Below are 57,671 nucleotides of genomic sequence, written 5' to 3'. Positions count from 1 at the left end.
GCCACTCATGTCGGCGATGGAACGACGGCCGGGCTATTGCACGGTAAAGGCAACATCCTGACCAAAGTGGGGAATGGCACCACAGTTGGATTGCTGGTATCCCAAATCGGCAATGTCATGACCCACATCGGCAATGGCAATATGGCGGGATTTGCCAAAGGAAAAGCCAACATCATGACCAAAATGGGTGATGGATTGGCAACTCATGCGGCATGGGGTGATGCAAACGTAATGACCCATCTGGGTAAAGGGGAGCATTATAGTTTTGCCCGAGGGACAGCGAATATTGTCACGAAAGTTGGGGATGGACAAACAGCCACGGTCGCCAATGGACAAGCTAACGTTGTGACTCATGTGGGCAAGGGGAATGATTATACCGGCGCATGGGGCAACGCTAACGTTATTACCAAGGTGGGTGATGGCCGTAATGTGACGCTGGCTAAGGGCAATGCCAATATAGTGACTCAAATTGGGGAAGGGGACAGTTTCAATGCCCTGTGGAGTCAGGGCAATATCGTGACTAAAGTCGGCCACGGTACTCAGGTTACTGTAGGCAAAGGCAAGAGCAATATCACGACAACTGTCGGTGATGGTTTGAGTGTGACCGCCGCGCACGGTGATTTGAACGTGAACACCAAATGGGGTGATGGCATTTCTGTCAATGCCGCTTGGGGTAAATTCAATATCAACACCAAAGTAGGGAATGGATTGAATGTCTCGGTCATGAAAGGCTCGGGGAATGCCAATATTCATGTTGGTGACGGAACTAACATTCATGCTTCCTATGCGCGTCATAATCTGGCTGTTCAGGTGGGGAACGGCGATTTTTACAGCGTTGCGGTTGCGTCAAGCAACAGCCAGAGCAATAAACTGGAAGCCTTGTTCAGTAATATAAAACAAACTGTGTTGGGTGTTGCGGGCAGTCAGGGAATCAACTATTTGATTCAGGGGGATGAAGCCAGTACATCGGGAAGCTATCGGGGGCGGGGGGCGATTAATCTGCCGGACGTCACCCATCTGGACGGTTTCAAGATGACAGAAATTGATGAGGTTACGTCAGATTTGAAATCGGATTTAAAGGGAGCGGTAACACAAATCAGCAGCCCGGATACCCATAAAATCCAGCAAATCATGGATGATGACGCTATCCCTCAAAAACGACAGCCTAACAAACAGCAACCTAACTTAATCCTCAATGGTGATTTTGAACAGGGAAGTCTTGGCTGGCAAGCGACCCAAGGTACAGAAACACAACATCCGGCAGCGTCCTATGGTCTTGACAATGATGATCATGGTGCTCATGTCAGTGAACTTGATGCTAATGCCAATACAACGATCTCTCAGGATATTCATGATCTTACCGAAGGTGAGCTGATCATCCTTGACTTTGATTTTGCAAGACGTGCTGGAAGTAATGATGATAACGGCATGGAAGTGTTCTGGAACGGAGAGCGGGTTTTTGCCACTTCTGCGGATAAAATTCAGTGGCAGCATAAACAATTGGAATTGTTTGCCCAGACAGGTCGTAACCGCTTGGAATTCAAAGGAACCGGCATCAGTGATGGTAAAGGTTATCTGCTGGATAATGTTATGGCTTATTCAGAGCGTACCGATCCGGCCCGGGCAAAATATACGGTGAAAGATCCTATTTCTGCCGACGTCTTGAATGACAAGGCGGGTGCAGAAGCTGATCAGCAACGCTTGATGCAGGAGAGAGAAAAACAACTGGCGGCCATTGCCAAGACACAGCTTCAACTGGAATCGACAGATATTAATGCGCTGAATAGTAACGGATTATCTCAACGGGATGCCATTAAGGATGAAGAATACACTGTTACTGCAGATTTGGTTGCGAGAGCAGATTTGCTGGCAGGGTTGAATAATGAGGCCAATGCAAATTATCAGGGGAAATCGGGTGAACAATGGCGCAATGCGTTTGCCGGCGATTTGTTGGATGAGCTTCAGAGCCAATTAGAACAAACCAAAGTGACGGCAGGGCAACAATTGGAGAATGCGGTATCCGATTTGCGTCAACAACAGAAAAAGATTGCCATAGCCGTTGCGCAATCAGAATCCGGAGCGGCAAAGGGAGAACAAAATCGCCTGAATGCACAGCAGGATGTTGATGATGCCCGATCAAAAGCAGAATTCCGTGAACAAGAAGCGCGGGCGCAACAGAAACGGGCGCAGCAAGCGGAGCGTGACGGATATAACACCCTTAACCAAGCAGAAGTGGAAGCCTCTCAGGTTGCCAGAGAGAGCCATCATACATCACATCAAAATGAAAATTCAGGTAGCGGATTATCTGGCAAAGCGTATGAGTCTTCCGGGGCAGGCGACATTGGCAGCCACATCGATACGGCGTATTCCGGGCAAAGTGATGGCCGTTTTAGTCAGGAACACCCTGAATTGAATGAAGATTTTTCTGAACTTGTTGATGCGAAACAGGCAATTCAGCGTTTGCAAATTAATGCCGGCGTGCGTGGCAAGAATATAACTTCGTTATTGACGAAGAATCCGCCGCTTTCTGAAATTCAATTACCTGAAACTCATCGACCAGAAACACACGTTGTCGCGCCGCAATGGAGCGCATCTTCTGCTATTTCTGGTTTGGATTTTTCTGGTCTGGATCTTTTGCGTGCAGATTTGAGTGGATTGGAAGCGCTGGGCAATGCTGATGCGCCAAAAAACCGGGCATCACAGCGGAGTACCAATAGCAGCGGTTCATCCAGTTTCTCTTTCATCAACACAAGGGTGCAAAAAGTCGCGGATATTTACCGTTGGCTGAACAGTGACAATTATCGATTGACAGATCTGTCGCAAGACAATGAAACACCTATACCGGGTTTTCAACGCATTGAGGTGGAAATTCATGACAATATTCGCCACCGGATGATCGAGTTCATTGAAAGCCAGCTCAGCAATATGCTGGATAAGGAGCCGAAAGCTCGGATTGCATCGTTGGCAAAATTGTTTGTTGATTCCACCCTCGATTATGATTGGGATAAACGCGTCCGATTCCTGGCCAGACTGGAAAGCCTCGGTTATAGTTTTGCGCCCGCTGAAGGTGATAAAAGCGTTATCACATTTTGGTCAGGCAAAAATTTCACGCAGTATCGGCATGTTTTGAATGCAGCACAACCTGACGACAAAGAAGTTGTTTATGACATCGACTTGAAAGGCAATGCATTTGCGCTTGAACTCAATAAGCAGTTGATGAATTGGGGAAATATCTCGTTTGACCCCGATGATCCACAGCAAAAAACACTGCACTCCGCAATTAATGCTGCGGCTCGAAGTAATATTGGCTTCTGGAGTTCGGTGTTTGCTACCAATGCGCGTGGTGATGTTTATGTGATTGCAGAAAATGGTTTGCGTCTGGGGAATTTCTTTTGGAACGTGGAATTGCCGGTGTTGCGCCAATTGCAGCGCGAAGGGATGATCAATGAAATTCGCTTTCTGGATAAACCTGCCCACGAGTATCAGAATATCCCACTGGAGTTGATTGGTCGCCGTCTGACAGATACCGATGTCAAAGTCAAAATTCGTTTTGATGCTCTGAGTCTGGCGGAGCAGAAAAAATATCTTGCGTTAGATCCTCAGGGCTATCAGCCCGGCACAATGATTGATCTGAATATCAAATTGAGTGCCGTTGACGGCATGTTGAATAAAGCCATTCCATTTTACCGCTTGCGTTCAGAACGCAATGTTTTGATACAAAAAGGCAACAAGGGTTTTGAAGTCCATCAGTGGCCGGAAAACCGTAATTATCGTTTTAAAACTATAAAAATGGCAGATCAGCAAGATCCGGCGCAAATTAAGGCGATAGAGCATTTTATTTTGGCGAATTACGCAAGTTATGACGAATTCCCCCAAGAACTCCACTTGGTGGACAATCAAATTGTTTCCCATGATAAAGGCCACACCCGCATTCTGGCTGAAAAAACGGAGGGTAGTTGGCGCTACCGGCCAAACACTGACCTCATGTCGCTCAGTGAGTTGCAACATCGTGCCTATGTTCGGGGCAAGCCTTCGGGAGAAAGCTATCAGAATATTATTCGGGGAATGCGTGCCTATGAACAATCTCTGCTGGAAGATAGGGATTATTCACTGGATGCAATAGAAAAACTCACTTACTTGCATCAACAGGTAGAAGGTTATGTATTGGGGCACCCTGAATCAGGGCGAGCAGCGGCATTGAAGTTGCTGCTGTCCCAAATCAACACACGTCTTGAAGAATCACTGATCCTTGCTGAACCGACATTAAGAAGTTCAAGTAAGGGGAATTTCAGCGAGCTGTACAGCAAATTGGATAATGCCAACCTCAAAGATTCCAAGCACTTGTATATTGATGCCGATGGAGATTTTGTCACCCGTGGCAAGTTCAGTGTGCAAATCGCCAAAGATACTGCCGGAGTTGGGCTTGAGCAGGTTATGGCTGCGATCAGGCGTGAATATGGGCAAGAAGTGACAAACGCCGTCTTTTCACAATTGACGCCTTATGATTTGGCAACAGATGGCAAAGGCATTGATGTTGCAGGTCTGAAAAAAGTCCACAAGGCGATTGAGCAGCATCTCTCTCCTGTCAGCGCTACGCTTTACATCTGGAAACCCAGTGAAACCAGTACAATTGGGCATTCAGCTCTGCAAATTGGACAAGGGCGTGTCCTGCTTGGTGCGGCTGATATAGCCGATTTCAATGACATGAACTATGTAAGCTGGTGGCCTGCGGGTGGTAAGTCCATCGAGATGCGGGAATTTTTTAATATCTCCACTGAAGAGTTTCCGGATTTGCGGTTGCGCTGGCGTGATTTCAGTCAGCCTGCCCATCAAAATCCGGCATTGCGATTCGATGTAGCTGCGGAAGAGGACGATGATTTCGGTTTGTCTGATGGCACCTATAAGTTAAAAGAATTCCTCGAAAAGCTGAAAAGAGCAAAGGGAGTGGATGCAACCTTCAAGGATGTCAGTGAAAGTTTTGCCATCTCAGCACTTTCCGATCCAACATTATTGGAAACTGCGGGAATACCAGAATATATCTATCGTCCATTCTTGGCGCAATGGGCTGATCCCGGCATGGATATGGATGAAGTCGGGCAGCGTTTCGCCGAAGTTTTACGCATGGCCGCCCAGATGCAGACGCCTAAGCGAGTTGAAAAACTGCTTGAAAATGTCACGCGACAATTTGCAGAGCGCGAGTTGTCAGATATCAACGATTTTAAAAACAGTAAAATCGAACCGGGCCGAGTATACCGCATCAATCTGGAAGGTCTGGATGTCGGGGCCATGCAGGCGGAGTGGCATAAAATCAGCAATGATCCGGATGCCCGCTATCAGCTTTTAACCAAAAACTGCTCCAGTGTCGTTGCCCGTGTCCTGCAAGCCGGCGGGGCCGATAAAGTGCTTGGCAGCAAATGGCGGCCTTTCTTCGGCGTCTGGACGCCGAATGAGTTATTTAATTTTGGGGAGGCGCTCCAGAAAGCGGCGCAGCTCAATAGAATCAATGAAAAATGGCAACGCCTCAATGGGGAAGAATCTGACGCTATTTTGGAGCACGCTTATAAAAAACATGAAGAAATGTTGGAAAAAGTCGCCATTCCAAGTGACGATGCGCCACCGCGTGAATCCGCTTCCTTTGATCCGCTGACCCGCTTTATGAATAACGAGCTTTACGGTGTTAAAGAAGATCGCCGCAGGGTCAGCAAATTTGTTCAGATACAACTTGGCCGGGCGATGGATCGCCATGCAGCAGAAAAAGTCACCTTACAGGGCGAAATCGGTCGTCTGGAGGGATATTACCACCTTGGCAGCAACAAATTACGCAACCCTTCTGCGAATGGGTCTGCAAATAAAGTTGTCCTGTTCATTCATGGCTCAGGCTCTTCCGCTGAAGAACAGGCCTTTAAAATCAAAGACCACTATCAATTCCAAGGCATTGATGTACTGGCGGTAAATATGCGTGGTTACGGCAACAGTGACGGACGCCCAAGCGAACTTGGCTTGTATCAGGACGCGCGTACCATGTTCCGTTATCTGGTCAATGATCGTGGCATCAGCCCTGATAATATCGTGATTCACGGTTATTCGATGGGAGCGCCGGTTGCCGCAGATCTTGCCCGTTATGCTGAACGCAGGCGGCAGGCGGTGGCGGGCTTACTGCTCGACAGGCCAATGCCAAGTATGGCCAAAGCGATTACCGCCCACGGTATTCCTAATCCAACCGGTCTTACCGGCGCTTTGGCAAAAGCCGTGAATGGCAAATTCTCCACTGAGAAAAATTTACAGGGGCTTTCGATACAAACGTCCATCATGTTGCTGACAGACAATGAAGGGTTGGGCGCGGAAGGTGAAAAATTACGTACCAAGCTGATTGATGCGGGTTATGACATTTCAGGCGAACAGACTTATCACGGTCATGATGCCAGCCATCCGTTGATGGAACAGTACGCCAAAAAGATCGTTTCCAATTTGTTTGAAGGCAATTTCCGGACACGCCATAGCGTTGTGCTCAAGGGCATCAAGAGTGATTTGAGACGTTATGCGGTAGCCTTACAGCCAACGGTGGATGATTCGGGCAGGCAACAGGATATCCGTGCAACAAAAGCATTTTTGGCAGGCTATAAATATGGTCATGCCGAGCGCATTATTGATGGTTTCCACTCAGACATGAACATCAAGCAGTTGGTGGATATGTTGGTGAAAAAGAGCTGGACTGCCGAGCAAAAAGGCGCACTGGCATGGGAAATTGAAAACCGGGCATTAAAAATTACGCTTCAACCGAAGACTGAAAAATACAATCGCCTGTTCCGGGATGTCACTTCAATGGGCATGGCCGACCCTAAAGCGAGTGAACATCTTGCGCCGCAATTGCTGCTGCTGAACCTTTCCAATGACGGTTTTGGCGGGCGTTGTGTTCCATTATCCAAATTGGTCTTGGTTGCAAAACAGTTGGAAAATGAGGGGCGGGAGGGTGTTGCCAGCGCATTGCTGAATAAACTTTACTCCGCAGCTTCGGTATTGAGCCATCCAGAACTGTATTCTGAAATTGAACAGACGAATGCCAGCAAGCTGCTGGGAACGCTGTCCGCACTCTATGCCCGAAATCCGATGTTCGACAGTTCCACCAAGGTATGGCAGGAAAAACTGGCAGGAGAACAAGCCCTGACCGTGAAAGGTGTGATTGAAAAAATCACGGCAACCAACGTGGAAGGAGCCCCAATCCTGCTGGAGCTGAACACATTGGGGCATGCAATGGCGGCTTGGTCAAAAGGCAGTGGGGAAAACCGGATGTATGGTTTCTACGATCCTAACGTGGGTATCGTCGAGTTTTCTTCTGCGGAAAAATTTGGCAACTACCTGACCCGTTTCTTTGGTCGCTCAGATTTGAATATGGCAACCAAATACAAAATGACCAAAAATGGTGATCGGGAACGAGTTTTCGATCGCGTTATTGTATTGGATGGTCAGGCAATGGCGTCATATCGCCCTGTGTTGGGTGATAGAACGACCATGAAAGACATTCTTGACATGGATATTTTTGATGGCACGCCAATGAAAAATGCATTGGGCGCTGAACGTCCGCTGGATAACCAAAATGTCAGTGAATGGGAGCGCGTTACTGTAACGGAACGCGCTACCGGAGAAGACCATGCCGACGGGGAGTCTGCCAGAGGGAATAGCCGCTTTGATGGTCAGATCATTATCCAAACGGAAAACGATCCTGTCGTTGCCCGTGCCGCAGCCAATCTGGCGGGCAAGCATCCGGATTCCAGTGTCATTGTCCAGCTTGATGCCAATGGTCAGTATCGGGTGGTGTACGGGAAACCCACCAAATTGGCAGGCAAGATCCGCTGGCAGGTTGTGGGACACGGCCGTGACGCGGTTGAACATAGCCATGCTTACAGCCATACGCGCATGAGTGGTTACAGCGCCGCCGAACTCGCCATGAGATTGAAACAACTCAGCAATAGCTTCCCGTATCCCGGCCAGCCTGAGCATATCAGTCTGGTGGGTTGCTCCTTGATCAGTAACGACAAACGTGATGGTTTTGCCCGCCATTTGATTTCTGCACTTGATGGATATGGCATACGTACCTCCGTTTCCGCACGCAGCAGTGATGTTGCGGTAGACAATCGTGGTCGAAAATATACACGGGGAGCGCAGGAACAGTGGGTGCACAAGTTGCAGGACAACAAAACGGTCTTGTACTGGAATCAGCAAGGTAAATTGGAAAGCCGTTCAGAACGTGTGCGCCACGGTATTTCGGAAAATGATATTGTCCTGTCCCGTGTGGGAAATCATGGAATAGGTAACATTGAAAAAAATACATTTGCGACAGGGGCAATTGCAAATAACACCGAAACATTCCACGCCCCCGAATCACGTAATTATCCGCATAATGGTGCGGGGAAGAACACAACCAACAATCGGTTAAGTTATTCCGGCAATGTTCAGATACAGGCCGGCGATGGTGAATTTACGGCGATTAACTGGGGAACCACGAACGCAGGCATCAAAGTGGGAAGCGGGGGCTTTAAGTCACTGGCTTTTGGTGACAACAACGTCATGGTTCACTTGGGAGAAGGGGACAGCAAACACAGTATCAACATCGCGGGTTATCAGGCATTGGAAGGGGCGCAGTTATTTATTGGCAACCGGAATGTCAGCTTCAACCAAGGGCGCAGCAATGATCTGATTGTGATGATGGATAAATCTATTCCAACGCCCCCGCTGCTCAATCCATTTGATGGCGTATCGCGTGTGTCTGGCGTATTGCAGCAAATTGCCGGAGAGTTCTCTGCACCAAATTGGCTCTCCTCACAGGAGACGCAATGGACAATCGGCAGTGTGAAAAAATATCTCAGCGATATGTCAGGGTTGGATCAAACCAGCAGCGTGGATTATCACTCACTGACGGATCTGGACTCACAATATGCCCGCAGCGGCCGTGGTTTGAAGAGTGATTTGGAAGGCGCCCTGAATAAGAAATATAACCAGTGGCTGAGTGGTAATTCGTCAAGTTTCGGGGATCTTAGCCGGGCAGACAGATTCCGTCAGGCAAATGAAAAGCTGGCCTTTAATTTTGCCATTGGCGGTCAGGGTGCTGATATTCAGGTCACAACCGGCAACTGGAACTTTATGTTCGGTGACAATATCCAGTCGATTCTGGACATTAACCTCGGTTCATTGTTTGGCTTAATGACCCAGCAATATACTTCTACAGGGTTAGCGAAGACCACGTTGACTTTCAGCCCGGCAGATTTGCCTCGCCAGCTTAAAAACAAACTGTTGGGCCGTCTGGCAAACGTGAGTGCGGATACAACACTGGCTGAGATCTTTGGTGTGGATTACACCCCGCAGGGGCAAATCATTTCGCGCTCCAGCCAGCCTGTGGATGGTGTTGCCATCTTGAAAGAGATGCTACAAATCATCGGCGAATTCAGCGGCAACCAGTTGCAGTCATTTGTTGATCCGCAGGTGTTGCGCGATGGCCTTAAAGCCAATATCGCCGCCGGCTCTGATGGCCTGAATTCTTTCCTTGCAAGCCACGGCCTGCAAGAAAAAGCACCGATGGAAGATAGCAAGGCGGCGGAAAGCAGCGAATTGCCATTAGCCGCAGGAGAAATACAGCCGACCGCAGAACCAGCGGATCCAGAACGTACATTCGGGTTGAATTCGCTGAATCTGCCAAACCTGTTTGCCACCTTGTTCAGCCAGAATAAACAGGCAGAAATGCAGCAACTGGCCGCTAATCTGAAACAGAATCTGACCGATGATTTGCTGCACATGCAGGATAAAACGTTCGATTTCCTGCGCAACAGCGGGCATCTGCAAGGTGATGGCGATATACATGTTTCCCTCGGTAACTACAACTTCAACTGGGGCGGTGACGGGAAAGATTTGGGTGCTTATCTGGGAGACAACAACAACTTCTGGGGTGGCCGTGGTGATGATGTCTTTTACTCGATGGGAATATCAAATATTTTCACCGGCGGTGACGGCAATGATATGGGGGTTATGCTGGGGCGTGAGAATATGATGTTTGGCGGAAAGGGCAATGATGTTGCCGTGGTCGCCGGACGCATTAACTATGCCTACATGGGAGACGGCGATGACCAGGTGTTTGCTTTTGGTGAAGGTGGCGTGATTGATGGCGGTAAGGGACGCGATTACATCGTGGCATCCGGTAACTTCAACCGCATTGATGCCGGCAATGATCAGGATTACGTTGTCGCCATCGGCAATAATAATCAGGTTGATTTGGGGGCAGGCAACGACTTCGCCACTGTATTCGGCAATGATAACCGGATAGATGGCAATAGGGGCAATAACGCTATCAAACTGATGGGCTACCATGCACTCATTCATGGTGGTACGGGAAATGACCACCTGATTGCGGATGTGGTTTCAAAATTCAGCCAGTTAAACGGTGGTGACGGTGATGACCTGTTGGTGCTGGGAGGCTACCAAAACCGCTTTAGCGGTGGCGCTGGCGTCAATAGTTATGTGGTCAGTGGAGATGTCATTGATAACGTGGTGGAAGACATCAAGCAAGGTGACAGAATTATTTTCAATAATCTTAACTGGCAAGATTTGTGGTTCCAGCGCAGTGGCTACGATCTGGTGTTATTGACGGCCCGCAATGTGAATACGAATGCCGAGCAAGGGCAGTTTGAAGCGATAGGAAGCGTGACTTTCAATGACTACTTCAATGGCAACCGTGCGGTTATTGTGACTCAAATGGGAGAACAGAATGGACAAGGGGAGCGTGACGTTACCGCGTTGTCAGCCAATGCGGTGGACTCTCTGGTACAGGCCATGAGTGGTTTTGCGCCCGCGATGAGTGGCAGTGGTTTTATTGATTCACTGGATAGTAAAACGCAATCCTCCATCATGATGGCTTGGGCAGATACGACAATTGCCCCAACGGAGAAATCCAAACTGATTTAATCATCCGATTTATTGTCGAAATTTAATAATTGAAAATGGCTCACCTTGGTGAGCCATTTTTTTTAGCAATTTACTTTATTATCACCGTATTATTGACGATAAAGAACCCGCAAAATTTTGTGTAAATACCATGAGCCGCATTTCTAACGTCATAGATTATTTTTCCTTTTTGATCTCTTTTTCGCACTTTATAAGGGCCAGGTTTATGTGCCCAAGCAGGAGGGTACATGGAATTTTTTTCCGCTATAAATCGATAGAGATGGTAATCCCACCTAGCCGATTCGTTAGGAGTACAAAATAAGGCTATAACATAGTTAGGGTTATATAGATAAGCAGTACTTTCATCAAAATTATCTAATGGAATAAGACCATCATTCATGACTGCTTGTATTAGCACCTTATAATTATTTCGGAGGCGGTAATAAGGCTGTCCACTGCTATATACTCCGGGCTGTGGGGAACTGATCTTTGTTCCTGATGCGAAATTACAGCCATAAGCATAGCAATTATTATATTTCATCCTATGGCGATCGTTATTCCAATATTGTTTATTAAAAATACCTGCTTGAATGTGATACAGTTTTTTCGTTTTCCTATCAATGAAATCTGTATCACGAATTTGGCCAGGGCCTACATCATGTATCCCGTATCCTTTTTCGCTGACAGTAAAAATAGATTCAGGCTCATTATACTGTATTAAATTAGAAGAATTATCTGGTGTTAAATTAGAATTACTCTTTAATTTTTTGGGATGCATATTTTTTATTTCATTTATTATCTCATCTTTCAATGCAGGATCATCATGAAAATCTCTCAATAAAAATAAAGCCGCTTTTTTACTTAACTCCAGATCTACTTTCCCCGTCGTATCGGAACAGTAATAAAAGCGATGGGGTAAATCATCCAGGACACCCTCATCTCTTTCCTTACCGGTGAGTAAAACTTCAAGTCCGGAAAAACCAAGTTGGCCTACAGGATAATGGCGACTGAAACCAGCAGCAGTGTCTTGAAATAACCATAATAGATCATACATATTTATATTTTTTGTATAAGGAGGGTAACTCCAAGTATAATTAGGCCGCCCTGAAAAACAGAGCAATGTAACTCTGATCATAATGACCTCTTATAATATTTTTATTTTTTTTAACGTTGCAAATTCAATTAATTTAATGATTGGCGTGAGGCGTTTATTTATTTTGTTTTTATTAAGCTATAGTTGGGCTGTGAAAAATATCTTTCACCCGTTTATTGAACCAAGATTGATTGCTGATTGAATGTGATTGAAAAAACTCTATATATTTAAATTTAGCACACTATTTTATAATTACAATTAGAAATTATGAAATAAAAAATACTTTAAATTCAATAAATTGATTGATTTTTGGTTAATTTGGCTGGTGAGTGAATTGACTGTGCGGCACGAAATTGGCTAACGATTTAAGGCAATGAAGGGTTAAAAGATGACATAAAGGATACTGGGTTGAGTTTAATTTTCATTCAGCATATCAAGATCATATAAGTTTATATCTATCTGTTTAAAAATAGGTTTTTCTTATCCATTGAAGTAAAATTTTTATTTCTCATTTATTGCCAATACAGAGAATAACCGTTCTGATTGGATTTTTTTTGCGTATCAGTCTAGATCTTTACTCTACATAAAAGGAATGTACCCAGATGTTGGAAATAGCCCTTGAAGCAGTAAATAGCATTAGAAAAAAAACGCAGGATGCATTTAATGAAGCGGAGAAATTTGATTATAAACCTGACCGCTCCATTGTGACCCAGACTGATCTCATGCTGGAAACTGAAATTCGTAACATATTTGCAAAGCGCAGTCCGGGAGTCTCCGTTTGGGGAGAGGAATACGGCCTGAATGGCGCAGAAAAATTTGATTCGGGCTGGGTGATTGATCCGATTGATGGCACCAGAGCGTTTTTATATGGCATTCCCTTATTCAGTACGTTGATTGCTTTTGTTGAACAGGGAGAGCCTGTAGTTGGGGTCATGAGTTTTCCGGCCATTTCAACCACCTTTTATGCAGCAAAAGGCAAGGGGTGCTGGAAAAGCGTAGAAGGCAAGCCGCAGCAACAACTGAAGATTGCAAAAAACTCACCGGAAACGGTGGAACAGGCGGTGATCACGGCCTCAGGAATACACAGTACAAACTATAACCTTGCTGATGGCACAATCGCTTATGATTTGGATTCAGTGGTAAAAACAGCGCGGGATTTTACGTTTGTCAATGATGCATACCAGCACGCGATGGTTGCTGCCGGCCGTTTGCATTGTGCTATCGATACCTTAATGAAACCGTGGGATAGCGCTGCAATTTTACCTTGTATCAGGGAAGCAGGAGGGGACTTCTGTTCGCTGGATGGTAGCCGGGAAAAAGTGATGTTTGGCGGCAGTTTGATATCAGCCAGTACGCCAGCATTGCTTGATAGCGTAGTGGAAATCATGAAGCCATCTACATCAGACTAAGGGCTCCAAATTTAATCAAATAATGAAATCCCCCCTAATTTTATAGGCCATATTCGGCGCTATTCATTTTCCGTAACAACCTAATTTTAGGTAAAAAAACTGTGCAGCAGATCATGTTGCACAGCACATTATCTGGCAAATTTTTGATGAGTTATGGATTTTATACCAATTTTGAGGGATAAAATTTATTATCATATCTTGATATTATCGACATATTATAAATTTACAAAATATTATATCGATTAGTAACTATGTATCTTCTAATTTGATTGCATATGGTGATTACTTTCGTAGATTATTCTTTCGATCAAGGATATGATGCACCCACTTTGGGGCATTAGCTTGATTTAAAAGTAATCATATCCGGTACATATAAGATGCAATGAGCGACATTGCAACTTGGCGGTGCAGGGTATCAATGAAGATAGGAGAGTGATATGACAGTATCATTAGAAGAAAATCGCAAACTAAGTAGCACGGAAACTGAAGTATTGAGAATATGCCAGGATGTACTGCAAGTGGAATCGATGAAAATTTCAGATGATTTCTTCAGTCTTGGCGCAGATTCCATCTCCTTAGTTGAAATGCAAATTTTTATTGAGCAAGATTTAGGCAAGAAAATCGATTGGAGTGATGTACTCCGGTTTCGAACGGTAGAATCTCTTGCTACTTTTATTGAATCAACCCATCGCCTTCCTCCTCAGGACAAAAGGGATATTGAATGGCGTGGGGTTAAATATGCATTTCGTGTAATCGGTGATATCAATACTTCGACCGCAGTGCCGAAGTTGATTATTGCTGGTGGTTTTCAAGATATGTACTCCTTGCCGCATCTTGAATATCTTCTCAAAGATGACGGCCCACTTATCATGGTTGATTTACCGGGTACAGGCGCTGCGGACGATGTGCCTAAAGATGAGGGGTTCGAGTTTCTTGCTGAGTGTATTCTGCAGATTTTGGATGTTCTTTCCTTGCAGAAGGTCAATCTCATCGGTATTTCTTACGGTGGTTCCACTGCTCTGGAGTTTTCTCATCGTTGGCCTGACAGGATTAATAAAGCCGTATTGATTGGTGCTGCGTTGACTCAGCCCCTTAATATTCAAGAACGGTTCAATGAAGCGTTTAAATTACTCCATGAAGAAAAGTATGATGAATCTATCGAGCTTATCATTTCATGTATTCTTTGCCTTGAACCGGGTGTTGATATCTTAGGAAAAGATACAACTTACAAACTGCTTAAAACGACATTGCAGGAAACAATCCGCCACTTGGGTGATAGGCATGAAGGGCTTCAAAGACGTCTTTTGAACCAAAAGAAATACGAGAAAATTGAGAATTTTGACAAGCCAATTTTATTTGTGACAGGCGAGCATGACATCATTACACCGCCTGAAAATGTTAAATATTGCGCTTCTATTTTCCCTGGTTCAATCTTTACGACTGTCAAGAAAACAGATCATTTGGTTATGGTTGAACGCCCGGATGTTTTGGCTGATCTTCTGATTCGGTTTTTCAATGATAAAGGTTTTTCCGATATCAATTATTTGAATGAGATTGAAACTATCAATTAATAGTTTCTTTTAAAAAGAAAGGAAAAAATAAACTCGATAGTATGCAATACTGATCGGGCACTCCCCTTTCTTTTTAAATTGCAGCGTTATTGGCTGTGTCGGTATAACCCAGTCATATTGTAAATTAACAATATAACTGGGTTTTTTCTGTTGTCGCGCGGCATGTTGAAATCTATTGCTTAAATCTCAGCAGGTTGGAATATTAAATAAATTGCGATTTAATTTAAGCATATTATTTAATTAACAATCCCCCTAAATAATGGGGGAGAGTATGCTGTATTTTAAAGGTGACAAACGAGGGCGGTATCAAGGCAGTTCCGTTGATAATCACTCCAATAACCAGGAGGTTGACTGACAATATCGCTTTCCATCAACATAGGCTTATGCCATTCAAAATGTTTTAAACCGGCTTTATTGATGGCATCCTCATATTGTTCACGGCTCCAGCGGTACATAGTGAAAGGACTGCGGGGAGTCGTCATAAACTCAGCTTTCACAAGAGTGGTATCTTTCACCGGCTCTTCACTGAGTACTTTGATGGAATAATTCATGTAATTCCCTTTTTCCAATCGGAAATCGGGTTCAAATGTATAAGCGACAAATTTACCGGAAGGCTTGAGGTGGTCTGCAATCACACGAAACATTGTTTGAAGATCTTCAAGGGATTCGGCGTGGCAGAATAACCAAGCGGCGACAATGAGATCAAATTTGCCCAAGTGCCCCATCTTACAGACATCACTTATATGGAATTCAATGCCATCGTTATATTGCTGTGATTTATTTCTGGCAATTTCGATCATTTTATCGGATATATCGACACCAACAACTTTGGACGCCCCAAGTTCTTTAAATTTACGACCAAAAAGACCATATCCGCATGCTAAATCTAGCACAGATTTTCCTTGTACATCCCCGGCCAGATTAAGCATAGTGCGGATTTCCACATTAATATGTGGCGTTGAATCTGAAAAGCTTTCGTAAAGATGTGCAATAGGATTATATAAAATATTATCTTTCATTACCTTTCACCCTTAATTAAAATTAAATGCTTTTATGGAAGATACTATTTAGTATTGATGTAATATTTAATGGTTTTTTATTTATATATATTAAGGGATTGATAACAAAGCAGGTATAACTATTTTTATCTTGGTTCCATTATTTACAACCCACATTAAGTGGGTTGATATATTTATTCTTCAGTTCCTAAAAAGCGATGAATTGCCCTGAGTACTGCCTCTGGTTTTTCTGCATGCACCCAATGCCCGCAACCGGCTACAACCCATGCTGTCGCTTTTGGGAATTGGCTGATAATATCTTCCCGGTACGCTTCTGTAATGTAATTAGAATTCCCGCCACGAATAAACAGAGCAGGTTGTGACCAGGCGGGAATACGCTCCCAGCCGATAATTTTTTCGTATTCTTTTTGCAAAATCGACAAATTAAATTTCCACTCGCCCTGATTGAATGATTTCAGTAAGAATGGAATAACGCCATCTTCCTGAATATCTTGCTGCATAATCTCTGTCGCTTCTTTCCGGCTTTGTACACCTGATTCCGTGACTTTATTCAACGCTGCAAAAATGCTGTCGTGGCGGCGGACGGAATAGGCAACGGGAGCGATATCAATAACCACAATTTTCTCGATACGCTCTGATGCGACGGCGGTCATGGTCATGGCAATTTTTCCGCCCATCGAATGCCCGATGAACGTGGCCTTTGGCACATTCAGTTCATCAAGGAGGGCCAAAACATCTTGGGCCATATCACGGTAATCCATGTTTTCCATTCTTGGCGAAATACCGTGATTGCGTACATCAATTTGAATCACTGGGTAATGTTGCTGTAAATCGCGGCCTAATATCCCAAGATTATTCAAATCCCCAAAAAGACCATGAATCAGAACAATGGGCGTAGATGACCGGGGATTATCCGGTGTGTGAAAGTGATAATTTAACTGACTGTTTGATTTCATGATTTGCCTGAATTTAATACGGTTTAGACTGGGTTTAATATTGAGGTATTTAATATCATGTCACGCAAACAGTGACAAATCCACTGAGGTGATAAAGTTGTAACTGCTTGATTTATTTTAGAGGAAAGACGCTTTTTTTAAAATTAACTATTTTAAAAAGAATCACTTTAAGTTATTGAAAGTTTAATTGTTTTGTTTTGTGGCATTATATCCTATAATCCCGGAATAATTTTTTCATTAAGAACAGTACTGGATAGAAATGAAAACGATAGAAGTTGATGAAGAACTTTACCGCTTTATTGCAAGCCAAACCCTGCATATCGGTGAAAGTGCATCTGATATTTTACGGCGCATCTTGAAATTGGACGCCGGGCAGCCAGTACAAATTACACCGCCTGCCAACGATCCTGAACCAGTTGTTAAAGCTCCAGCCGCGCCGCGTCCCCGCGATTCTGTCCGCGTCATTCGTGAATTACTCCTTTCTGATGAGTATGCGGAAAAGAAAAAATCTGTTGAGCGCTTTATGTTGATCCTGTCTACGCTGTATAGCCTGGATTGTGAGAGTTTTTCTAAAACAACTGAAGCGATGCATGGCCGTACCCGTACCTATTTTGCGGGTGATGAGCATACACTGTTGGCCAATGGCAAACAGACCAAGCCTCGTCACATTCCCGGCACTCCTTTCTGGGTTATCACCAATACCAATACTGACCGTAAACGCAGCATGATCGAGCATGTAATGCAGGATATGCAGTTTCCGGCAAATCTGATTGAAAAAGTGTGCGGCACTATCTGATTTACTTGGTTCACCGTTTTTCGGTTTAGTGAGTTGATCATTTAGCTGCTTTAATCCGCTGAACCTATTTATACTGCACTGGAATATAACCCAGTGCAGTCTCTCAGGAGAAAAAAAGTGGCAATTCATCCAAGAGCGGGGCAGCTTGCCCAGCAGCATGATTTAATCAATGTTGCCCAGCTCACCTCCCAATATTATGCTCTGCAACCACATCCAGAAAACCCAGCACATAAAGTCAAATTCGGCACTTCTGGTCACCGTGGCAGCTCCGGGCGCAATAGCTTCAACGAATCACATATTCTGGCCATTACACAAGCGATTGTAGAAGTACGTTCACAGGAAGGGATCTCCGGGCCATGTTATGTGGCTAAAGATACCCACGCACTTTCAGAAGCCGCCTTTATTTCTGTTTTGGAAGTATTAACGGCAAATGGGGTGGATGTGATTGTGCAGGAAAACAATGGTTTTACGCCGACCCCAGCCATTTCCCATGCTATTTTGTGTTACAACCGTCAGGGAAAAAATCTGGCTGATGGCATTGTGATTACGCCTTCCCATAACCCGCCAGAAGACGGTGGCATTAAATATAATCCACCTAATGGTGGGCCAGCCGATACTGATTTGACTGCGGTTATAGAACAGCGGGCCAACGAATTACTGGCAGATAATCTCAAAGGGATCAAAAGGCAGTCTTATGAGCAGGCACTGAAAAGCGAATATCTGCATCAGCAGGATTTAGTTGACCCTTATGTCACGGCACTGGGCGAAGTGGTAGACATGGCCGCTATCCAGAATGCGGGGCTGAAAATTGGCATTGATCCGTTGGGTGGTTCAGGTATCGCTTATTGGCAGCGAATTGGTGAATATTACAACCTCGACCTGACATTGGTGAATGATAAAATCGATCAGACATTCCGCTTTATGACGCTGGATCATGACGGTGTTATCCGTATGGATTGCTCGTCCCGTTGGGCAATGGCGGGTTTGCTGGAGCTGCGTGGAAAGTTTGATTTGGCCTTTGCCAACGACCCGGACTACGATCGCCACGGGATTATTACCCCGGCTGGTTTAATGAACCCTAACCATTATCTGGCGACGGCCGTGGACTATTTATTCCGTCACCGCCCACAATGGCCTGATAATATTGCTGTCGGCAAGACACTGGTTTCCAGTGCGATGATCGACCGTGTTGTTGCTGATTTAGGGCGTGAATTAGTGGAAGTCCCTGTTGGTTTCAAATGGTTTGTCGATGGGTTGTACAAAGGCGAACTGGGCTTTGGTGGGGAAGAGAGCGCTGGCGCATCCTTTTTGCGCTTTGATGGCACACCATGGTCAACGGATAAAGATGGCATTATTCTTTGTTTGTTGGCGGCTGAAATGACAGCTATCACGGGCGAAAACCCACAACAGCGCTATGACAAACTGGCTTCTCGGTTTGGAACACCAAGCTACAGCCGTATTCAGGCTGCGGCAACCCATCAACAAAAAGCTTTGTTATCCAAACTTTCACCCGAAATGGTTAAGGCTGAGATACTGGCCGGCGATCCAATTACCGCCCGTTTGACGACGGCATCTGGTAATGGCGCTTCCATTGGTGGTTTGAAAGTGATGAGCGATAACGGTTGGTTTGCTGCTCGTCCATCCGGCACAGAAGAAGCCTACAAAATTTATTGTGAAAGTTTTCTTGGTGCTGAGCATCGTGAAAAGATTGAGCAAGAAGCTCAGGAAATCGTTAATCAGGTATTTGCTGCGGGTTAATTGATTTTTTAATCGGCCAAACCGGAGTGTTTTTTTGCGGTTTGGTCGATTAAAAGGAGATATTCTTAGTAATCAGCGGCAGCTAAAGAAAAGCTACAATATGTAGTATCAAAATAAATCAGGGTTTTTGGATAAGCATTGAATAAAAGATCTAAACCGATTCCTATTTCATTAGCTGAAAATAAAGAAGTAAAGAGACTATTTTGGTTCTTTAATTCTAAATATAATTCTTTTACATGATTAAAGTCATTCTTTTTATTTGAAAAATGAAAGTGAAACTCTTCTTTTTTTCCAGGTGATAAAATTTTATTCAGTAGATTATTTTTATTTGTGTCTTTTATATTCACGAGTATTTCAAATTCCGACTGGTTCTCTATATATTGATATATATAAGACATTTTATGCTCCTTATTATCGGGTGATTGTGGAAAGGATGTGCTTTTATATTGCTGGTATTAGTAAATTTTATCGTTCTCATCATAACTTTTGATGTCTTATTTGTTGTTTTATTTAAAATATAGTTTTTAATTATCAGTTTTAATTGGTTTGGTTTGTTTATTTTTTAATTTGCGAAGCCGTAGCAATTGCTTCGATTTGGTAAATAGGTAATATATATTCTTATGAGTTGATTTTAGCTAAAGAAAAACAGCTAAAATTAATGTCAAAACTAATCAAAATCATTTCGTGAGAAATATCGTTGAAGAAATAATCTAATCCCATTCCTACTTTATTAGCTAAATACAAAGAAGTATAGATATCATGTCCAGTATTTAGTTTTACGTATAATTTTTCCATATGATTAAAATCATGGATATTGTCTGAAAGATCGATATAAAATCTCATTGCTTCTTCTATCACTAGTCTGGTATTCAGTAAATCCTTTCCTTTTGTGTCTGTTATCTTGACATCTATTTTATAACCTGTTTTGTTTCTTACATATTGGAGTACACGAGGCATATTATTTTCCTTTTTCCTGGTGTTTCGATTGCGACAATAAAGTGCCTTAATCTTCTTCATCAATTGGGACTAATAAAACTTGATAACTGAATTGATCAAAAAATATTTTAAATTCATGATGAGAATTGAACATTCGATCTAAATGAGAAAGGGCTGATATTGGGGAAACTGTCTGGCTAATGAGGAATTTATCTATACTCATAAATATATTACAATATTCAATCTGATATTCTTCATTTTTAAATTCAAATAAAGCAAATGAGGAAGGAGAAATATCTTGCTTATCAGCTTTAACCTGACTTTTTTCTTTTAGAGTGATAGTTATCTTTATATTGCTGTTGTTGGTAAATTTTATCGTTTTCATCATAATTCCTGACAGATTACTTATTATTTTTATTTAAAGTATAGCTTTTTTGTTTTTAATTAGTGGTTTTATTTTGTTTTGTTGATGATTTATTTAATTAACAAAATATTTGTAAGTTTTTTTATTTTACTAATAACTATTGGTTTAATTGTTTTTATGAAATAGGGAAGTTTTTTTATGATGAGTGTCTCAATATTAGATCCTCCTTTATTCTACTCCCTCTATTTTTCAATAAAGGAGGATGTTATTTTTTGAGTTAATGCTTCAATTACACTGGTTTTTTTATTCGTGGTGGATATTTCCCATATCTAATGGATTTCAATCTGCAATCAGCAAAGTGATAACGTGAAAGACAGAAAGAACATAAGAAAGGTTTGTGTATGAAATCCGACTTTTGGAGAAGAATTTATCTTATTGCATGCAGCAGCTCATTTATTTTATTGCTCATGAGTGGTTGCACAGATAGATATGATTTGCTCAACACACAGGAGAAACCGGTGATGGCACAAAGTTTAACTCAGGTATCAGGCGAACACGTTTTTTGTTCTACGGAAACGTCTGGCTTAGAATCAAGGGTTTCTCAGGCGTCTGCACACTGGGTAGATAAGCAAACCCTATTATGGTCGGAGGGGGCAGGTAAAGCGACTGTCCGATTGTATTACAATCGAGATAATAGAATCGAGGCGAATAACCAAGGTTGTCTTACAGATCAATATCTGACGCTCACACCAGCAACATTGAGTCAAACAACGGCTGAAAAATTTCCCCATTTAGCCAAATGGGCGGCATTCCGTTTACCAGAGGGAACGGATATCGATCTTCTTCTGACGGGGGATTTGGTGGCTTTGGCTGCTAATGAGCAGGGCACAATCGTATCCGCAACCCAAGTTCAAACGGCAGGGGTATTGGATGATCGTTTTGCGGATGTTGCCGAAACACTGGAATATGGTGCAAAACTCAATGGGAAGGGGGTGCTTTTCCGCCTTTGGGCACCGACTGCCCAAGAAGTGGCTCTGATTATCTACAATCAGGATAAGCAGGAAATTGCCAGGCATGTGATGGAACGCGATGGAAGGAGCGGTTCTTGGTCATGGCAGGGGAATGCTGCTTTAGTCGGTGTTTATTATCGTTATGCGCTGGCGGTGTTTCATCCATACAGCCGTCATGTGGAACGCTATGAGGTGACAGATCCTTATTCCCATAGCCTGTCCACGAATTCGGCATACAGTCAGGTTATCAATCTGGATGATCAGGCATTGAAACCCCAAAACTGGGATAACCTGTTGGCACCACATCCGCAAAATACGCCTTCAGATATTGCACGCATGACTATTTATGAAGCGCATATCCGCGATCTGTCTGCTGCGGATAGCACGATCCCTGAAGCGTGGCGTGGTAAGTATCTGGCATTGACAGCCAATAACAGTGATATGTTCAGGCACCTCAAGACACTGAGTCAGGCAGGGATGACCCATATGGAGCTGCTGCCTGTGTTTGATATCGCTTCAGTTAATGAATTCCGTCATCAGGTAGCCGATCTTGAAAATCCGTTTAGCCGCTTATGCCAAATTAATCCGATGGTGAAAAACAGCCGTTTTGCGGGTTATTGCCATAGTTCACTGACTGTGCGGCAGGTTTTGCAGCAATTGCAACGTGAAGACAGTATCTATAATCCACAATTGCAAGAACTTAATGCAATGATTGCAGGAACGGACTCATATAACTGGGGATATGATCCGTTTCATTACACTGTGCCGGAAGGCTCCTATGCGACTGATCCGGAAGGTTCCAGCCGTATAAAAGAATTTCGCGCCATGATACAGGCCATCAAGCAGCAATTAGGTATGAATGTGATTATGGATGTGGTTTATAACCATGCTGATGCTGCCGGCCCGACATCTCGAACGTCAGTCTTGGATAAGATAGTGCCTTGGTATTATCACCGTTTGGATGAAATAACGGGCCAAGTTGAAAATCATACCTGTTGCTCTGATACTGCACCGGAGCACCGTATGTTTGCCAAATTGATGGAAGATTCATTGGTGACTTGGGTTAAAGATTACAAAATAGATGCATTCAGGTTTGATTTAATGGGGTATCACCCTAAAGCTCAGATCTTGTCTGCATTGGCAAAAGTGCGTGAAATCAATCCATCAGTCTACTTTTTTGGTGAAGGGTGGAATTCAGGTCAGGATGATCGGTTTGAAAGCGCATCACAAGTGAATCTCAGCGGAACAGGTATCGGTACTTTTTCTGACAGACTAAGGGATGCAGTGCGTGGCGGCGGGCCATTTGATTTTGCTAATAACATTCGCATCAATCAAGGCATCGGGAATGGCGCAGGAACATTGCCCAATGAAATTGCTCGCTTAAATGCCGATGAAGTACGTGATTTACTGGATCTCGTGCGTCTTGGCATGGCTGGCAATTTAGCCGACTTTGTCATGGTCAATAAAGATGGTGAAATAAAAACAGGTCAAGAGATCGGTTATAAGGGCGTGGCGGCGGGCTATGCTGCAAATCCCACGGAAGTATTGAATTATGTATCCAAACACGATAACCAAACATTGTGGGACATTATCAGTTATAAGGCTGCATCTCAGGCAGATCTGGGAGTAAGAGTGCGCATGCAGGCTATTTCTCTTGCACCGGTCTTCCTTGGGCAAGGTTTGGCGTTTGATCAACAAGGCTCAGAACTACTGCGTTCAAAATCATTTACCCGCGACTCCTACAATGCAGGTGATTGGTTTAATCGTGTTAGTTACGATTACCGAGATAATAATTATGATGTGGGACTGCCAGAATATGGCAATGATGGCGTGAATTATTCATTGATTAATCGTGTGAAAAATCAGGTAAAAAAACCTGGCCGCGATGAATTATCACAAATGATGGTTTTTTATCAGGAACTATTGCAGTTACGCCAACTCTCTCCGTTAATGTCTCTTGGGGATGGCGCAGCAGTTAAACAACGTGTCAATTTTGTGAATGTTGGCCCGCGTCAGCAAATCGGGTTATTGGTCATGACCATTGATGATGGTAATACGATTTTTGAGGATCGTGATGGGCGATTTGATGGCTTGGTGGTGATAATTAATGCGGCACCGTGGTCTACTCCTGTTAACGGCCTTAATGTGCAGGGGTTGAAATTGAATGATATTCAGCGTGAATTGGGGCAATCTTCTTTGGCTGCGGGGATACGCATAATGGAAAATGGTGAAGTCATCATGCCAGCTTGGTCGGCCGCTATATTAGTTTTGCCACAGGAAGGGATGCGGGGAAGAGGGCTGCCTGTCCGTCACCGCCATCAATAAAACAGCAACCAAAAAATAAGCCTTTGGGAGTATATACGCGCCGTACTTCAAGGTGCATGTATTATCATCCCGCGACGCGGGATGATAATACATTGCTTCCTGAAACTTGGAGTTAATAGGGTATAGATAACCGTATGTTTATAAAATAGTGACTGGAGTTAGCGGGAGCAGCCAACAAATCTACAACGTGGATGGCAACGGAAATATTCACCTAAAATCAGAGGCTTTTAACTCCCCCTTAGCTTTTCTTCAACGATATATTGCATCTGGCGTTAATAAATAACGCCAGATAGACATGAGCCATTGCTGTTCCATAATGGTTCCTGTTTTATTGGTCGAAATACTTATTTTCGTAAATACCTATGCTTGTATTTCATAAAACTCACTTCGATTTTGTTGTGTGTTATCGTGGATATCGTTACGACCAATAACATTATAATCAATACAATCATGTTATTTATTAAAGGGCTGCTGAAATCAAGATATCTTCTTCCGGCTATCATTGGCATAAAATTGGCATTCATATTTTTTTGTAATATGTATGTTGCCATTGTAATAGTTAATATTATTGCTGCATGGGTTAGATATATTGAGCATGAAATACGCCCCAAATGCTGAATGTATTTATCTTTTAGATATAAGGAAATTACACCTTTTTCATATGCAAAGATAAAAACAGCAATAAAGAAAAGGAAAGTACAAATCATGTTCTTTGATTCACCTTGATAAGCAAGAAAAAAAACAATAAGTGCTAAACATATTGATTCTAGAGTACTTGCTACAAGAGTGCTGATTTTTATATCAGGCAATGCTTTGAAAATACTATAAATAAAAGCACCACCAAAGAAACATGATACCCCGCGAGCAATATCTTGCTCTTTCAGCAACGCATTATTGCCACTAAAAAGAAGCCATAAAGACACGATAGATATTGATACCCATACTATAGGAGAAATATTGAGTTTTCTAAATACATTAATTGTCAGATACAATAAAATATAGATATAAAATTCAACACTGAGACTCCATGATGGGTAATTAAATGACAGAGAATCTGTCCAAGGCGTCCATGATTGGATTAAAAACAAATTCGGCAACGCTTCTGATGGAGAAGTTCTTCCAGTAAACGGCAGCGTATCAAATTCAATCCCGGAAAATTTATGGATTAATAGCTTACAACATTCTAATGCTATGAGTATGAATAACATGAAAACATGGATAGGGAATATTCTAAAAAATCGTGCGGTCATGTAAGGAATAAATTTTATTTCCTTATAGGCATAATTATGCGCTAACACAAACCCGCTGAGAACAAAGAAAAACTCTATTAAAATATCACAATTGCGAAAGAACGCAATCTCAGTGAATGCGCCAACAATATGTAAATGGCGGGCAACGACAATTAAAGCACAAATGCCTCTAAAAGCGTCTAGGGATTCAAATCGCTTCATTATCTTAATCAAAATGCAAGTTATAACACATATACTCACATATGGTTTTTGTAAATAAAATTACTATTTATAAATAGTAATTTCAAATGTGCGAAAAATGATATTTTCTATTTTTGTAAAAGTGATGGTAAATTTATCTTTTGGATTGGGTTGGTCAGGCGATTTTATTAAATTAGGTTTGTCTGTTTTATCAATAATATGAAGGTGTATTAAATCAACATTTAAGTCAATGCTATTATCATTGTTATATTTAGCCAAACCAGTCAAGTTTTATTTTGTGATAATCACTATATGTTACATTGAAATGAATTTCTCAGAAGTGATGATTGTTTCTGATAATTCAGGGAAATTTGCCACAACATTTGTCATTATTTTATCGCCGCAATGTAATTTGAAATCTATCGGAAAAAAGCAAATAAGCAGTGATGAAGGGATGTCTTATTTTTGTCGTGGCTTGCTTGGGTGGAATGAAATTTTTGGGGATGGCTGTTAATCAGGCATAAACCGATAGCCAACTCCCGTTTCTGTCAGGAGATATTTAGGCCGGGCAGGATCAGTTTCCAGTTTTTGTCGCAGGTGCCCCATATAAATTCTCAGATAGTGATTGTGCTCAACGTAATTCGGCCCCCAAACATGATTGAGCAAATAACGTTGCGTGAGTACCTTGCCACTGTTGGTCAACAATTCAGTCAGTAAACGATATTCAATCGGAGTCAGGTGAAGTTCCGTTTGTCCTTTTAAAACTCGGCGATTGATTAAATCAACTTGAATATCCGAAAAATGAATGATGGGAGCAGGCTGGTTGGTTTTAGAAGAGCGGCGTAGGGCAACGCGAACTCTGGCCAGCAATTCATTGATGCCAAAAGGTTTGCTCAGGTAATCGTCAGCACCCACATCCAGCGCCGTGACTTTGTCTTGCTCACTGTCACGGGCAGAAAGCACAATGATTGGGATATCACTCCATTGGCGTACATCTTGGATTAGCTCAATGCCATTTCCATCAGGCAACCCTAAATCAAGGATCAATAAATCCGGCCTGCGGGTGGCTGCTTCAATTAAACCTCGTTTTAGGGTTTCACATTCAAACACCCGCCAGTTTTCACTTTCCAACGCTAACCGCACAAAGCGCCGGATCTCTTTTTCATCTTCAATGATTAGAATGGTACTGTTTTTGCTTGTGCTGTTTTTAGTCGTATTCACAGATCCTCGGCAATATTTTCAATTTTTGGAGGTTCTTCCAACGGTAAAACAAAGTGAAAGCTGGCTCCACCTTTTTTATTGCCAGCAGCCCATATTTTGCCGCCGTGAATTTCAATAATCGCCCGGCAAATGGCCAAGCCCAAGCCGACACCGGGTATAGCAGACTCTTTGCTGGCACGTGAGAATTTATCAAAAATGAGTTGTTCTTGCCCTTGTGGTATCCCGGCTCCCTCATCCCAGATTTCAATGTGTATTTGTTTTTGATCTGTTTCGTGCTCGATGGTGGCTTGTATACCCAATGGCGTTTGCTCATGGGTATATTTGATGGCATTTTCCAGCAAATTAATGAAAACGCGCTCCAGCAAGGTGCCATCGCAATGCAGGAATAAATTGGTTGGCAAGGAAAGCTCCACATTGTAACGGCTGAGGGTATACTCCAGTGAACGTAAGGCACTGCCAACTATTTCGTCCAACGAATGCCATTCTATATTGAGTTGAATACCGCCCGATTGAATACGTGCCATATCCAGCAAGTTGTTGACCAAGCGTGATGTGCTGAGGATCTGTTGGCGAATTTGGTTCACTTGTTTTGCATGGGGCGAGTTTTCGGCAGACAAATTCAGCATCAGTATTTCTGCCTGCCCGAACAGCACGGTTAACGGGGTTCGCAAGTCATGAGATAGCGCCGCCAGCAACGAATTGCGCAGTTGTTCTCGTTCCGTCTCCAGTTTGGCGGATTCTGCGCTGCGGGCAAGGTGCAAACGTTCCAGTGCGTTGGCAATAAGCCCGGTGAAGGTTTGCAGTAACCTCTGTTGTTCCGGCACCAGCAATTGACGCAGGTTAGAGGATTCTATCGCCAGAACGGCAAAGATCTGAGAAGGTGTGACGATGGGCTGCAATTGATATGGTACGCCCGGTAAGGTGTCTGTACCGGCTCCGGCTGGCTGTTTTTTATCGAAGCACCATTTGGCGATCGCTTCATCAATTTGCATTTGCCCACCGTTATTGGTTTTTATCTGGTATAAGCGATGTTCGTTATTTAGCAGCAGTAATCCCGTTTTGGCCTGAAAGCAATTGGATAGAAAGTGATAGCTGATACGGGCAACGTCTTCTTCGTTCAGGGCCTTGCTCAATTCGCGGGTAATTTCATATAAGTGCCGTGTTCTTTGTTCTCGATAACGGGCAATTCTGGCTTGATAGCGTATTCCTGCGGTCAGGTTACCCACGACAACGCCCACAATCAGCATAACGGTAAAGGTGAGCAGGTATTGCATATCTGTAACCGCAAGTGACCAGTGCGGTTGGACAAAAAAGATATCAAAGCTGATGACATTGATAAAAGCGGCAAAGACGGAAGGCCATCGCCCATAAAACAGGGCAATGACAACAACCCCCAGCAGATAAAGCGTGACTAAATTAGCTTTATCAAGGGTGAGTAAAAATGTGCGGGAAAAAAAGGTCGTCAGGGTACAAAGCACAATCGCCATAATGAAACCCTGAATTTGGAACCGCCATTTTTCATTGAATGGCCGGTTATCTTTCAGCTCTTTATTATTTCCGCTGTTTCCACGTTTTTTGTCTTCCAACGCAACAATAACCAAATCCAGATCAGGGCCGAGTTTTCCCAGACGTTCGGAAAAATCAGGACGCCATTTATAGTTGAAAAATGTTGAATGTGATGCGTAATAACGGCCGATAAGGATTTTGCCCAAGTTATGCTCTCTTGCGTAACGCAAGATGGCTTTTTCTTCATGGGAATCGGAAAGTGTTGCAGTTTCCGCTCCCAGATCTTGGGCCAATTTCAGTGCCTTCAAGATGGTGCGCCGTTTGCCTTCCGGCAGTCGGTGCAATTTGGGGGTTTCAACATAAACGGCATGCCAGACACAATCCAGCTTTGCTGCAAGGCGAGCCGCTGTCCGAACCAGTTTTTCGTTGCCTGCGTTATCGCCGATACATAAAAGTAAATTATCCCGCGTGTGCCATACCGGCTCTTTTCCTCTGGTATCGCGAAAAGCGCGCATTTGATCATCCACGCGGTCAGCCGTGCGGCGTAAGGCGAGTTCGCGCAAAGCAATCAGGTTGCCTTTACGGAAAAAATGTTCGATGGCACGCTCAGCCTGTCCTGAGATATAAACTTTGCCATCATTAAGCCGCTGACGAAGATCATCCGGGGGAAGATCAACCAGAACCACATCATCAGCCTGATCAAATATATGATCAGGAATGGTCTCCCGAACACGGATCCCGGTGATCGCCCCAACCACATCATTCAGGCTTTCCAAATGTTGGACATTAATGGTGGTCAGGACGTCAATGCCCGCTTCCAGCAGTTCCTCTACATCTTGCCAGCGCTTGGGATGGCGGCTCTTTTGTGGATTGCTGAATGCCAGCTCATCCATCAGAATGATGGCCGGATGGCGGGCGAGAGCGGCATCAATGTCAAATGCGGTTACCCTGCGCTTGTGGTAAAGAAAATGCTTTGGCGGCAATCGGGGCAAACCTTTTAGCAACGCTGCGGTTTCTTGCCTTTCGTGGGTTTCAACCACGCCGACAATTACATCCAGCCCTTGAGCCAGCAAGCGTTGGGCTTCCTGTAGCATGGCATAGGTTTTACCAACGCCGGCACAGGCACCGAAAAATATTTTGAGCTTGCCACGCGGTTTTTCGTTCGCCAGTGCCAGTAAATCATCCGGATCGGGGCGTTGTGGTTCAAGTTGATCCATTTTTATCTGCCTCGTGGGTTCAGATTATCCAGAGCAAGATTAAGTTCCAATACATTTACCACGGGTTCCCCCATATATTCCAGCAAGGGATATTCAGTGTGTTTCTGAATTAGCGCATTGACTGTTTCCAACGGTATATGGCGGATGGTAGCCACGCGCTGTGCCTGAAATTCAGCAGCCTCCGGTGATATATGGGGATCAAGACCACTGCCCGATGACGTGATGAGATCGATTGGGATCGGGCGGTTTTCTGGATAATTAAAAAGGCGCTCCCGAACAATGTCTTTGTGAATTTTGTTGAGTAACGCAGGGTTGGTTGTTGCGAGATTGCTGCCTCCGGATGACAGGGCGTTGTACGGTTTTTCTGCCGTCATGGAAGGGCGTCCATGAAAGTAGGTGTTTTTGGTAAAATTTTGGCCAATTAATTTAGATCCAATTTTTTCACCATTTTGTTCGATTAACGATCCTTGCGCCTGATGTGGAAATAGAGCTTCTGATATCCCCGTGACCAATAGCGGATAGGCAATACCTGTGATGAGAGTAAGAAATATCAGCAGGATAATGGAAGAGCGTAACCAGATCATTTTCATCACCTTATCTGAAATTATTTGAGAAACAGGGCAGTAAGTAATATGTCAATGAGCTTGATGCCGATAAAGGGCACAAGCAGGCCGCCCAGGCCATATATCCATAAATTCCGGCGCAGGAGCGATAATGCGTTCATCGGGCGATAACTGACACCTTTTAAAGCCAGCGGAAGCAGGAAGATAATGATGATCGCATTGAAAATAACCGCAGACAGCACAGCAGACTCCGGAGAATGAAGGTGCATAATGTTCAGGGCATTGAGCTGCGGATAGGTAATGGCAAAGGCGGCAGGAATAATGGCGAAATATTTGGCGATGTCATTGGCAATGCTGAATGTGGTCAGGGAACCGCGGGTCATTAACATCTGTTTGCCGATATGCACAACCTCAATTAACTTCGTGGGGTTGGAATCGAGATCCACCATATTTCCCGCTTCTTTTGCCGCCTGTGTACCTGAATTCATGGCAACAGCAACATCGGCCTGTGCCAATGCAGGGGCATCGTTTGTTCCGTCCCCTGTCATGGCAACTAGCCGGCCTTCTGACTGGTATTGGCGGATCAAGGCCAGTTTTGCTTCGGGTGTGGCCTCCGCCAGAAAATCATCAACGCCTGCTTCAGCCGCAATTGCTGCCGCAGTCAGGCGGTTATCTCCGGTGATCATGACGGTTTTTATTCCCATTCGGCGCATTTCGCTGAAACGTTCTTTAATCCCGCCTTTGACGATATCTTTCAGGGCAACCACGCCCAAGACCCGCTGGTTTTCCGCAACGACCAGCGGTGTTTCTCCTTTATGCGCAACTTGTTGCACCAAGAGATCAATGGCTTCGGGGAATTGGCTGTGATTGGCTTCAATATGGCGGCGAATGGCATCAACAGCGCCTTTACGGATAGTTCGGTTATCTATGTTGACCCCGCTCATGCGCGTAATGGCAGAGAAAGGCACAAATTTAGCGTTCAATGCCAGAAGATCGCGTTCACGCATATTGAAACGTTGCTTTGCCAAAATCACGATGCTGCGCCCTTCGGGGGTTTCGTCAGCAAGGGAAGAGAGTTGGGCTGCATCAGCCAATTGCTGTTCCGTAACTCCGGGAGCCGGTAAAAATTGAGATGCCTGACGATTGCCCAAGGTGATGGTTCCGGTTTTATCCAGCAGCAGAACATCCACATCGCCCGCAGCTTCAATGGCGCGCCCGCTCGTTGCGATCACATTGGCCCCCAACATACGGCTCATGCCTGCAACGCCAATGGCTGAAAGCAGTCCGCCAATGGTGGTGGGAATAAGACAAACCAGCAGCGCCACGATCACGGTGAGCGTGATGGGGCTGCCGGATTGGCTGGCCTCTGCGCTGAATTGCGAGAAAGGCAACAGGCTTACGCAGACGAGTAGAAAAATAATGGTCAGCGCAGTGAGCAAAATCGTGAGGGCGATTTCGTTGGGCGTTTTACGGCGCTTGGCGCCTTCAACCATAGAGATCATTCTGTCCAGAAAGGTTTCGCCGGGATTGACGGTACATTCAATGATCAGCCAATCTGATAAAACCCGCGTTCCCCCCGTAACGGAAGAAAAATCTCCCCCGGATTCCCGGATGACGGGAGCTGATTCCCCTGTAATGGCACTTTCATCAACGGAGGCTCCCCCTTCAATTACTTCACCGTCGCAGGGAATAATTTCACCAGCTTCTACCAATACGATATCGCCTTTGCGCAACGTATCGGACGTTACTTTTTCTTTTGCTGCTTCGCGGTTGGATGAGGCGAGCTTGGTCGCCCAACTGGTTTTTTTTACGCCTTTTAGGCTGGATGCCTGAGCTTTGCTGCGTCCTTCCGCCAAGGCTTCTGCAAAATTGGCAAACAAGACGGTAACCCATAGCCAGAGGGCGATGGAACCTGTGAATAGGGCATCGCCGGTTATCTTACCCGTCAGTATTCCGCTCCATAAAAGAGTGAGCAGACAACTGCCCAGATAGACGACAAACATGACCGGATTGCGCCATTGGTGGGCCGGATGGCATTTTTTAAATGAATCGATAAGAGCATGGCGAATCAAAGTCGGTTCAAATAATACTTGTTGTTTATTTTTCATGATTTACCTTTCACGCTCATTGCCAAAGTTGTAAATGTTCTGCGATGGGACCAAGAGCCAGAGCAGGTATAAAAGTGAGTGCACCAATCAGCAAAACAACCAGAATTAATAATCCGACAAAGGCAAAACCGTAGGTTGGTAAAGTACCGCTGCTGATAGGCTGACGCTTTTTGTTGCTCATGGAACCAGCAATGGCAAGGACTGGCAGAATGACGCCAAAACGTCCCAAAAACATGGCGGTTCCCAGCAATAAGTTATAAAAGATGCTGTTGGCATTCAGGCCGGCAAAGGCACTGCCGTTATTGTTGGCTGCGGATGAAAACGCATAGAGTACTTCAGTGAAACCGTGTGCTCCGGGATTGGCAATGGCATTGCGCCCGGCATCGGTTGAAATCGCCAATGCGGTGCCCAATAAGACAAGTGAAGGTGTAACCAGAATTGCCAGTGCGACCATTTTCATATCATAGACATCAATTTTTTTGCCTAAATATTCGGGCGCCCGGCCAATCATCAAACCTGCAATAAAGACGGCCAGCAAAACAAACAGCAACATGCCATAAAGCCCGGAGCCTGTTCCGCCAAAAACGACTTCACCGATTTGTATTAACCAAAGTGGGATCATTCCTCCCAAAGGAGTGAAAGAGTCGTGCATTGAATTTACCGCACCACAGGACGCGGCTGTGGTAACGACACTATAGAGGGAGGACCCCAGAATACCAAAACGGGACTCTTTTCCTTCCATATTAAAATGGCCATTGATGTTCATGGCATTGAAATGGGGATTGCCTGCGATTTCGGCATACATTACAACGGCCGCCGCGATGATAAAAATAATGCTCATCGCCCAGAGTAACGCGTATCCCTGACGATTATCGCCAACGACTACTCCGAATGCGAAACACAATGCGCTGGGGATCAGGAAAATAGCCAGAACTTGTACGAAATTGCTGAGTGCGGTTGGGTTTTCAAATGGATGGGCTGAGTTTGCGCCAAAAAAACCCCCGCCATTGGTTCCCAGCAGTTTTATGGCTTCCTGAGAGGCAACGGGCCCCATAGGAAGCAATTGCTGTTGGCCTTCAAGGGTATGGATGGGGACATAAGGGGAAAAATTTTGGATAACCCCTTGGCTGACAAAGAATAATGCAACAATGATGGCAAGTGGCAGCAGTAAATACAAAGTGATGCGGGTAATGTCAATCCATGCATTTCCCAATGTGTTCACACCCTGACGGGAAAAAGCCCTTATCAGAGCAAAAGCCACTGCAATACCGGTTGCCGCAGACAGAAAATTTTGCACGGTTAACCCGGCCATTTGGCTTAAGTAGCTAAGGGTGTTCTCACCGCTGTAAGCCTGCCAGTTTGTGTTGGTGATAAAACTTATTGCGGTATTGAGTGCCAGATCCCATTTCATATCCGCAAAATGCTGTGGGTTCAGAGGTAAATGAGCCTGATTTATTAACAAAATAAACAGCAGCAGTAACCCTGCGACATTGAATATCAAGACAGCGAGAGTATATTGCCACCAGTTCATCTCCTTGATGCTGCTGCCGGGTTGTTGCAGCCCACAGCAGCGCCACAGGCTTGATTCTGCTTTTGTCAGCCAGCGGGGTAATTCCCCTTCAATCAGATTGGCTATCAGATTGCCGAGAGGCTTGCTCAATAAAAACAGAATAAACAGGAAGCTGGCAATCAGTAAAAAAGCCGATGCTGCCATTTAGAAATCCTCCGCATTCAATAATGCATAGATCAGATAGATAAGTAACAGCACCACCAAAAGAAGGCCAATGGTGAGGGATATATTCATGGTGTGTCTCCTTGACTATTTCTTTAAAAACTAACTAGTTGCAGCATAGGAATGACCATACAAAGAAGTTGTTAAAAGAGAGCCAAAAAGTATAAAAAAAGTATAAAAGGTAACTGGGTGTAACTAAAAATGCGTCATTAAAGCAAGTGTAGCAAACCTTATTAGGTTAATTTTTTGTTTTTAATTTGTTTGTTTTGTTTCTGTTTAGGTATCTGTTTTGTAATTAAATTACTAATTAAGAAAAAAATGGGGATTTATAGATCAAAAAAGTGGTCGGATGAGTAGTAAGTTTTCATATTATCGGGTAAAATTTTATGCATCTTACATATTTAACCCGTGAGGAGGTTACCAATGTCTATTTACCGTTCATACTCTTGGCATGAGGTTCTCTTGCGGCGTATTGGCGTTATCGCTTTGGGCGCCATTGCGCTTCCTGTTATGCTGTTTCGTCACGATCGTGCTCGCTTTTACAGCTACTTGCATAAAGTATGGTTAAAAACCAGTGATAAGCCTGTTTGGCTGGCGTCTTCAGAAATAGCTGCAAGCATTCGAAATCGCTAAAGGGGTGTTCCCGCACGTTGTCATTTTTCAGGTTCCTATTCCTGCCTTCGTATCTTTAATCTGAGCGAATGCCTGGAATGCAGTATCCAAGATACTGCATTCAGTACGTGGTAATTCAGTTGCCTTAATCAAGGCATCGTATTTGGTTGAAGGTATGGCCTTTGATTTAAGGTATAGCCTTTGGACACCTTGTCGGTTTATTCTGGCAAGGTGTTTTGTTTTATCTGCTATCAAGATCTATGCTTGCTTTTCCGATATGTTGACCAGACTATTTTTTTAATAACCATCAGCAAACAAGGGAGAGACTTATCCATGAGTGAAGAGGAAAGGTCTCGATGGCAGATAGTTATTTATTTTTATGGTGAAAAAGAAAAATGACAGGGGGAAAATGATGAACAATGTTGAGTTGGAACATGTACTTAATACGGAATTGAACGTCCGTGAATTTCAAGATTATGCCCCTAATGGATTACAAGTGGAAGGCCGCCCCCATGTTCAGCGGGTTGTCACAGGTGTGACAGCTTGTCAGGCATTGTTGGATGAAGCGGTTCGGCTTGAGGCAGATGCTGTCATTGTCCACCACGGCTATTTTTGGAAGAATGAATCACCGGTTATCCGTGGCATGAAACGCCGTCGTTTACAAACTTTGCTATGCAATGATATCAATTTGTATGGCTATCACCTTCCATTGGATGCCCATCCTACATTGGGAAACAATATCCAATTGGCCCGCCAAATGGGTGTTAAGGTTATCGGAAGTATTGAGCCGTTACTTCCTCATGGTGCCTTCGATCAACCCGTTACTCCGGCAGAATTAACTGAGCGCCTTGAGAAATCTTTAGGTCGCGAGATCCTGCATTGCGGTGATAACGCGCCAGCAGAAATTCGTACACTGGCATGGTGCACTGGTGGTGGTCAGAGTTTCATTGAGCAAGCGGCAGAGTTCGGGGTTGATGCATTTGTCACGGGAGAAGTATCAGAAAAGACGATTCATGTCGCCCGTGAAATGGGAATGCATTTCTTTGCTGCCGGACATCATGCAACAGAGCGTTATGGCATCAAAACGCTTGGTGAATGGTTGGCCAATCATCATGGCCTGGATGTGATTTTTATCGATATTCCTAATCCAGCTTAATGTTGTTGCTTCCATGCTGCTCGATGCAATTCAAGAACCGTAAGGTGTAACGTATTGTATACGTCCCCAGTTTCCGGCCAAAGGTTGTGGGGACTTTTTACAATTTGCTCATTCAATGCGGTTTATCTATGTCGAAGGGCTAAAAACATCATGACAATCCCGCAACTGATCAGTACACAGCCTAAAGCCTGACTCCATCCTGCCAAAGTCAGGCCAAGGCCAAGCAATAAATAATAAAACAGCCCCAGTAGAGCACCAGCCGTACCCAGCCGATCAGTGTAGCGATGTAAGGCTGAAGCCAGAATATTTGGAATGGCAAGCCCATAAGCGATAACTATCCCGAGCATAGGCAAGACAAATAGCCAGCTATTTTCCAACAGGTATACGCCGATGCCACCCAACAGGTTAATTGATGTGGCAAAGATCACCAGTTTAGTTGATCCCCATTGCTGTTTTAAAAGGTATTTGTTTAGTAGCGAGCCGCAACCGACACCAAAAGTTAATAACAGGCCGGTATAACCAAATAGCTCCGGTGATAACCCCATTTGTTCGAAACGAAACGGTGCTAATTGATAGTAACTGAACAGGCACAGGTTAAAAAAGGCGATTAAAAAAGCATTTCGCCAAATTGAAATATCTTTAAGCATCATGGCTGCTGTATGGAATAAGGCAACCTTTGTGACGTTAATTGGTCGGGTTTCAGGCAAGCGGGCAACTGACCAACTCGTCAGTATCACCGCGAGAATGGCCAAGCCAGCAAATACACCTTTATATCCGGCAAAATAGTTCAGTGCTGAACCGCTGAACATGCCAAGGGCTGGGCTGGCCGCCAAGGCAACGCCTATAATGGAAAAAACACGCACCAACTCTTCCCCTCGATAGGCGTCACGCATGATAGTTTGTGTGCCGATGGAGCCTACGGCGGCCCCGAAAGCAGACAGCCCTCTGGCAACAAGTAATAGCCAAAATTGCTGTGTCCACAATGCCAGCAGGGAAGCGGCCCCATAGAGTGATAACCCGATAATGATGGCCGGACGTCTGCCAATGACATCACACATGCGTCCCCATACGACAACACCGAGCGCAAAGGCAAAAAAATAGAGTGATAAAGTTTGGGCCGCTTGTTCTGAGGTGACAGAAAATCCATCTGCAATATTGGTTAATGCAGGACTGTAAATAGTTTCCACTATCTGCGGGAACATCAATAAAGCGATGGCAAGCCAAAGCGATGGTCTGTTTTGCATATTTTTTCTTCTGATAATTAAGTATTCATGGCAGGGAGGTTAGCATTTTGCTGGTTGTCCATTTATGATAATAAAGACAGTTCGTTTATATTATCGGACATTATTGGGTGGGATTGCGATGGCATGGTTACAGCAAAGCGATCATTTTGATCCGGACAGTTTTAATATCCCTGTTATAGGGATCGCAGCAGAAATGGGGCAGCATGATTCCGGTTTCCATCAGCATAATATGGGACAGTTATTGTTTACCCAACGGGGTTGCATCAAGATCACTCTGGAAAACCAGCTTTCGATCCTGCCACCGACCAGAGTGGCGTGGATCCCCCCAAAAACACGCCATCGGGCAGAAATGCGTGGTTCAGTCGGTTATCGTTCCATTTATCTGAATACGGCCGAAACGGAATGTATTTCAGCACAATGTGAAGTGCTGGAAGCCACTGTATTATTACAGGCGCTTTTAGAATCTATCGCGCTGTCTCCTTTCGATGCTAATTGGCATCAGGGCAGGGGAGTGCATTTATTGGCGTTATTTTTTGACGAGATCCGTAAAGCACGCAGAGAACCAACGCTATTGCCGCTGCCTGTTGATCGGCGTTTGCTGAATTTATCATTTGAACAATTACCGCCGCCTTTGCAGATACTCGCAACTTACATTGGCGCCAGTGAAAAAACGATTACTCGAATATTTCATCGCGAAACAGGGATGAACTACCAACAGTGGCGGCAACAATGGAGACTGGTAAAGTCGATAGAGTTATTGGCGCAACATAAAACATTATCTTATGTGGCTCAGGAAGTTGGTTTTACTAATGACAGTGCGTTTGTGACGTTTTTCCGTAAAGCGATGGGCAGGCCACCAAGAGAGTATATGACATCATCAATATCGATAAGCGATGCACATGGCGGCCTTTAATTGGCAAGAATATCACCTAGTTTAACTTGTCATATCCAAATTAATGGTTAGGTAAAAGGCAGGCTCCGACTCGGTAAGTGTAGCTACTGCAATGTTTCAAGATGCTGGCGTAATGCTTCCTGAGTTCGGAACAGGCAATCCAGGTGAGTACTTTGATGGAGCATTTTGAAATGAAGTAATTTATTGCCATGCTCACTGGCAAACTTAGACATGGCAACGGGATCGAATAGCTCATCTTCTTCAGCAGCAAGCAGGAGTGTTGGCAAGGGCAGTGCTGCTAACTGTTTGGCTGGTTGGCGAGGAGTCAATGCATTAGACATATTGACGGTATAATGTTGTAAAAAGTCTGGATATCGCGCTCTGAGGTCTTCGGGGAAATTCAACTTTACCGCTGGATAGTGACCAAAGAAAAGACCACCGGATATCGCGTTGATAATAAATGGCCATTGGCTGACTTCAGCAAAGCGTATTGGTGAATCATTGCGATGAATACCAGTAGCAAATTGCCCCAGTTCTGGTGCCAGCAATACAAGGCTGTCTATCTTGTGCGCGGGTTTATGCCGGGTAAAATAATTTATCAGCATTCCTGCCCCACTAGAATGACCCAGTAGATGAAGACGAATAGCCGGAAACTGTGTTTTTAACTCAGCTATAACTCGGTCTACATCGCGCCAGACAATAGCTGTTTGGGAAACGGCACCTTTCCTGCCAATGGAATCACCGTGCCCACGAATATCGACCAGACACACTGCAAAATGGTCTTCAATAGTTAGTTGACGGGCAAGGAGATCGTATCCTGCGTCTATATTTACACCGCCACCGTGATAGACAATGAACAGATCATGCGCAGCTTTTTCCGGTTCGTAGAGACGATAACGTAATCCTTCTGTATAGGCCGTTTTCACTTTTGCTGGAGTAGTAAGCTTTTCAGCAAGTAAAGCCGCTTTTTCATTAAATTGTTCAAAATCAATCACTATTAAATTTCCTGTTCATTTATTTTCCTGCCATTGATTTTTAGCTAACCGCCATTTTTGACGGTGTTCATTTCAAACATCAAGTATCATTTTGGGATTGAAAGAAATGGTGAAATTTACGGAAAGGAAGAATCCATTTATTGCCATTTGAGTAATAATTAATTCAACCATTTTGCTGTAATTATCATTCTCAAATGGTCAAAAGAAATCCTTTTATACTTTGGTAGTCAATCTATTCGTTGGATAATGTATTTTTTAGCGAATTTATTTCCCTATTCAATATATTTATCCGTGTGCTTAATATTTTGTTTTTGTAAAAATTAATCTCTGGGTATAAATAATGACCTGCTTATAAACAACTACACCCCTAACATCAGATTAAAAATTGATATGAGAGGTGTAGATATACGCTATTTAAAATAATGCAAATAGCGTTATTGATGTGACTTATTTATTTTTTTAACTGGCTTTGGAAGTCACGTTCGCTGTATCCAGTGTAAAGCTGGCGTGGGCGAGTGAGTTTCACACCTTCGTCGTGCATCTCATTCCAGTGCGCAATCCAGCCAATAGTACGGGCAATTGCGAAAATCACAGTGAACATTGATGATGGAATACCCATTGCTTTCAGGATAATGCCGGAATAGAAATCAACGTTCGGATACAGTTTTTTCTCGATGAAGTACGGGTCATTTAACGCGATACGTTCCAGTTCCATCGCGACTTCCAGCAGGCTGTCATTCAGCCCCAGCTCATTCAGCACTTCATGGCAGGTTTCACGCATGACAGTTGCACGTGGATCGTAGTTTTTGTAAACACGATGACCAAAGCCCATCAGACGGAAAGAGTCATTTTTGTCTTTGGCGCGAGCAATGAACTCAGGAATGTGTTCAACGGTTTGGATTTCTTCCAGCATACGCAGACAGGCTTCGTTTGCTCCGCCATGTGCTGGTCCCCACAAGGATGCAATACCAGCCGCAATACACGCAAATGGGTTTGCGCCGGATGAGCCAGCGGTACGCACGGTGGAGGTTGAAGCGTTTTGCTCATGATCCGCATGCAGAATAAAGATACGATCCATGGCACGTTCCAGTACCGGATTAACTTTATACTCTTCGCAAGGTGTCGCGAACATCATGTATAGGAAATTCGCGGCATAAGAGAGATCGTTGCGTGGATAGACGAAAGGCTGCCCCAGAGAATATTTGTAACACATTGCCGCAACAGTTGGCATTTTGGACAGCAAGCGGTAAGCGGTGATTTCACGGTGGCGAGGGTTATTCACGTCCAAAGCATCGTGGTAGAAGGCAGCCAATGCGCCTGTCACGCCACAAAGTACGGCCATCGGGTGAGAATCACGGCGGAAACCGTGGAACAGACGGGTGATCTGTTCATGGATCATTGTATGGCGCGTTACCGTCGTCTTAAATTTTTCGTATTCTTCGGAGGTAGGTGGTTCGCCATATAGCAGAATGTAGCAAACTTCCAGATAATTTGACTTCGTCGCAAGTTGGTCAATAGGAAAACCACGGTGTAACAAAATGCCTTCATCGCCATCGATATAGGTGATTTTCGACTCGCAGGAAGCCGTGGAAGTAAAGCCAGGATCGTAGGTATAGAAGCCTTTTGAGCCGAGAGAACGGACGTCAATAACTTCAGAACCTAGGGTCGGCGTCAGTACGTCTAGTTCGATAGCAGCTGAACCATTTATGTTCAACGCAGCCTTTTTATCAGCCATGTACATCTCCTTAGCGCTTATATTTATAACCCCTAACAACCAGATAGGCGCAATTTATACTGTGCCAAAGGCATTGTGCTACCGGAGAGAATTTAAAATCAGGCAGGTATCACATTTAACGCTGAAATTTTATCGCAGGTGACAATGGTTTCAGGTTGTTAAAAAGTTTTCGGATATTATGTTTAAAGTATTATTAACATAAAATGTTATCATTTTGTGCTTATACGATACTTTTGCATAACGTCTGTTTATTATTAAGTTTACTTTTTCATCGAAAAACGATGACAAATAATATATAACGGCCTATATGTAAGGTAAATGTTTAATCTTTGTCAAACTAGATAATAAATTTTATGATAAATGTTTGAAGCGTGATCCTTCTCACTGTTCAAGCTAAATGTTAATAATCATATTGTGTGGGAATTGTAATAACAATGTGAAGTACTTATACTTCGGTCAGGTCTCCGGATTACCCTGATGTAGGAGCACCCAGCGTAACCAAATCACAACTTTGTAATGAACGTTTAAGGATTGTTAATTTAATCATGTTGTGTCTTTGTATCCTCTTAGCGCTGTCTGATTCCCGCCCAGGACCGGAGGATGGAAAATAAAAAAAGCTTTGTGGGCAAAATTGTGAAAAAACAAAGACCTGTCAACCTTGATCTGCGGACGATTAATCAACCCGTCTCCGCAATAGCGTCGATCTTGCACCGTATCTCAGGCGTCATCACCTTCATCGCAGTTGGTATTTTGCTGTGGTTGTTGGGTATGTCACTGTCTTCGCAGGAGGGTTTCCTGCAAGCATCTGAAATCATGACTGGTTTCTTCGCCAAATTTATCCTGTGGGGAATATTGACGGCGTTGGCTTACCATATTTGTGGAGGTATCCGTCATGTGCTGATGGATTTTGGATTCTTGGAAGAAAACCTCGCTACCGGTAGTGCTTCTGCCAAAGTAGCAATAGTAATCGCGGTTATTCTGTCTATTCTGGCTGGAGTATTATTATGGTAAGCAACGCATCCGCATTGGGTCGTACGGGTATTCAGGACTGGCTGCTGCTGCGTGCATCCGCAATTATTATTGTTTTGTATGTCCTTTACCTTGTTGGTTTTGTTGCAACAACGTCGGATATAACCTATGAAGTCTGGCGTGGTTTCTTCTCTTCATCCCTGACTAAAGTGTTCACCGTATTGACGCTCCTTTCTATTTTGGTTCATGCCTGGATCGGTATGTGGCAGGTGTTGACAGACTACGTCAAACCTCTCGCAATGCGTCTGGTGCTGCAATTGGTGATTATTGTGGCGCTGTTATCTTATTTGATTTACGGAACAATCGTTGTGTGGGGTGCATAAATGAAACTGCCAGTAAGAGAGTTTGACGCTGTTGTTATCGGTGCTGGTGGCGCAGGTATGCGTGCTGCACTGCAAATTTCACAAATGGGTTTATCTTGTGCTTTGATTTCCAAAGTATTCCCAACCCGTTCTCATACCGTATCAGCGCAGGGCGGCATTACTGTAGCTCTGGGTAATTCCCATGAAGATAACTGGGAATGGCACATGTACGATACGGTGAAAGGCTCCGATTATATTGGTGACCAGGATGCCATCGAATATATGTGTAAAACTGGCCCGGAAGCCATTCTGGAGTTGGAACACATGGGGCTGCCATTTTCCCGTCTGGATGATGGCCGGATTTATCAGCGCCCGTTTGGTGGACAATCCAAAAACTTTGGTGGTGAACAAGCTGCCCGTACTGCGGCTGCGGCTGACCGTACTGGTCATGCTTTATTGCATACTTTGTATCAACAGAATTTGAAAAACCATACGACTATTTTCTCTGAGTGGTACTCTTTGGATCTGGTTAAAAACCAGGACGGCGCAATTGTCGGTTGTACCGCTATTTGCATTGAGACCGGTGAAGTCGTTTATTTCAAAGCTAAAGCAACTATTCTGGCAACTGGTGGTGCCGGTCGTATTTACCAATCCACAACGAATGCGCACATCAATACAGGTGATGGTGTTGGTATGGCATTGCGTGCAGGTGTTCCTGTTCAGGATATGGAAATGTGGCAATTCCATCCAACCGGTATTGCGGGCGCGGGTGTTTTGGTTACAGAAGGTTGCCGTGGTGAAGGTGGTTACCTGCTGAATAAAGATGGCGAGCGCTTTATGGAGCGTTATGCACCAAATGCCAAAGACCTTGCTGGCCGTGATGTGGTTGCTCGTTCCATCATGATTGAAATTCGTGAAGGCCGTGGTTGTGATGGCCCGTGGGGTCCTCACGCGAAATTGAAGCTGGATCATCTGGGCAAGGACGTATTGGAATCCCGTCTGCCGGGCATCCTTGAATTGTCCCGTACTTTTGCCCACGTAGATCCGGTAAAAGAGCCAATCCCAGTTATTCCAACCTGTCACTATATGATGGGTGGTATCCCAACGAAGATCACCGGTCAAGCATTGACAGTCAACGAAAAAGGCGAGGACGTTGTGATCCCAGGCTTGTTTGCTGTGGGTGAAATTGCCTGTGTATCCGTTCACGGGGCGAACCGTTTGGGTGGTAACTCATTGCTCGATTTGGTGGTCTTTGGTCGTTCCGCAGGCGTGCATTTGAAAGAGTGCCTGATGGAGCAAGGAACCAGCCGTGATGCCAGCGAATCTGATATCGAACTTGGATTGCAGCGTCTGAACCGCTGGAACAATACCCGTTCAGGCGAAGATCCAGTTGCAATCCGTAAAGCTCTGCAATCCTGCATGCAGAATAACTTCTCGGTATTCCGTGAAGGCGAAGCAATGGCGAAAGGATTGGATGAACTGAAAGAAATCCGTGAACGTCTGAAAAATGCTCGTTTGGATGATACTTCATCAGAATTCAACACCCAGCGCATCGAATGCCTGGAATTGGATAACTTGATGGAAACGGCTTATTCTACGGCGGTTTCTGCTAATTTCCGTACAGAAAGTCGTGGTGCTCATAGCCGTTTTGATTATCCAGAACGTGATGATGCTAACTGGCTGTGCCATAGCCTGTACTTACCGCAAACTGAGAGCATGACTCGTCGTGAAGTGAATATGCAGCCAAAACTGCGTGAAGCTTTCCCGCCGAAAGTGCGTTCTTACTAACTGTGCCACTGAAATATAGTGTTACTGAAATTGCGTTGCTGATGTTCCAGTTGCGGAGAAATAGATTATGAAACTTGAATTCTCGATTTATCGCTATAATCCAGATGTAGACGATGTACCTCGTATGCAAGACTACACCTTGGAAGCAGAAGAAGGCCGGGACATGATGCTGCTGGATGCCCTTATCCAGCTGAAAGAGCAAGATCCCACTCTGGCATTCCGTCGTTCTTGTCGTGAGGGCGTTTGTGGCTCTGACGGCGTGAATATGAACGGTAAAAATGGTCTGGCATGTGTGACACCAATATCAGCATTGCTCCGTGGCAATAAGAAAATTGTTATTCGCCCATTGCCTGGCTTGCCAGTGGTTCGAGATCTGGTTGTTGATATGGGGCAATTTTATGCGCAGTACGAAAAGATCCGCCCATATTTAATTAATGATGGTAAAAACCCACCATCGCGTGAGCATCTGCAATCACCAGAACAGCGTGAAAAACTGGATGGCCTGTATGAATGTATTCTGTGTGCCTGCTGTTCGACGTCTTGTCCGTCGTTCTGGTGGAATCCGGATAAATTTATAGGTCCTGCCGGTCTTCTGGCTGCATACCGTTTCTTGATTGATAGCCGTGATACAGAAACAGCGTCGCGGTTGGATAATCTAAACGATGCTTTCAGTGTGTTCCGCTGCCATGGAATTATGAACTGTGTCAATGTATGTCCGAAAGGGCTTAATCCGACAAAAGCAATTGGACATATTAAGTCTATGTTGCTGAAACACAGTGCATAAATAAACTCTGCGCATAAATAGCACATAAATTGCGTGTAAATAACGCATATGATGTTGCCCTCCACAATTTTGAAATAAATATGAAATCGGTGGAGGGCATAAAGAATGAAAAATGATAAATTGCCTACTGCTAAAAAAGACGAAGCCTGTTTCTAAATAAAGGAACCTTTAAAAACTGATATTCAGTTTTTAAAGGTTCCTTGAAGGGTAGGAAAGCCCAAATTAAAGAACATGCATTAAGCACGTCCAAATGAACCTTTTACCAACACCGCTATTAAGCGGTATTTGTTAACCACGGCGAAAACTAAGGCTTTTAAAGCTTAAGGGATCACAATGCAGAACGGCGCAATGAAGGACTGGCTGGACTCAAGCTTTCTGGCTGGTGCAAACCAGTCTTACATAGAGCAAATCTATGAAGACTATATAACCGATCCTAATTCTGTTGATGCAAGTTGGAGAGAAATTTTCCAACAATTACCGAATGTAGGACTTAGCGAGGAACAACTTCACTCTCAGACACGTGATTATTTCCGTCGTCTGGCAAAAGATACCACACGTTACCACACTTCAGTCAGCGATCCAGCAATGGATGCAAAGCAAGTCAAAGTACTTCAGCTTATCAACGCATTCCGCTTCCGCGGACATCAACATGCAAATCTAGATCCATTGGGATTATGGAAACAGGAACCTGTACCGGATCTCGATCCTGTTTTCCATAATTTAACAGCGACTGACTTCGAAGAAACGTTTAATGTGGGCTCTTTTGCCATTGGTAAAGAGACGATGAAATTGGCTGATCTGTATGACGCACTGAAACGCATTTATTGCGGCTCAATTGGTGCGGAATATATGCATATCACCAATACGGAAGAAAAGCGTTGGATTCAGCAACGTCTGGAATCTGTGGTAGTCAGCTCTCAATTCAATGCAGAAGAAAAGCGTCGCTTCTTGAAAGAGTTAACATCGGCTGAAGGTCTGGAGCGCTATTTAGGTGCTAAATTCCCTGGAGCGAAACGTTTCTCTTTGGAAGGTGATGATGCACTTATCCCAATGCTGAAAGAATTGGTACGACACGCAGGTAAACAAGACACCCGTGAAGTTGTACTGGGAATGGCTCACCGTGGGCGCCTGAATGTTCTGGTCAATTTATTGGGTAAAAAACCTGCTGATCTGTTTGATGAATTCGCAGGTAAGCATAAAGAACATCTGGGTACCGGTGATGTTAAGTACCACCAAGGTTTCTCTTCCGATTTTGAAACGGAAGGCGGTTTAGTACATTTGGCCCTGGCCTTTAACCCATCCCACCTTGAAATTGTCAGCCCGGTTGTCATTGGTTCTGTTCGTGCCCGTCGTGATCGTCTTGATGAAGGTCGCAGTAACATGGTTCTGCCAGTCACCATACATGGTGATGCTGCAGTAACAGGTCAGGGGATTGTTCAGGAAACACTGAACATGTCTCAGGCTCGTGGTTATGAAGTTGGTGGCACAATTCGCATCGTAGTTAACAACCAGATTGGTTTTACAACTTCTAATCCGAAAGATTCACGTTCAACACAATATTGTACTGATATTGTGAAAATGGTTCAGGCACCGATTTTCCACGTTAATGCGGATGATCCAGAAGCTGTGGCATTTGTCACTCGTCTGGCGCTTGATTTCCGTAACACCTTCAAACGTGATGTTATGATCGATTTGGTTGGTTATCGTCGCCACGGCCATAACGAAGCTGATGAGCCAAGTGCAACTCAGCCACTGATGTACCAGCAAATCAAAAAACAGCCAACAGCTCGCAAAATCTATGCAGATAAACTGATAACCGAAGGTTTAATGTCTGCCAATGATGTTACTGAGATGGCTAACCTGTATCGTGATGCTTTGGATCATGGTGAATGTGTTGTTGATGAATGGCGTCCAATGGGTCTGCATTCATTCACATGGGAACCTTACCTGAATCACGATTGGGATCAGGACTATCCACATAAAGTGGAGATGAAACGTCTGCAAGATCTCGGTAAACGTATCAGCGATATTCCTGCTGCAATAGAAATGCACTCACGCGTTGCGAAAATTTATGGCGACCGTGCAGAAATGGCCAATGGCAATAAACTGCTCGATTGGGGTGGCGCAGAAACACTGGCATACGCGACCTTGGTTGATGAAGGCATTCCAGTGCGTCTTTCTGGTGAAGATGCAGGGCGTGGTACTTTCTTCCACCGTCATGCTGTTATTCACAACCAAATTGATGCTTCTGTTTATGTACCATTGGCAAATATTCACAATGGTCAAGGTGCATTTAGAGTATGGGACTCTGTGCTTTCAGAGGAAGCTGTACTGGCATTTGAATACGGCTATGCAACAACAGAGCCGCGCGCCCTGACAATTTGGGAAGCCCAGTTTGGTGACTTTGCCAACGTGGCTCAGGTTGTGATTGACCAATTCATCAGTTCCGGCGAACAGAAATGGGGCCGCATGTGTGGTCTGGTCATGTTGCTGCCACACGGCTATGAAGGGCAAGGGCCAGAGCACTCATCCGCACGTTTGGAACGTTACCTGCAACTGTGTGCAGAGCAAAACATGCAGGTTTGCGTGCCTTCAACTCCGGCTCAGGTTTATCACATGCTGCGCCGTCAGGCTCTGCGTGGTATGCGCCGTCCGCTTATCGTTATGTCACCTAAGTCACTGCTGCGTCATCCATTGGCTGTATCCAGTCTGGATGAATTGGCTGACGGTAAATTTGAACCCGTCATTGGTGAAATCGATAACCTGGATCCAAAAGGCGTTAAACGCGTTGTGCTGTGCTCCGGTAAAGTTTATTACGATCTGCTGGAACAGCGTCGTAAGAATGAACAAACCAATGTCGCTATCGTGCGTATCGAGCAGCTGTATCCATTCCCACGTCAGCACTTGCAAGCTCAACTTGAAAAATTCGCCCATGTTCATGATTTTGTCTGGTGTCAGGAAGAGCCATTGAACCAAGGGGCTTGGTATTGTAGTCAGCATAATTTCCGTGAAGCTATCCCATTCGGGGCATCTTTACGTTATGCAGGTCGTCCGGCATCTGCATCCCCTGCTGTGGGATATACGTCTGTTCACCAGAAGCAACAGCAAGCACTGGTTGATGACGCACTGAACGTTGAATAAATAAGGATAGAAAATGAGTAGCGTAGAAATTCTGGTTCCAGACCTTCCTGAATCTGTTGCGGATGCCACAGTTGCAACATGGCATAAAAAACCAGGTGACACTATTGAGCGTGATGAAGTTCTGGTTGAAATTGAGACTGATAAAGTTGTTCTGGAAGTTCCTGCAAGTGAAGCAGGTGTTCTGGAAGCGATTGTGGAAGAAGAAGGGGCCACAGTATTGTCCAAACAATTGCTCGGTCGCATTCGTTTGGGTGACAACACTGGCAAGCCAGCTGATGTAAAAGAAAAAACAGAAGCAACTCCAGCGCAGCGCCAGACGGCTTCTTTGGAAGAAGATAGCAACGACGCACTTAGCCCAGCAGTTCGCCGCCTGATTGCAGAGCACGACGTAGATCCAGCTGCAATTAAAGGCAGTGGCGTTGGTGGACGCATTGTTCGTGAAGATGTTGAAAAATACATCGCAGAGAATAAAAAAGAAAGCAACAAGCCTGCTGCATCAGCACCTGTGGCACAACAATCTGCACTGCCACATCGCAGCGAAAAACGTGTACCGATGACACGTTTGCGTAAGCGTGTTGCAGAGCGTCTGTTGGAAGCGAAAAACAATACAGCAATGTTGACGACTTTCAATGAAGTTAACATGAAGCCAATTCAGGAATTGCGTAAGCAGTATGGCGATGCGTTTGAAAAACGTCATGGCATGCGTTTGGGCTTTATGTCTTTCTATGTGAAAGCTGTCGTTGAAGCGCTGAAACGTTATCCAGAAGTTAACGCTTCCATTGATGGCACTGACGTGGTTTACCACAACTATTTTGATATCAGCATTGCGGTATCTACACCTCGTGGTCTGGTTACACCAGTATTGCGTGATGCAGATGCACTGAGCATGGCTGAAATCGAGAAAAACATCAAAGAGCTGGCTATCAAAGGCCGCGACGGTAAACTGACTGTTGAAGAACTCACCGGCGGTAATTTCACTATTACCAATGGCGGTGTATTCGGCTCTCTGATGTCCACCCCGATCATTAACCCACCACAAAGTGCGATCCTTGGCATGCATGCCATCAAAGATCGCCCAATGGCAGTAAATGGTCAGGTTGAGATCCTCCCGATGATGTATCTGGCACTGTCTTATGACCACCGTCTGATTGACGGACGTGAGTCTGTAGGCTTCCTGGTGACCATCAAAGAAATGCTGGAAGATCCAACACGTTTGTTGCTGGATGTATAGCATCACTATCGGCGGAACGTGTTGAAATCCGCCAAGTCTGAAGTAGTACGACGTTGATGTAAGAATGTATATGCAGGCCAGCCCCTTTGGGGCTGGTCATATCCAGAGCAACAAGATTATACCTTATCGATTTCTCGATGCCGCGTGGCGGCAACGTGAAAGATGACAGGTATAGAAGGTAATTTACCTTTCTTAGATTAAATTATGGATAGAACATCATGAATTTACACGAGTATCAGGCAAAACAACTTTTTGCACGGTATGGTTTACCAGCACCAGCTGGTTATGCTTGTACCACTCCGCGCGAAGCAGAAGAAGCAGCATCAAAGATTGGTTCAGGCCCTTGGGTCGTTAAATGTCAGGTTCATGCAGGCGGCCGCGGTAAGGCTGGTGGCGTGAAAGTCGTCAACAGCAAGGAAGATATCCGTGCTTTTGCCGAACAATGGCTGGGTAAACGACTGGTAACTTACCAGACAGATGCACAGGGTCAGCCTGTTCATCAGATCTTGGTAGAAGGTGCAACCGATATTGCCAAAGAGCTGTATCTTGGCGCTGTTGTTGATCGTGGTACACGTCGTGTAGTATTCATGGCCTCTACTGAAGGTGGCGTCGAAATAGAAAAAGTGGCGGAAGAAACGCCCGAGCTAATTCATAAAGCAATCATCGACCCACTGACTGGCCCTATGCCGTATCAAGGCCGTGAATTAGCATTCAAACTCGGTTTGACTGGTAAGCAAGTTGGCCAATTCACCAAAATTTTCCTGGGATTAGCAAACTTGTTCCTGGAGCGTGATTTGGCAATGGTTGAAATCAACCCGCTGGTTATCACGACTCAAGGTGAACTCGTCTGTTTGGATGGGAAATTGGGTGCAGATGGCAACGCTATGTTCCGTCAGGCCGAATTGCGTGAAATGCACGATCCTTCACAAGAAGATCCACGTGAAGCCCAGGCTGCACAATGGGAACTGAATTACGTTGCTTTGGATGGCAACATCGGATGTATGGTGAATGGTGCTGGTTTGGCAATGGGAACTATGGACATTGTTAAACTGCATGGCGGCGCACCGGCAAACTTCCTTGATGTAGGTGGTGGTGCGACAAAAGAGCGTGTTACTGAAGCATTCAAGATCATCTTGTCTGATGAAAATGTTAAAGCTGTTTTTGTGAACATCTTTGGTGGTATCGTCCGTTGTGACCTGATTGCTGACGGTATTATTGGTGCGGTGGAAGAAGTGGGTGTTAACGTACCAGTAGTCGTTCGTCTGGAAGGAAATAATGCTGAGCTGGGTGCTAAAAAACTGGCTGACAGTGGTTTGAACATCATTGCCGCAACCAGTTTGACAGACGCAGCTAAACAGGCAGTCGCAGCAGCAGCGGGGAACAAATAATGTCTATTTTAATCGATAAAAACACCAAAGTGATTTGTCAGGGTTTCACTGGCAGCCAAGGTTCGTTCCACTCTGAACAAGCGATTGCTTACGGCACTCAAATGGTTGGTGGCGTAACTCCAGGTAAAGGTGGCACTGAGCATTTGGGGCTGCCAGTATTCAATACTGTGCGTGAAGCCGTTGAAGCTACTGGTGCGACTGCTTCTGTCATCTATGTTCCGGCTCCATTCTGTAAAGATTCTATTCTGGAAGCGATTGATGCAGGCATTAAGCTTATCATCACTATTACAGAAGGTATCCCGACACTTGATATGCTGACAGTGAAGGTGAAACTGGATCAAGCAGGCGTTCGTATGATTGGCCCTAACTGCCCGGGTGTTATTACTCCTGATGAATGTAAGATTGGCATTATGCCTGGCCACATTCATAAAGCAGGTAAAGTCGGTATCGTATCCCGTTCTGGCACATTGACTTATGAAGCGGTTAAACAGACTACTGATGCCGGTTTAGGTCAGTCTACTTGTGTTGGTATTGGTGGTGACCCAATCCCAGGCTCAAACTTTATCGATATTCTGAAACTGTTCCAAGAAGATCCACAGACTGAAGCGATTGTAATGATCGGTGAAATCGGTGGTACAGCGGAAGAAGAAGCCGCAGCTTATATCAAAGATCACGTGACTAAACCTGTCGTTGCTTACATTGCGGGTGTAACAGCACCTAAAGGCAAACGTATGGGTCATGCTGGAGCAATTATCGCTGGTGGTAAAGGTACGGCAGATGAGAAATTTGCTGCACTGGAAGCCGCAGGTGTGAAGACTGTTCGTAGTCTTGCTGACATTGGCGATGCAGTAAAAGAGCTGCTGGTGTAATCTGTTCCAAAGTAAGTTGTTTTTATGAAAAAAGGCCGCCCAAGGGCGGCCTTTTATTTTTATTTATAGTGTTAACAGTGGGTTAGTTAATTTATTTAAAGAGTTATTTTTAAATTTAATTGAACTGGCTTTAGAAACTCTATTTATTTTATGAATTTAAATTTCATTATAGAAAAAATATATTTTTTTGGGGAATGAAAACGAAAAGTTAATTTTTAAATGAGTTTTACAGCAAAAGATAAATTAAAAGGCATTACAGATAACAAATTATTAACACATAATATACGATAATGAAATAATAGCTGAAATGATTAACAAGTCGCATGAAAAATTGATTAAAATCAAATTATTAACGTGAAATAAGTTCGCTAAACACAAGAAAATTGATCTAATATATATAGATATTAGGCTGAACATTTATGGCATTGTTGACCTATATTCAGAATTCTAAGCTGAATCACGTAAAATTTATTTATTGTGTGGGAATATAGGCGTAATATTATTGTGGTATCTACTGAGTTTTTGATTTAGTTAATAATTAATTATTTTGTTTTAGGCATTTATTGCTGGTAGTTACGAGGCTTTCATTTTGCAAAGTCGGGTTGCCGCAAGTCGGTGTCTTCCTGCTAGGAGCAAGGAGTCAAGATGTTTGATATTGTCGAACTGTCACGATTACAGTTTGCCTTAACTGCTATGTATCATTTCCTGTTCGTACCATTGACGCTCGGTATGGCGTTTTTGCTTGCGATTATGGAAACGGTATATGTCCTGTCTGGCAAACAGATATACAAAGATATGACAAAATTCTGGGGTAAGTTATTTGGTATTAACTTTGCTCTGGGTGTCGCAACGGGTTTGACTATGGAGTTCCAATTCGGGACTAACTGGTCATATTTCTCACACTATGTTGGTGATATTTTTGGTGCACCGCTGGCTATCGAAGGTTTGATGGCTTTCTTCCTTGAATCCACATTTGTCGGCTTATTTTTCTTCGGATGGGATCGTCTGAGCAAGAAACAGCACTTGGCGGTTACCTGGCTGGTTGCATTAGGCTCTAACTTCTCTGCACTGTGGATTCTGGTTGCGAATGGCTGGATGCAAAACCCGATTGCATCTGATTTCAACTTCGAAACCATGCGAATGGAAATGGTGAGCTTCAGCGAACTGGTACTGAACCCAGTAGCACAGGTGAAATTTGTTCACACTGTTGCGGCGGGCTACGTTACAGGCGCTGTTTTTGTATTGGGTATCAGCTCTTACTACCTGCTTAAAGCGCGTGACGTTGCATTTGCTAAACGTTCTTTCGCAGTTGCTGCAAGTTTTGGTATGGCTGCAATCCTGTCTGTTATCGTACTGGGTGATGAATCCGGGTATGAAATGGGGGATGTGCAGAAAACCAAACTGGCTGCGATTGAGGCAGAATGGGAAACACAACCACCTCCAGCGTCATTCACACTGATTGGTATTCCTGATCAAGACAAGATGGAAAATAAATACTCCATCCAAATTCCTTACGTTTTAGGTTTGATAGCTACTCGTTCCACAGATACGCCAGTCATTGGTCTGCGTGATCTGATGGGCCAGCATGAGCAACGTATCCGTAACGGCATCAAGGCATATGAATTATTGGAAGAACTGCGTTCAGGCAATACTGATCCTAACGTCCGCAGTGCATTCAATGAGAGCAAGAAAGACCTTGGTTACGGCATGCTCGTTAAGCGTTATACCGAAAATGTCACTGATGCAACCGAAGCACAAATTGAAGCTGCAACTAAAGATTCTATCCCACGTGTAGCGCCGCTCTATTTCGCATTCCGCATCATGGTTGCCGCAGGTTTCCTCATGTTGCTGGTTATCGGCCTGTCATTCTTGAGCGTTATCCGCAATCGCATCGGTCAGTATAGATGGCTACTGAAAGCAGCTCTGTTCAGCATTCCGTTGCCATGGATTGCCGTTGAAGCAGGGTGGTTTGTTGCTGAATATGGCCGCCAGCCATGGGCGATTGGTGAAGTTCTGCCAACGGCTGTTGCAACTTCGACACGCAGCGTCGGCGATCTGATTTTCTCAATGGCGCTGATTTGTGGCCTATATACCTTGTTCTTGATTGCAGAAATGTTCCTGATGTTCAAATTTGCCCGCCTTGGCCCGAGCAGCCTTAAGACCGGACGTTATCACTTTGAACAAAAAACAGCTTCTTCAGCGAACAATAATAAGTAAGCAGGAGTCCACTTATGCTTGATTATGATGTATTACGATTTATATGGTGGCTGCTGATTGGTGTGTTGCTGATCGGTTTCACAGTAACTGATGGTTTTGATATGGGAGTCGGTATCCTGCTAAAAATCATCGGCAAAAATGATACTGAACGCCGCATCATGATTAACTCAGTTGCCCCACACTGGGATGGTAACCAAGTCTGGTTAATCACTGCGGGAGGCGCTTTGTTTGCAGCATGGCCAATGGTATATGCTGCGGCTTTCTCCGGCTTTTATGTGGCAATGATCTTGGTCCTGGCAGCACTGTTTTTCCGTCCGGTCGGTTTTGATTATCGTTCAAAATTGGAAAGCAGCAGATGGCGCAATATGTGGGATTGGGGGCTGGTTATCGGCAGCTTCGTCCCTGCATTGGTTATCGGTGTTGCATTCGGAAACTTACTGCAAGGCGTGCCATTGGCAGTAGATACATACTTACGTGTATCTTATGAAGGTTCGTTCTTTGGTCTGCTGAACCCTTATGGCTTGTTGGCGGGTGTCATTAGCTTGATGATGATCGTGACGCAAGGGGCAACTTATCTGCAAATGCGTACAGTGGGCGAATTGCATCTTCGTTCCCGCACTGCGACCCATATTTGTGCTGCGATAACCGGATTGGCTTTTCTGCTGGCCGGGGTATGGTTGATTTATGGCATCGACGGTTATGTTGTCACCGGTGGTTTGGATGTTAATGGGCCGTCTAATCCATTGCATAAAGAAGTCGTTCAGCAGGCTGGTGCATGGCTGACTAACTTCAACAACTATCCTGCATTGTGGGCAATACCAGCATTGGGCGTGCTTCTCCCTCTGCTGACAATGTTGGCAACGCGTTTGGATAAAGGTGCCTGGGCATTCTTATTCTCATCATTGACCGTCGCTTGCATTATTTTGACTTCAGGTATTGCCATGTTCCCGTTTGTGATGCCATCAAGTCTCGATCCTAATGTTAGCTTGACTATATGGGATGCGACATCCAGCCAGTGGACGTTGCAAATCATGTTCGTTGTTGCGCTTATCTTTGTTCCTATCGTTCTGTCTTACACCATTTGGTGTTACTACAAAACCTTTGGGCGTTTGGATAAGAACTACATTGAAAACAACAAACAATCACTGTACTAAGGAGCATAGGCATGTGGTATTTTGCTTGGATTCTCGGCACGCTCTTAGCTTGTAGCTTTGCTATCATTGCAGCTTTGGCACTTGAGCATAATGAATCAAAAAACAGCGATTGAGAGTGACAAAAAATAATGTTGGCTGATAAATGCTACCAACTTATGGATAAAGGCCTGTTGAGGGCCTTTATCCTCATAATGGCCTTGGCGCTTGCGTCATGCGTATTTTGGGACCCTGCCCGTTTTGCTGCCAACACGAGTTCATTGCAGATGTGGCAAGGGTTTTTATTGATTTGGGCGGTTTGTTCTGGCGTGACTTTTGGTGTTGGTTTTCATCCTAATCGTGTTATGTGGCGCCTATTTTTTCATCCATTACCTGCACTTTTTATTCTTCTTTTTGGCTTATATCATTTCTTTAAGTAAACTAATTATAATTTTATAGGTTGTTGGCCTATAAAATTTTTTTACTAACGGGTCATTCCAAAGCGCTATTGTCTTGAGTATAGTGGCAGCGTCAATTCGCCTAATTAGGATTATATGAGTAATATGTTGTTCCGTTGGCCTATCCGTGTTTACTACGAAGACACTGATGCTAGTGGTGTGGTCTACCATGCACGATATTTGGTCTTTTACGAAAGAGCTCGTACAGAGATGCTGCGTGCAAAAGGCTTTCACCAACAGTATATGCTGGATGAGCAAGTTGGCTTTGTTGTTAGCCGCATGACTATTGACTACCGGAAACCGGCAAAACTGGATGATCAGCTGGTTGTGGAAAGCGAAGTTACGAATATTCGTGGCGCTTCTCTGACATTTATTCAACGAATTGTTGATAGTAATGGCATCGTTGTCAGCAGCGCAGAATGTTTAGTTGTCTGTGTTAATTCATCTCAAATGAAGCCTATTGCGCTTCCAAAGTCTATTGTCGCGGAGTTTAAGCAGTGACTGACATGAACATCCTTGATTTATTCCTTAAGGCAGGCTTTTTAGTGCAGCTAATCATGTTGATCTTGATTGGCTTTTCTATTGCTTCCTGGGCAATCATCATTCAACGAACCAAAATCCTTAACGCGGCAAGTCGTGAGGCAGAAGCATTTGAGGACAAATTTTGGTCGGGCATTGAATTATCTCGTCTATATAAAGAAAGTCAGTCACGCCGTGATTCATTAAGTGGCACTGAGCAGATTTTCCATTCTGGTTTTAAAGAATTTGCGCGTTTGCATCAGGCAAATAGCCATGCTCCGGAAGCTGTCATTACAGGCGCTTCGCGTGCAATGCGCATTTCAGTGAATCGTGAGCTGGAAGCATTGGAAAATCATATCCCATTTCTGGGAACCGTGGGATCAATCAGCCCTTATATTGGTTTGTTCGGTACGGTTTGGGGGATCATGCATGCCTTTATTGCATTGGGTGCGGTGAAGCAGGCCACATTACAAATGGTTGCCCCCGGTATTGCTGAGGCGCTGATTGCAACAGCCATTGGTCTTTTCGCAGCAATTCCTGCGGTGATGGCATATAACCGCCTGAACCAGCGTGTCAATAAATTAGAACAAATCTACGATAACTTTATGGAAGAGTTTTTAGCCATTCTGCATCGTCAGGCTTTTGCTTCTAATACTGATAAGTCGTAACGAATAGTAAGGGGAAATCAGCGAATGGCGCGCACTCGTAGTCGCAGACGTGAGCTAAAATCCGAGATCAATATCGTTCCCTTGCTGGACGTGTTGCTGGTGTTATTGCTTATTTTTATGGCAACAGCACCGATTATCACGCAAAGCGTTGAAGTCGATTTACCTGATTCGGTGGATTCAAAAACAGTCTCTACCACTGATAATCCGCCAGTTATTGTCGAGGTTGCTGGAATAGGGCAGTACAACATGGTTGTTAATCAGGAACGGCTGGAATTATTGCCTGAACAACAAATTGTTGCTGAAGCCCAGACCTTGATGAAAGACAACCCTAAAACAGTTTTCTTGATTGGTGGTTCTAAGGAAGTTCCTTATGATGAAATTATCAAGGCACTGAATATGCTTCGTCAGGCAGGCGTGAAATCGGTGGGTTTGATGACCCAGCCTATCTGAGCCTAACGGTAGCTATCACTTAACGTTTTTGGATGTCGAGAGTGGGAAAGACAAACGAACAAAACAACAAGTTGAATCGTGCCATTATCATTTCGGTAATTTTGCACATTATCCTGATCGGTTTTCTGATTTGGGGTTCTTTAGTGCAAAAAACAGAAATGGGCGGCGGCGGTGAGAATGGCTCTGTCATTGATGCGGTGATGGTCGATCCGAATGCGGTAGTTCAACAATATAATCAGAAGCAGCAGCAAGAAGCCAATGCAAAATTAGCTGAGCAACAACGAAAGAAAAAAGCTGAGCAGCAAGCGGCAGAATTGCGAACAAAACAGGCAGAAGAGCAAGAACGCCTGAAAGCGGCTGAAGAAGAACGGATTAAAGCACAGCAGGCGGCTGAGACTCAGAAAAAACAAGCAGATGCAGCAGCGGCTAAAGCCCGTGAAGAGCAGAAAAGAGCAGAAGAGGCTGCTGCAAAAGCTGTGGCAGAAAAAGAGAAAATTTTAAAAGAGCAGGCTGAAGCTCGACAAAAAGCAGAAGCCCAGGCAAAGAAAGAGGCTGAGGAAGCGGTTAAACGTAAAGCGGCAGCTGAGGCTAAAGCTAAAGCGGAATCAGACGCTAAGGCTAAAGCCGCTGCGGAAGCTAAAGTACAAGCCGAAGCGAAAGCCAAGGCAGAAGCTGAGGCCAAAGCTAAAGCAGACGCCGAGGCAAAAGCAGAAGCCAAGGCAAAAGCTAAGGCGAAGGCTGAGGATGCAAAACAGTCTCAAACGGTTGACGATTTATTAGGTGGATTGACATCCAATGCGCCTAAGCAGGGTGGTGCAACGGCCGCAGGAAGAGGCGGCGGCAAGAAAAGCGGCGCTTCTGAATCGGATATCAATAATTACAAAGGGCAAATTCAGGCTGCAATCCAGAGTAAGTTTCTCGATCCAAACCTGTATATCGGCCGCACTTGTGATTTGGCGATAAGGCTGGCATCAGATGGGCTGCTCATTGATATCAAAGCAAAATCGGGAGACCCTGCATTATGTCAGGCAGCGCTTGCCGCCGCTAATCAGGCAAAGATGCCGCGTCCACCAAGCAAAGAGATTTATGAGCACTTTAAGAATTTCACTCTAGAATTTAA

At 44.4% G+C, this 57,671-nt stretch carries 42 protein-coding genes (2 of these 42 cut by a window edge); 26 read left to right on the top strand and 16 right to left on the bottom strand.

What is annotated here, in order from left to right; all coding sequences use genetic code 11:
• Nucleotides 1–10,950, top strand: the 3' portion of a protein-coding gene (gene rtxA / locus BM100_RS01620) for an MARTX multifunctional-autoprocessing repeats-in-toxin holotoxin RtxA (RefSeq protein WP_092507293.1). Its footprint begins 2,562 nt before the window's first position; 10,950 of the gene's 13,512 nt are visible here — the last part of the coding sequence; the start codon falls outside the window, past its left edge; it ends in the stop codon at nt 10,948–10,950.
• A 70-nt stretch (nt 10,951–11,020) separates the two neighbouring features.
• On the opposite strand, the gene BM100_RS01615 is transcribed toward rtxA, so the two are convergent.
• On the bottom strand, nt 11,021–12,064 hold the full coding sequence (locus BM100_RS01615) for a hypothetical protein (RefSeq protein WP_092507292.1): 1,044 nt from the start codon (nt 12,062–12,064) through the stop codon (nt 11,021–11,023).
• A gap of 560 nt (nt 12,065–12,624) precedes the next feature.
• Here BM100_RS01615 and BM100_RS01610 point away from each other — a divergent pair.
• Both BM100_RS01610 and BM100_RS01605 read left to right on the top strand, forming a co-directional pair.
• A complete protein-coding gene (locus BM100_RS01610) occupies nt 12,625–13,431 on the top strand; it encodes an inositol monophosphatase family protein (RefSeq protein WP_092507291.1) in 807 nt (268 codons plus the stop codon).
• 437 nt (nt 13,432–13,868) lie between these two features.
• Complete coding sequence (locus BM100_RS01605) at nt 13,869–15,002, top strand: alpha/beta fold hydrolase (protein ID WP_092507290.1); 1,134 nt, start codon at nt 13,869–13,871, stop codon at nt 15,000–15,002.
• 281 nt (nt 15,003–15,283) lie between these two features.
• On the opposite strand, the gene BM100_RS01600 is transcribed toward BM100_RS01605, so the two are convergent.
• A complete protein-coding gene (locus BM100_RS01600; protein ID WP_092507289.1) occupies nt 15,284–16,021 on the bottom strand; it encodes a class I SAM-dependent DNA methyltransferase in 738 nt (245 codons plus the stop codon).
• Between the two features lie 173 nt (nt 16,022–16,194).
• Complete coding sequence (gene ybfF / locus BM100_RS01595; protein WP_092507288.1) at nt 16,195–16,977, bottom strand: esterase; 783 nt, start codon at nt 16,975–16,977, stop codon at nt 16,195–16,197.
• 259 nt (nt 16,978–17,236) lie between these two features.
• Here ybfF and seqA point away from each other — a divergent pair, with 259 nt between their 5' ends.
• Complete coding sequence (gene seqA / locus BM100_RS01590) at nt 17,237–17,773, top strand: replication initiation negative regulator SeqA (protein WP_092507287.1); 537 nt, start codon at nt 17,237–17,239, stop codon at nt 17,771–17,773.
• Nucleotides 17,774–17,890: 117 nt separating this feature from the next.
• Complete coding sequence (gene pgm, locus BM100_RS01585; protein WP_092507286.1) at nt 17,891–19,531, top strand: phosphoglucomutase (alpha-D-glucose-1,6-bisphosphate-dependent); 1,641 nt, start codon at nt 17,891–17,893, stop codon at nt 19,529–19,531.
• A 65-nt stretch (nt 19,532–19,596) separates the two neighbouring features.
• Here the strand turns inward: pgm and BM100_RS01580 are convergent, their stop codons facing one another.
• The 3 genes from BM100_RS01580 to BM100_RS01570 form a co-directional block, all read right to left on the bottom strand.
• The gene (locus BM100_RS01580) at nt 19,597–19,929 is read right to left on the bottom strand and encodes a hypothetical protein (protein WP_092507285.1); all 333 of its coding nucleotides are present in this window, start codon (nt 19,927–19,929) and stop codon (nt 19,597–19,599) included.
• Nucleotides 19,930–20,149: 220 nt separating this feature from the next.
• The gene (locus BM100_RS01575) at nt 20,150–20,488 is read right to left on the bottom strand and encodes a hypothetical protein (protein WP_092507284.1); all 339 of its coding nucleotides are present in this window, start codon (nt 20,486–20,488) and stop codon (nt 20,150–20,152) included.
• Nucleotides 20,489–20,534: 46 nt separating this feature from the next.
• Entirely contained in the window at nt 20,535–20,855 is a 321-nt protein-coding gene (locus BM100_RS01570) for a hypothetical protein (RefSeq protein WP_153044893.1), read from the bottom strand.
• Nucleotides 20,856–21,352: 497 nt separating this feature from the next.
• Between BM100_RS01570 and pulA the strand changes: the two genes are divergently transcribed.
• Nucleotides 21,353–24,166, top strand: a complete 2,814-nt coding sequence (gene pulA, locus BM100_RS01565; protein WP_092507282.1) for a pullulanase-type alpha-1,6-glucosidase — start codon at nt 21,353–21,355, stop codon at nt 24,164–24,166.
• 344 nt (nt 24,167–24,510) lie between these two features.
• Here the strand turns inward: pulA and BM100_RS01560 are convergent, their stop codons facing one another.
• Nucleotides 24,511–25,617 (bottom strand): acyltransferase family protein, encoded by a 1,107-nt coding sequence (locus BM100_RS01560; RefSeq protein ID WP_092507281.1) that lies wholly within the window; start codon nt 25,615–25,617, stop codon nt 24,511–24,513.
• Between the two features lie 304 nt (nt 25,618–25,921).
• On the opposite strand from BM100_RS01560, the gene BM100_RS01555 reads away from it, so the two are divergent.
• Nucleotides 25,922–26,110 (top strand): hypothetical protein, encoded by a 189-nt coding sequence (locus tag BM100_RS01555; protein WP_139216915.1) that lies wholly within the window; start codon nt 25,922–25,924, stop codon nt 26,108–26,110.
• Here the strand turns inward: BM100_RS01555 and kdpE are convergent.
• Genes kdpE through kdpF form a run of 6 tightly spaced genes read right to left on the bottom strand, consistent with a single transcriptional unit; the run spans nt 26,107 to nt 34,015 of the window.
• Nucleotides 26,107–26,817, bottom strand: a complete 711-nt coding sequence (gene kdpE / locus BM100_RS01550) for a two-component system response regulator KdpE (protein ID WP_092507279.1) — start codon at nt 26,815–26,817, stop codon at nt 26,107–26,109. The two genes, BM100_RS01555 and kdpE, sit on opposite strands and share 4 nt — an antisense overlap.
• Nucleotides 26,814–29,540, bottom strand: coding sequence for a two-component system sensor histidine kinase KdpD (gene kdpD, locus BM100_RS01545; RefSeq protein WP_092507278.1), 2,727 nt, complete (start codon nt 29,538–29,540; stop codon nt 26,814–26,816). Before kdpD ends, kdpE begins: the two co-directional genes overlap by 4 nt.
• A gap of 2 nt (nt 29,541–29,542) precedes the next feature.
• Nucleotides 29,543–30,124, bottom strand: a complete 582-nt coding sequence (gene kdpC, locus BM100_RS01540) for a potassium-transporting ATPase subunit KdpC (protein WP_092507277.1) — start codon at nt 30,122–30,124, stop codon at nt 29,543–29,545.
• A gap of 20 nt (nt 30,125–30,144) precedes the next feature.
• Nucleotides 30,145–32,211, bottom strand: coding sequence for a potassium-transporting ATPase subunit KdpB (gene kdpB / locus BM100_RS01535; RefSeq protein WP_092507276.1), 2,067 nt, complete (start codon nt 32,209–32,211; stop codon nt 30,145–30,147).
• A gap of 16 nt (nt 32,212–32,227) precedes the next feature.
• Nucleotides 32,228–33,925, bottom strand: coding sequence for a potassium-transporting ATPase subunit KdpA (gene kdpA, locus BM100_RS01530; protein WP_092507275.1), 1,698 nt, complete (start codon nt 33,923–33,925; stop codon nt 32,228–32,230).
• Nucleotides 33,926–34,015, bottom strand: coding sequence for a K(+)-transporting ATPase subunit F (kdpF, locus tag BM100_RS01525; protein WP_092507274.1), 90 nt, complete (start codon nt 34,013–34,015; stop codon nt 33,926–33,928).
• A 351-nt stretch (nt 34,016–34,366) separates the two neighbouring features.
• Between kdpF and BM100_RS01520 the strand changes: the two genes are divergently transcribed.
• A complete protein-coding gene (locus BM100_RS01520) occupies nt 34,367–34,576 on the top strand; it encodes a YbfA family protein (protein WP_092507273.1) in 210 nt (69 codons plus the stop codon).
• Nucleotides 34,577–34,967: 391 nt separating this feature from the next.
• Nucleotides 34,968–35,711: a type 2 GTP cyclohydrolase I gene (locus BM100_RS01515; protein WP_092507272.1), complete on the top strand. Its 744-nt coding sequence runs from the start codon at nt 34,968–34,970 to the stop codon at nt 35,709–35,711.
• A gap of 122 nt (nt 35,712–35,833) precedes the next feature.
• Here BM100_RS01515 and BM100_RS01510 read toward each other — a convergent pair whose 3' ends face one another.
• Nucleotides 35,834–36,955: a multidrug effflux MFS transporter gene (locus BM100_RS01510; protein ID WP_092507271.1), complete on the bottom strand. Its 1,122-nt coding sequence runs from the start codon at nt 36,953–36,955 to the stop codon at nt 35,834–35,836.
• Nucleotides 36,956–37,073: 118 nt separating this feature from the next.
• On the opposite strand from BM100_RS01510, the gene BM100_RS01505 reads away from it, so the two are divergent.
• Nucleotides 37,074–37,868: an AraC family transcriptional regulator gene (locus BM100_RS01505; RefSeq protein WP_092507270.1), complete on the top strand. Its 795-nt coding sequence runs from the start codon at nt 37,074–37,076 to the stop codon at nt 37,866–37,868.
• 83 nt (nt 37,869–37,951) lie between these two features.
• Here the strand turns inward: BM100_RS01505 and BM100_RS01500 are convergent, their stop codons facing one another.
• Nucleotides 37,952–38,842 (bottom strand): alpha/beta hydrolase, encoded by an 891-nt coding sequence (locus BM100_RS01500; protein ID WP_092507269.1) that lies wholly within the window; start codon nt 38,840–38,842, stop codon nt 37,952–37,954.
• Between the two features lie 451 nt (nt 38,843–39,293).
• Complete coding sequence (locus BM100_RS01495; RefSeq protein WP_092507268.1) at nt 39,294–40,577, bottom strand: citrate synthase; 1,284 nt, start codon at nt 40,575–40,577, stop codon at nt 39,294–39,296.
• Nucleotides 40,578–41,198: 621 nt separating this feature from the next.
• Between BM100_RS01495 and sdhC the strand changes: the two genes are divergently transcribed.
• The 16 genes from sdhC to tolA form a co-directional block, all read left to right on the top strand.
• The gene (sdhC, locus tag BM100_RS01490; RefSeq protein ID WP_038237426.1) at nt 41,199–41,588 is read left to right on the top strand and encodes a succinate dehydrogenase cytochrome b556 subunit; all 390 of its coding nucleotides are present in this window, start codon (nt 41,199–41,201) and stop codon (nt 41,586–41,588) included.
• Complete coding sequence (gene sdhD / locus BM100_RS01485; RefSeq protein ID WP_092507267.1) at nt 41,582–41,929, top strand: succinate dehydrogenase membrane anchor subunit; 348 nt, start codon at nt 41,582–41,584, stop codon at nt 41,927–41,929. The genes sdhC and sdhD overlap by 7 nt, the downstream gene beginning before the upstream one ends.
• Nucleotides 41,930–43,696 (top strand): succinate dehydrogenase flavoprotein subunit, encoded by a 1,767-nt coding sequence (sdhA, locus tag BM100_RS01480; protein WP_092507266.1) that lies wholly within the window; start codon nt 41,930–41,932, stop codon nt 43,694–43,696.
• 67 nt (nt 43,697–43,763) lie between these two features.
• Entirely contained in the window at nt 43,764–44,480 is a 717-nt protein-coding gene (locus tag BM100_RS01475; RefSeq protein WP_092507265.1) for a succinate dehydrogenase iron-sulfur subunit, read from the top strand.
• Between the two features lie 333 nt (nt 44,481–44,813).
• Complete coding sequence (sucA, locus tag BM100_RS01470) at nt 44,814–47,621, top strand: 2-oxoglutarate dehydrogenase E1 component (RefSeq protein WP_092507264.1); 2,808 nt, start codon at nt 44,814–44,816, stop codon at nt 47,619–47,621.
• A gap of 13 nt (nt 47,622–47,634) precedes the next feature.
• Nucleotides 47,635–48,852 (top strand): 2-oxoglutarate dehydrogenase complex dihydrolipoyllysine-residue succinyltransferase, encoded by a 1,218-nt coding sequence (gene odhB, locus BM100_RS01465; protein ID WP_092507263.1) that lies wholly within the window; start codon nt 47,635–47,637, stop codon nt 48,850–48,852.
• A gap of 218 nt (nt 48,853–49,070) precedes the next feature.
• A complete protein-coding gene (gene sucC / locus BM100_RS01460) occupies nt 49,071–50,240 on the top strand; it encodes an ADP-forming succinate--CoA ligase subunit beta (RefSeq protein WP_092507262.1) in 1,170 nt (389 codons plus the stop codon).
• Entirely contained in the window at nt 50,240–51,109 is an 870-nt protein-coding gene (gene sucD / locus BM100_RS01455) for a succinate--CoA ligase subunit alpha (protein WP_092507261.1), read from the top strand. Before sucC ends, sucD begins: the two co-directional genes overlap by 1 nt.
• Nucleotides 51,110–51,754: 645 nt before the next feature.
• Entirely contained in the window at nt 51,755–53,326 is a 1,572-nt protein-coding gene (gene cydA / locus BM100_RS01450; RefSeq protein WP_092507260.1) for a cytochrome ubiquinol oxidase subunit I, read from the top strand.
• A gap of 14 nt (nt 53,327–53,340) precedes the next feature.
• Nucleotides 53,341–54,480, top strand: coding sequence for a cytochrome d ubiquinol oxidase subunit II (cydB, locus tag BM100_RS01445; RefSeq protein ID WP_092507259.1), 1,140 nt, complete (start codon nt 53,341–53,343; stop codon nt 54,478–54,480).
• Between the two features lie 11 nt (nt 54,481–54,491).
• The gene (gene cydX, locus BM100_RS01440) at nt 54,492–54,593 is read left to right on the top strand and encodes a cytochrome bd-I oxidase subunit CydX (protein ID WP_092507258.1); all 102 of its coding nucleotides are present in this window, start codon (nt 54,492–54,494) and stop codon (nt 54,591–54,593) included.
• A 15-nt stretch (nt 54,594–54,608) separates the two neighbouring features.
• A complete protein-coding gene (ybgE, locus tag BM100_RS01435; RefSeq protein WP_092507257.1) occupies nt 54,609–54,896 on the top strand; it encodes a cyd operon protein YbgE in 288 nt (95 codons plus the stop codon).
• A 114-nt stretch (nt 54,897–55,010) separates the two neighbouring features.
• Nucleotides 55,011–55,415, top strand: a complete 405-nt coding sequence (gene ybgC / locus BM100_RS01430) for a tol-pal system-associated acyl-CoA thioesterase (RefSeq protein ID WP_092507256.1) — start codon at nt 55,011–55,013, stop codon at nt 55,413–55,415.
• A complete protein-coding gene (gene tolQ / locus BM100_RS01425; protein ID WP_092507255.1) occupies nt 55,412–56,101 on the top strand; it encodes a Tol-Pal system protein TolQ in 690 nt (229 codons plus the stop codon). Before ybgC ends, tolQ begins: the two co-directional genes overlap by 4 nt.
• A 24-nt stretch (nt 56,102–56,125) precedes the next feature.
• Nucleotides 56,126–56,551, top strand: a complete 426-nt coding sequence (gene tolR / locus BM100_RS01420) for a colicin uptake protein TolR (RefSeq protein WP_092507254.1) — start codon at nt 56,126–56,128, stop codon at nt 56,549–56,551.
• Nucleotides 56,552–56,592: 41 nt separating this feature from the next.
• Nucleotides 56,593–57,671 carry the 5' portion of a cell envelope integrity protein TolA gene (gene tolA / locus BM100_RS01415; protein WP_169924720.1) on the top strand. The gene runs 16 nt beyond the window's last position, so 1,079 of the gene's 1,095 nt are visible here — the first part of the coding sequence; the start codon lies at nt 56,593–56,595; its stop codon lies off the right edge, out of view.

This window comes from Xenorhabdus mauleonii, from assembly GCF_900113945.1.
Lineage (GTDB): Bacteria > Pseudomonadota > Gammaproteobacteria > Enterobacterales > Enterobacteriaceae > Xenorhabdus > Xenorhabdus mauleonii.
Note: the sequence above shows the minus strand (reverse complement) of the source record. Positions and strands in the feature narration are given on the sequence as shown.

Coding starts and splice junctions, on each gene's coding strand:
- BM100_RS01615 (WP_092507292.1), bottom strand. CDS start 12,064: ATGATCAGAGTTACATTGCTCTGTTTTTCAGGGCGGCCTAATTATACT.
- BM100_RS01610 (WP_092507291.1), top strand. CDS start 12,625: ATGTTGGAAATAGCCCTTGAAGCAGTAAATAGCATTAGAAAAAAAACG.
- BM100_RS01605 (WP_092507290.1), top strand. CDS start 13,869: ATGACAGTATCATTAGAAGAAAATCGCAAACTAAGTAGCACGGAAACT.
- BM100_RS01600 (WP_092507289.1), bottom strand. CDS start 16,021: ATGAAAGATAATATTTTATATAATCCTATTGCACATCTTTACGAAAGC.
- ybfF (WP_092507288.1), bottom strand. CDS start 16,977: ATGAAATCAAACAGTCAGTTAAATTATCACTTTCACACACCGGATAAT.
- seqA (WP_092507287.1), top strand. CDS start 17,237: ATGAAAACGATAGAAGTTGATGAAGAACTTTACCGCTTTATTGCAAGC.
- BM100_RS01580 (WP_092507285.1), bottom strand. CDS start 19,929: ATGTCTTATATATATCAATATATAGAGAACCAGTCGGAATTTGAAATA.
- BM100_RS01575 (WP_092507284.1), bottom strand. CDS start 20,488: ATGCCTCGTGTACTCCAATATGTAAGAAACAAAACAGGTTATAAAATA.
- BM100_RS01570 (WP_153044893.1), bottom strand. CDS start 20,855: ATGATGAAAACGATAAAATTTACCAACAACAGCAATATAAAGATAACT.
- pulA (WP_092507282.1), top strand. CDS start 21,353: ATGGCACAAAGTTTAACTCAGGTATCAGGCGAACACGTTTTTTGTTCT.
- BM100_RS01560 (WP_092507281.1), bottom strand. CDS start 25,617: ATGAAGCGATTTGAATCCCTAGACGCTTTTAGAGGCATTTGTGCTTTA.
- BM100_RS01555 (WP_139216915.1), top strand. CDS start 25,922: ATGAATTTCTCAGAAGTGATGATTGTTTCTGATAATTCAGGGAAATTT.
- kdpD (WP_092507278.1), bottom strand. CDS start 29,540: ATGGATCAACTTGAACCACAACGCCCCGATCCGGATGATTTACTGGCA.
- kdpC (WP_092507277.1), bottom strand. CDS start 30,124: ATGATCTGGTTACGCTCTTCCATTATCCTGCTGATATTTCTTACTCTC.
- kdpB (WP_092507276.1), bottom strand. CDS start 32,211: ATGAAAAATAAACAACAAGTATTATTTGAACCGACTTTGATTCGCCAT.
- kdpA (WP_092507275.1), bottom strand. CDS start 33,925: ATGGCAGCATCGGCTTTTTTACTGATTGCCAGCTTCCTGTTTATTCTG.
- kdpF (WP_092507274.1), bottom strand. CDS start 34,015: ATGAATATATCCCTCACCATTGGCCTTCTTTTGGTGGTGCTGTTACTT.
- BM100_RS01520 (WP_092507273.1), top strand. CDS start 34,367: ATGTCTATTTACCGTTCATACTCTTGGCATGAGGTTCTCTTGCGGCGT.
- BM100_RS01515 (WP_092507272.1), top strand. CDS start 34,968: ATGAACAATGTTGAGTTGGAACATGTACTTAATACGGAATTGAACGTC.
- BM100_RS01510 (WP_092507271.1), bottom strand. CDS start 36,955: ATGCAAAACAGACCATCGCTTTGGCTTGCCATCGCTTTATTGATGTTC.
- BM100_RS01505 (WP_092507270.1), top strand. CDS start 37,074: ATGGCATGGTTACAGCAAAGCGATCATTTTGATCCGGACAGTTTTAAT.
- BM100_RS01495 (WP_092507268.1), bottom strand. CDS start 40,577: ATGGCTGATAAAAAGGCTGCGTTGAACATAAATGGTTCAGCTGCTATC.
- sdhD (WP_092507267.1), top strand. CDS start 41,582: ATGGTAAGCAACGCATCCGCATTGGGTCGTACGGGTATTCAGGACTGG.
- sdhA (WP_092507266.1), top strand. CDS start 41,930: ATGAAACTGCCAGTAAGAGAGTTTGACGCTGTTGTTATCGGTGCTGGT.
- BM100_RS01475 (WP_092507265.1), top strand. CDS start 43,764: ATGAAACTTGAATTCTCGATTTATCGCTATAATCCAGATGTAGACGAT.
- sucA (WP_092507264.1), top strand. CDS start 44,814: ATGCAGAACGGCGCAATGAAGGACTGGCTGGACTCAAGCTTTCTGGCT.
- odhB (WP_092507263.1), top strand. CDS start 47,635: ATGAGTAGCGTAGAAATTCTGGTTCCAGACCTTCCTGAATCTGTTGCG.
- sucC (WP_092507262.1), top strand. CDS start 49,071: ATGAATTTACACGAGTATCAGGCAAAACAACTTTTTGCACGGTATGGT.
- sucD (WP_092507261.1), top strand. CDS start 50,240: ATGTCTATTTTAATCGATAAAAACACCAAAGTGATTTGTCAGGGTTTC.
- cydA (WP_092507260.1), top strand. CDS start 51,755: ATGTTTGATATTGTCGAACTGTCACGATTACAGTTTGCCTTAACTGCT.
- cydB (WP_092507259.1), top strand. CDS start 53,341: ATGCTTGATTATGATGTATTACGATTTATATGGTGGCTGCTGATTGGT.
- cydX (WP_092507258.1), top strand. CDS start 54,492: ATGTGGTATTTTGCTTGGATTCTCGGCACGCTCTTAGCTTGTAGCTTT.
- ybgE (WP_092507257.1), top strand. CDS start 54,609: ATGTTGGCTGATAAATGCTACCAACTTATGGATAAAGGCCTGTTGAGG.
- ybgC (WP_092507256.1), top strand. CDS start 55,011: ATGAGTAATATGTTGTTCCGTTGGCCTATCCGTGTTTACTACGAAGAC.
- tolR (WP_092507254.1), top strand. CDS start 56,126: ATGGCGCGCACTCGTAGTCGCAGACGTGAGCTAAAATCCGAGATCAAT.